The sequence below is a fragment of the Allokutzneria sp. A3M-2-11 16 genome, assembly GCF_024213555.1.
Lineage (GTDB): Bacteria > Actinomycetota > Actinomycetes > Mycobacteriales > Pseudonocardiaceae > Allokutzneria.
The window spans coordinates 171,267-222,191 of the sequence record NZ_JANAVO010000010.1; the positions used below are offsets into that span (position 1 = coordinate 171,267).

At 69.1% G+C, this 50,925-nt stretch carries 53 protein-coding genes (1 of these 53 cut by a window edge); 18 read left to right on the forward strand and 35 right to left on the reverse strand.

Annotated elements, in window-relative coordinates; genetic code table 11:
* The 5 genes from NLX83_RS32860 to NLX83_RS32880 form a co-directional block, all read right to left on the reverse strand.
* Window positions 1-579: the 5' portion of an ATP-binding cassette domain-containing protein gene (locus NLX83_RS32860; RefSeq protein ID WP_254239128.1), read on the reverse strand. The gene continues 372 nt to the left of window position 1, outside the view; 579 of the gene's 951 nt are visible here — the first part of the coding sequence; its start codon is at window positions 577-579; its stop codon lies off the left edge, out of view.
* A gap of 71 nt (window positions 580-650) precedes the next feature.
* Window positions 651-845 carry a hypothetical protein gene (locus NLX83_RS32865; protein ID WP_254239129.1) on the reverse strand — a complete coding sequence of 65 codons (195 nt, stop codon included), beginning with the start codon at window positions 843-845 and terminating at the stop codon, window positions 651-653.
* A gap of 39 nt (window positions 846-884) precedes the next feature.
* The gene (locus NLX83_RS32870; protein WP_254239130.1) at window positions 885-1,310 is read right to left on the reverse strand and encodes a VOC family protein; all 426 of its coding nucleotides are present in this window, start codon (window positions 1,308-1,310) and stop codon (window positions 885-887) included.
* Window positions 1,311-1,347: 37 nt separating this feature from the next.
* Entirely contained in the window at window positions 1,348-1,731 is a 384-nt protein-coding gene (locus NLX83_RS32875) for a helix-turn-helix domain-containing protein (RefSeq protein ID WP_254239182.1), read from the reverse strand.
* Window positions 1,732-1,774: 43 nt separating this feature from the next.
* Window positions 1,775-3,277 carry a tannase/feruloyl esterase family alpha/beta hydrolase gene (locus NLX83_RS32880; protein WP_254239131.1) on the reverse strand — a complete coding sequence of 501 codons (1,503 nt, stop codon included), beginning with the start codon at window positions 3,275-3,277 and terminating at the stop codon, window positions 1,775-1,777.
* 116 nt (window positions 3,278-3,393) lie between these two features.
* On the opposite strand from NLX83_RS32880, the gene NLX83_RS32885 reads away from it, so the two are divergent.
* Window positions 3,394-3,561 carry a hypothetical protein gene (locus tag NLX83_RS32885; protein WP_254239132.1) on the forward strand — a complete coding sequence of 56 codons (168 nt, stop codon included), beginning with the start codon at window positions 3,394-3,396 and terminating at the stop codon, window positions 3,559-3,561.
* On the opposite strand, the gene NLX83_RS32890 is transcribed toward NLX83_RS32885, so the two are convergent.
* Together NLX83_RS32890 and NLX83_RS32895 are read right to left on the reverse strand one after the other, a co-directional pair.
* Window positions 3,533-3,790 (reverse strand): hypothetical protein, encoded by a 258-nt coding sequence (locus tag NLX83_RS32890; RefSeq protein ID WP_254239133.1) that lies wholly within the window; start codon window positions 3,788-3,790, stop codon window positions 3,533-3,535. The two genes, NLX83_RS32885 and NLX83_RS32890, sit on opposite strands and share 29 nt — an antisense overlap.
* A gap of 1 nt (window position 3,791) precedes the next feature.
* Window positions 3,792-4,235: a DUF2269 family protein gene (locus NLX83_RS32895; protein WP_254239134.1), complete on the reverse strand. Its 444-nt coding sequence runs from the start codon at window positions 4,233-4,235 to the stop codon at window positions 3,792-3,794.
* 226 nt (window positions 4,236-4,461) lie between these two features.
* Between NLX83_RS32895 and NLX83_RS32900 the strand changes: the two genes are divergently transcribed.
* From NLX83_RS32900 to NLX83_RS32910, 3 genes are all read left to right on the forward strand, one after another.
* Window positions 4,462-4,755, forward strand: coding sequence for a hypothetical protein (locus NLX83_RS32900; protein WP_254239135.1), 294 nt, complete (start codon window positions 4,462-4,464; stop codon window positions 4,753-4,755).
* A gap of 51 nt (window positions 4,756-4,806) precedes the next feature.
* On the forward strand, window positions 4,807-5,670 hold the full coding sequence (locus tag NLX83_RS32905; RefSeq protein WP_254239136.1) for a phosphotransferase: 864 nt from the start codon (window positions 4,807-4,809) through the stop codon (window positions 5,668-5,670).
* A 365-nt stretch (window positions 5,671-6,035) separates the two neighbouring features.
* Window positions 6,036-7,256 carry an HNH endonuclease signature motif containing protein gene (locus NLX83_RS32910; protein WP_254239137.1) on the forward strand — a complete coding sequence of 407 codons (1,221 nt, stop codon included), beginning with the start codon at window positions 6,036-6,038 and terminating at the stop codon, window positions 7,254-7,256.
* A gap of 169 nt (window positions 7,257-7,425) precedes the next feature.
* On the opposite strand, the gene NLX83_RS32915 is transcribed toward NLX83_RS32910, so the two are convergent.
* From NLX83_RS32915 to NLX83_RS32930, 4 genes are all read right to left on the reverse strand, one after another.
* Entirely contained in the window at window positions 7,426-7,833 is a 408-nt protein-coding gene (locus tag NLX83_RS32915; protein WP_254239138.1) for a VOC family protein, read from the reverse strand.
* A 23-nt stretch (window positions 7,834-7,856) separates the two neighbouring features.
* A complete protein-coding gene (locus NLX83_RS32920; protein WP_254239139.1) occupies window positions 7,857-8,588 on the reverse strand; it encodes a class I SAM-dependent methyltransferase in 732 nt (243 codons plus the stop codon).
* Window positions 8,581-8,946 (reverse strand): hypothetical protein, encoded by a 366-nt coding sequence (locus NLX83_RS32925; protein ID WP_254239140.1) that lies wholly within the window; start codon window positions 8,944-8,946, stop codon window positions 8,581-8,583. Before NLX83_RS32925 ends, NLX83_RS32920 begins: the two co-directional genes overlap by 8 nt.
* A 429-nt stretch (window positions 8,947-9,375) precedes the next feature.
* On the reverse strand, window positions 9,376-10,101 hold the full coding sequence (locus NLX83_RS32930; protein ID WP_374118837.1) for a D-Ala-D-Ala carboxypeptidase family metallohydrolase: 726 nt from the start codon (window positions 10,099-10,101) through the stop codon (window positions 9,376-9,378).
* Between the two features lie 143 nt (window positions 10,102-10,244).
* On the opposite strand from NLX83_RS32930, the gene NLX83_RS32935 reads away from it, so the two are divergent.
* Window positions 10,245-11,441: an amidohydrolase family protein gene (locus tag NLX83_RS32935; RefSeq protein WP_254239141.1), complete on the forward strand. Its 1,197-nt coding sequence runs from the start codon at window positions 10,245-10,247 to the stop codon at window positions 11,439-11,441.
* Between the two features lie 113 nt (window positions 11,442-11,554).
* Window positions 11,555-13,054, forward strand: coding sequence for an alpha/beta fold hydrolase (locus tag NLX83_RS32940; protein ID WP_254239142.1), 1,500 nt, complete (start codon window positions 11,555-11,557; stop codon window positions 13,052-13,054).
* A gap of 50 nt (window positions 13,055-13,104) precedes the next feature.
* Here NLX83_RS32940 and NLX83_RS32945 read toward each other — a convergent pair whose 3' ends face one another.
* From NLX83_RS32945 to NLX83_RS32955, 3 genes are all read right to left on the reverse strand, one after another.
* Window positions 13,105-14,241, reverse strand: coding sequence for a hypothetical protein (locus NLX83_RS32945; protein WP_254239143.1), 1,137 nt, complete (start codon window positions 14,239-14,241; stop codon window positions 13,105-13,107).
* A 175-nt stretch (window positions 14,242-14,416) separates the two neighbouring features.
* Entirely contained in the window at window positions 14,417-15,040 is a 624-nt protein-coding gene (locus NLX83_RS32950) for a YbhB/YbcL family Raf kinase inhibitor-like protein (protein ID WP_254239144.1), read from the reverse strand.
* Window positions 15,041-15,111: 71 nt separating this feature from the next.
* Window positions 15,112-17,586, reverse strand: coding sequence for a hypothetical protein (locus NLX83_RS32955; RefSeq protein WP_254239145.1), 2,475 nt, complete (start codon window positions 17,584-17,586; stop codon window positions 15,112-15,114).
* Between the two features lie 178 nt (window positions 17,587-17,764).
* Here NLX83_RS32955 and NLX83_RS32960 point away from each other — a divergent pair, with 178 nt between their 5' ends.
* Window positions 17,765-17,950 carry a hypothetical protein gene (locus NLX83_RS32960; protein ID WP_254239146.1) on the forward strand — a complete coding sequence of 62 codons (186 nt, stop codon included), beginning with the start codon at window positions 17,765-17,767 and terminating at the stop codon, window positions 17,948-17,950.
* A 68-nt stretch (window positions 17,951-18,018) separates the two neighbouring features.
* Window positions 18,019-18,774 (forward strand): hypothetical protein, encoded by a 756-nt coding sequence (locus tag NLX83_RS32965; RefSeq protein ID WP_254239147.1) that lies wholly within the window; start codon window positions 18,019-18,021, stop codon window positions 18,772-18,774.
* On the opposite strand, the gene NLX83_RS32970 is transcribed toward NLX83_RS32965, so the two are convergent.
* The 5 genes from NLX83_RS32970 to NLX83_RS32990 form a co-directional block, all read right to left on the reverse strand.
* On the reverse strand, window positions 18,771-19,034 hold the full coding sequence (locus NLX83_RS32970) for a hypothetical protein (RefSeq protein ID WP_254239148.1): 264 nt from the start codon (window positions 19,032-19,034) through the stop codon (window positions 18,771-18,773). The two genes, NLX83_RS32965 and NLX83_RS32970, sit on opposite strands and share 4 nt — an antisense overlap.
* 56 nt (window positions 19,035-19,090) lie before the next feature.
* The gene (locus NLX83_RS32975; protein WP_254239149.1) at window positions 19,091-20,209 is read right to left on the reverse strand and encodes an HNH endonuclease signature motif containing protein; all 1,119 of its coding nucleotides are present in this window, start codon (window positions 20,207-20,209) and stop codon (window positions 19,091-19,093) included.
* A gap of 338 nt (window positions 20,210-20,547) precedes the next feature.
* Complete coding sequence (locus tag NLX83_RS32980; RefSeq protein ID WP_254239150.1) at window positions 20,548-22,308, reverse strand: helix-turn-helix domain-containing protein; 1,761 nt, start codon at window positions 22,306-22,308, stop codon at window positions 20,548-20,550.
* Entirely contained in the window at window positions 22,305-23,594 is a 1,290-nt protein-coding gene (locus NLX83_RS32985) for an MFS transporter (protein WP_254239151.1), read from the reverse strand. The genes NLX83_RS32980 and NLX83_RS32985 overlap by 4 nt, the downstream gene beginning before the upstream one ends.
* Window positions 23,595-23,626: 32 nt before the next feature.
* Window positions 23,627-24,373 carry a 3-hydroxybutyrate dehydrogenase gene (locus NLX83_RS32990; protein ID WP_254239152.1) on the reverse strand — a complete coding sequence of 249 codons (747 nt, stop codon included), beginning with the start codon at window positions 24,371-24,373 and terminating at the stop codon, window positions 23,627-23,629.
* A gap of 503 nt (window positions 24,374-24,876) precedes the next feature.
* On the opposite strand from NLX83_RS32990, the gene NLX83_RS32995 reads away from it, so the two are divergent.
* The gene (locus NLX83_RS32995) at window positions 24,877-26,382 is read left to right on the forward strand and encodes an APC family permease (RefSeq protein WP_254239153.1); all 1,506 of its coding nucleotides are present in this window, start codon (window positions 24,877-24,879) and stop codon (window positions 26,380-26,382) included.
* On the opposite strand, the gene NLX83_RS33000 is transcribed toward NLX83_RS32995, so the two are convergent.
* Both NLX83_RS33000 and NLX83_RS33005 read right to left on the reverse strand, forming a co-directional pair.
* Window positions 26,379-26,924, reverse strand: coding sequence for an SGNH/GDSL hydrolase family protein (locus NLX83_RS33000; protein WP_254239154.1), 546 nt, complete (start codon window positions 26,922-26,924; stop codon window positions 26,379-26,381). The two genes, NLX83_RS32995 and NLX83_RS33000, sit on opposite strands and share 4 nt — an antisense overlap.
* Window positions 26,917-28,209, reverse strand: a complete 1,293-nt coding sequence (locus NLX83_RS33005) for an MGH1-like glycoside hydrolase domain-containing protein (RefSeq protein WP_254239155.1) — start codon at window positions 28,207-28,209, stop codon at window positions 26,917-26,919. The genes NLX83_RS33000 and NLX83_RS33005 overlap by 8 nt, the downstream gene beginning before the upstream one ends.
* 153 nt (window positions 28,210-28,362) lie before the next feature.
* Here NLX83_RS33005 and NLX83_RS33010 point away from each other — a divergent pair, with 153 nt between their 5' ends.
* On the forward strand, window positions 28,363-29,694 hold the full coding sequence (locus NLX83_RS33010) for a hypothetical protein (protein ID WP_254239156.1): 1,332 nt from the start codon (window positions 28,363-28,365) through the stop codon (window positions 29,692-29,694).
* A gap of 9 nt (window positions 29,695-29,703) precedes the next feature.
* Here NLX83_RS33010 and NLX83_RS33015 read toward each other — a convergent pair whose 3' ends face one another.
* From NLX83_RS33015 to NLX83_RS33035, 5 genes are all read right to left on the reverse strand, one after another.
* On the reverse strand, window positions 29,704-31,392 hold the full coding sequence (locus tag NLX83_RS33015) for a DUF4185 domain-containing protein (RefSeq protein ID WP_254239157.1): 1,689 nt from the start codon (window positions 31,390-31,392) through the stop codon (window positions 29,704-29,706).
* A gap of 64 nt (window positions 31,393-31,456) precedes the next feature.
* Window positions 31,457-32,284 (reverse strand): carbohydrate ABC transporter permease, encoded by an 828-nt coding sequence (locus NLX83_RS33020; protein ID WP_254239158.1) that lies wholly within the window; start codon window positions 32,282-32,284, stop codon window positions 31,457-31,459.
* Window positions 32,271-33,161, reverse strand: a complete 891-nt coding sequence (locus NLX83_RS33025; protein WP_254239159.1) for a carbohydrate ABC transporter permease — start codon at window positions 33,159-33,161, stop codon at window positions 32,271-32,273. Before NLX83_RS33025 ends, NLX83_RS33020 begins: the two co-directional genes overlap by 14 nt.
* Window positions 33,161-34,474 (reverse strand): ABC transporter substrate-binding protein, encoded by a 1,314-nt coding sequence (locus NLX83_RS33030; RefSeq protein WP_254239160.1) that lies wholly within the window; start codon window positions 34,472-34,474, stop codon window positions 33,161-33,163. Before NLX83_RS33030 ends, NLX83_RS33025 begins: the two co-directional genes overlap by 1 nt.
* Window positions 34,474-35,541, reverse strand: coding sequence for a glycoside hydrolase family 172 protein (locus NLX83_RS33035; RefSeq protein WP_254239161.1), 1,068 nt, complete (start codon window positions 35,539-35,541; stop codon window positions 34,474-34,476). Before NLX83_RS33035 ends, NLX83_RS33030 begins: the two co-directional genes overlap by 1 nt.
* Before the next feature lie 265 nt (window positions 35,542-35,806).
* Here NLX83_RS33035 and NLX83_RS33040 point away from each other — a divergent pair, with 265 nt between their 5' ends.
* A complete protein-coding gene (locus NLX83_RS33040; RefSeq protein ID WP_254239162.1) occupies window positions 35,807-36,295 on the forward strand; it encodes a DUF4232 domain-containing protein in 489 nt (162 codons plus the stop codon).
* A 9-nt stretch (window positions 36,296-36,304) separates the two neighbouring features.
* Here NLX83_RS33040 and NLX83_RS33045 read toward each other — a convergent pair whose 3' ends face one another.
* Window positions 36,305-37,567 carry a tannase/feruloyl esterase family alpha/beta hydrolase gene (locus NLX83_RS33045; RefSeq protein WP_254239163.1) on the reverse strand — a complete coding sequence of 421 codons (1,263 nt, stop codon included), beginning with the start codon at window positions 37,565-37,567 and terminating at the stop codon, window positions 36,305-36,307.
* A 169-nt stretch (window positions 37,568-37,736) separates the two neighbouring features.
* Here NLX83_RS33045 and NLX83_RS33050 point away from each other — a divergent pair, with 169 nt between their 5' ends.
* Window positions 37,737-39,161, forward strand: a complete 1,425-nt coding sequence (locus tag NLX83_RS33050) for a 2TM domain-containing protein (protein ID WP_254239164.1) — start codon at window positions 37,737-37,739, stop codon at window positions 39,159-39,161.
* 157 nt (window positions 39,162-39,318) lie between these two features.
* Here NLX83_RS33050 and NLX83_RS33055 read toward each other — a convergent pair whose 3' ends face one another.
* The 3 genes from NLX83_RS33055 to NLX83_RS33065 all read right to left on the reverse strand — a co-directional run bounded on the left by NLX83_RS33055 (window position 39,319) and on the right by NLX83_RS33065 (window position 40,855).
* On the reverse strand, window positions 39,319-39,810 hold the full coding sequence (locus tag NLX83_RS33055) for a DinB family protein (protein ID WP_254239184.1): 492 nt from the start codon (window positions 39,808-39,810) through the stop codon (window positions 39,319-39,321).
* A complete protein-coding gene (locus tag NLX83_RS33060; protein WP_254239165.1) occupies window positions 39,788-40,012 on the reverse strand; it encodes a hypothetical protein in 225 nt (74 codons plus the stop codon). The genes NLX83_RS33055 and NLX83_RS33060 overlap by 23 nt, the downstream gene beginning before the upstream one ends.
* A 225-nt stretch (window positions 40,013-40,237) precedes the next feature.
* A complete protein-coding gene (locus NLX83_RS33065; protein ID WP_254239166.1) occupies window positions 40,238-40,855 on the reverse strand; it encodes a VIT1/CCC1 transporter family protein in 618 nt (205 codons plus the stop codon).
* Between the two features lie 90 nt (window positions 40,856-40,945).
* Between NLX83_RS33065 and NLX83_RS33070 the strand changes: the two genes are divergently transcribed.
* Window positions 40,946-41,479: a hypothetical protein gene (locus NLX83_RS33070; RefSeq protein WP_254239167.1), complete on the forward strand. Its 534-nt coding sequence runs from the start codon at window positions 40,946-40,948 to the stop codon at window positions 41,477-41,479.
* Here NLX83_RS33070 and NLX83_RS33075 read toward each other — a convergent pair.
* The gene (locus tag NLX83_RS33075) at window positions 41,437-42,342 is read right to left on the reverse strand and encodes a LysR family transcriptional regulator (protein WP_254239168.1); all 906 of its coding nucleotides are present in this window, start codon (window positions 42,340-42,342) and stop codon (window positions 41,437-41,439) included. The two genes, NLX83_RS33070 and NLX83_RS33075, sit on opposite strands and share 43 nt — an antisense overlap.
* Before the next feature lie 70 nt (window positions 42,343-42,412).
* Here NLX83_RS33075 and NLX83_RS33080 point away from each other — a divergent pair, with 70 nt between their 5' ends.
* Together NLX83_RS33080 and NLX83_RS33085 are read left to right on the forward strand one after the other, a co-directional pair.
* Window positions 42,413-43,141: an SDR family oxidoreductase gene (locus NLX83_RS33080; RefSeq protein ID WP_254239169.1), complete on the forward strand. Its 729-nt coding sequence runs from the start codon at window positions 42,413-42,415 to the stop codon at window positions 43,139-43,141.
* Between the two features lie 17 nt (window positions 43,142-43,158).
* On the forward strand, window positions 43,159-43,536 hold the full coding sequence (locus NLX83_RS33085; RefSeq protein WP_254239170.1) for a nuclear transport factor 2 family protein: 378 nt from the start codon (window positions 43,159-43,161) through the stop codon (window positions 43,534-43,536).
* A 136-nt stretch (window positions 43,537-43,672) separates the two neighbouring features.
* Here the strand turns inward: NLX83_RS33085 and NLX83_RS33090 are convergent, their stop codons facing one another.
* Window positions 43,673-44,677 carry a LacI family DNA-binding transcriptional regulator gene (locus NLX83_RS33090; protein WP_254239185.1) on the reverse strand — a complete coding sequence of 335 codons (1,005 nt, stop codon included), beginning with the start codon at window positions 44,675-44,677 and terminating at the stop codon, window positions 43,673-43,675.
* A gap of 137 nt (window positions 44,678-44,814) precedes the next feature.
* Here NLX83_RS33090 and NLX83_RS33095 point away from each other — a divergent pair, with 137 nt between their 5' ends.
* A complete protein-coding gene (locus NLX83_RS33095; RefSeq protein ID WP_254239171.1) occupies window positions 44,815-47,541 on the forward strand; it encodes a family 78 glycoside hydrolase catalytic domain in 2,727 nt (908 codons plus the stop codon).
* Between the two features lie 231 nt (window positions 47,542-47,772).
* Entirely contained in the window at window positions 47,773-47,910 is a 138-nt protein-coding gene (locus tag NLX83_RS33100; protein WP_254239172.1) for a hypothetical protein, read from the forward strand.
* On the opposite strand, the gene NLX83_RS33105 is transcribed toward NLX83_RS33100, so the two are convergent.
* The gene (locus tag NLX83_RS33105; protein ID WP_254239173.1) at window positions 47,871-48,806 is read right to left on the reverse strand and encodes a LysR family transcriptional regulator; all 936 of its coding nucleotides are present in this window, start codon (window positions 48,804-48,806) and stop codon (window positions 47,871-47,873) included. The genes NLX83_RS33100 and NLX83_RS33105 overlap by 40 nt on opposite strands.
* A 107-nt stretch (window positions 48,807-48,913) precedes the next feature.
* On the opposite strand from NLX83_RS33105, the gene NLX83_RS33110 reads away from it, so the two are divergent.
* Complete coding sequence (locus tag NLX83_RS33110) at window positions 48,914-49,354, forward strand: DoxX family protein (protein ID WP_254239174.1); 441 nt, start codon at window positions 48,914-48,916, stop codon at window positions 49,352-49,354.
* Between the two features lies 1 nt (window position 49,355).
* Here NLX83_RS33110 and NLX83_RS33115 read toward each other — a convergent pair whose 3' ends face one another.
* Together NLX83_RS33115 and NLX83_RS33120 are read right to left on the reverse strand one after the other, a co-directional pair.
* Entirely contained in the window at window positions 49,356-49,745 is a 390-nt protein-coding gene (locus tag NLX83_RS33115; RefSeq protein ID WP_254239175.1) for a hypothetical protein, read from the reverse strand.
* A gap of 109 nt (window positions 49,746-49,854) precedes the next feature.
* On the reverse strand, window positions 49,855-50,925 hold a 1,071-nt coding region (locus tag NLX83_RS33120; protein ID WP_254239176.1), incomplete at its 5' end, for an HNH endonuclease signature motif containing protein.

The following is a 50,925-nucleotide window of genomic DNA, read 5'->3' on the forward strand; positions in this document are numbered from 1 at the left end:
GAAGATCGTCACGCCGGAGTCCGCCAGTTCGCGGATGATCTCCCACATGGTCTGCCTGCTGCGCGGGTCCAGCCCGGTGGTCGGCTCGTCAAGGAAGATCAACTGCGGGCTGCCGACCAGCGTCATCGCCAGGTCCAGCCGCCGCCGCATCCCGCCGGAGTAGGTGGCGGGCAACCGTTTCGCGGCCTCCACCAGGTCGAAGCGCTCCAGCAGCTCCGCGGTGCGCCGCCGCCCCCGCGCCCGGTCGAGGTGGTGCAGGTCGGCCATCAGCAGCAGGTTCTCCTCGCCGGTGAGGAGCCGGTCCACCGCCGCGAACTGCCCGGTGACACCGATCGCGGTGCGGACCGCGTCGGGCGCTCGGCCGAGATCGTGACCCTCGACCCGCGCCGTTCCCCCATCGGGACGGATCAGCGTGGACAGGATCTGCACCGTGGTGGTCTTGCCCGCGCCGTTCGGGCCGAGCAGGGAGAAGATCGTCCCGGCGCGCACGGTCAGGTCGATGCCGTCGAGCACGACCTTGTCGCCGTAGGACTTGCGCAGTCTCTTCGCGGCGATGGAGATCTCGGGTGTTGAGGACATACCCCCCTCGTTTCCTTGGCTGTGCCGAGGAGGGTGCGTGCCGTGGGCTTTATCGCGGTTTCAGCGCGGTTTCAGCCGCCTTCGCCGAGTGTCAGGACGCAGTGACCGCGCAGGGTCGCGGTGCTGGCGGCACCGTTGACGGTGACCTCCACCTGCCCGTTCAGCGCGGGTGCGGTGTCGAGTTGGGCGTTCTCGGGCGCTGCCCCGCCACCGGTGGCGAGCAGCACCGACGCGGCGAGGGCCGCCAGCCGGGGAGACTTCGTCATGGGGGTGACGGTAGGACCCGGCGGGCGGGACCCCTCCCGCTAGCGGGCCTGGCTCAGGCTGAACCAGTTGCCGGAGTCGTCGCGGAAGATCGCCTCAACGCCGTACGGGCGCTCGGCGGGCTCCTGGAGGAACACCACGCCGCGCGCGGACAGCTCCTCGAAGGTCTTGCGGCAGTCGTCGGTGTTGAGCACCGCCGCGCCGAGCGCGCCCTTGGCGACGAGGTCCCTGATCTGCGCCGCGGTGGAGTCGTCGTGGCCCATGCCGCAGTCGGCCAGGATGATCTCCACCTCGGGCTGGTCGGTCGGGCCCACGGTGAGCCAGCGGAAGCCCTGCCCCGCGCCCTCGAACCCGTCGCCCATGGTGACGTCGGAGCGGACCTCCATGCCCAGCTTCTCGGTGTAGAACTCCTTGGCCCGGTCCTGGTCGAGCACGAAGACGCAGACGTGGGACACGCGGTTGATCATTGGTTCTCCTCGGTGGGTGAAGCGGTCGCCGCCGAGGCTAGGAGGACCCTCCGCCCTCGGGCTTCTCCTGGATTGCTGTCCGGGGCAGCGGCCTGGACCACGCCATCATGAAGCAGCCGGGGACCATCGGCCCGCCCGCCGTGCGCCGCCGGTACTCGGTCGGGCTGACGCCGACCAGCTCGGTGAACTTCGAGCTGAACGAGCCGAGGCTGGTGAAGCCGACGAGGTGGCAGATCTCGGTGACGGTCAGGTTGGCCGAGCGCAACAGGTCCTGCGCCCGCTCCACCCGCCGCCGGGTCAGGTACGCGCCGGGCGGCTCGCCGTAGGCGGCCTTGAACGCGCGGGCGAAGTGGTAGCGGGAGAACCCGGCCTCGGCGGCGAGCGCGTCCAGGTCCAGCGGCTCGGCGAAGTGCCGGTCCATCAGATCCCGCGCCCGCCTGAGGTGGAACACCGCCGAGGGCACGTCAGCTCCCCGTGCAGCGGAAGCTGTTGGCGGAGTTGGGATCGCCGTGACCGTCGTAGACCGGGACCCGCGGATGACGGCACAGGTCGCGGGTGGTCTTGGCGTCCGTGGAGGCCGCGGGCAGCGTGTCCGGGGCACGCCCGCGCTCCACCCACGCGATCATCGCGGCCATCGGGTCGACCGGCGCGACGCCCACCCCGGCGCCGCAGTGGCCTGCGCCGGGAGCCAGGAACAGCCGGAAGAACTCGTCGGTGCGGCCCGTGACGCGCTCGACCTCGTGCTTGTAGTCGATCGTGGTGCCAGGGGAGATCTCGGCGTCGGCGAGGCCGTGCCAGAGCAGCACCTTGCCGCCCTCGTCGCGCAACGCCGACAGGTTGGGCGCGGCGTTGGCCAGCAGGTGGTCGTAGGAACCGGTGGAGGCGGACACCAGCCGCTCGAACCCGGGGTAGTCGATCTTCGTGGTGTCCATGCGGGGATCGCGGCCGACGAAGTACCTGATCCAGTTGTCGGCGATGGGCAGCGGCGCGGCCCCGGCGAGCTTCGCGAAGCCCGCGCCCTTGACCAGGCCCTTCCCGAGCCCGCGCGGCCCGTCCCAGATCCGCCGCACGACCTCCGCGGTGGCGGCGGAAATCGTTGCGCCACAAGGGGTTTTCGTGCCGATCAGCCGCGCCGGATCGAACCTGCACGCCGCGGGGTCGCCGATCACGCGGTCCGCGACGCCGTCGAGCGGATCGCAGTCGTCGACCGCGGCCTTGGTGAACGCGTCGAACTCGCACGCGGAGGGGCGGGTGCGCTCCTGGTTCATCACCACCTGCGGCCAGAACTGCGCCAGGGAGAAGCGCGGCAGTTCGATCGCGGGCGCCCCGGCCACGATCCCGTCGTAGTCGCGCGGGTGGAGCTGCGCCTCCGCCAGCCCCTGCCGTCCTCCCGTCGAACAGCCGTTCCAGTACGAGTGAGCGGGCGGGCGCCCGTAGAAGCTCCGCGTCACCGCCTTGCCGACCACGGTCATGTCGTGCACCGACCGCGTGGCGAAGTTCGCCAGCAGTCCCCAGTTCACCCGGCCCGAGGCGTCCAGCGCCCACGCCGCCGGGCTGACCGGGTTGATCCCGATCCCGCCGTCCGTGGCCACGGCCGCGAACCCGCCCTTGACCGCGGGCGCGAGACCCTCCGCCGAGAACCCGGTCGCGAACCCGCCGCCCCCGGTGCCCAGGAACCGTCCGGTCCAGCCGCGCAGCGGCAGCCACACCTCGACCTTGACCCGCTCGCCCGCGTCCGCGTGGCTGAGCACCACCGTGACCTCGCACCGCGCGGGCACGCCGGTGATCGGCGGGCGCCCGGGGACTCCCGCCTCCCCGGCCGGGCGCTCGACCCCGGCCACCGACACCACCCTGGCCCCGGGGACCACCGGCGCGGGGACGGCCGCGCACGCGCTCTTCGAGGGGACGGCCGCGGGGAGTCCCGCGACGAGCAGCAGCGTCACGAGGAGGTGGCAGACCTTCTTCATCGCTCTCCATTGAGCCTTGAGGTGACCGCAGCCCCAACGGTAGGCGAATCGATGCAGAACGGGCCAATAAGGGATCTTGAAAACATGATGCCGCCGGTGTCCGGCATCATGGGGGTATGGCGGAGCGTGGTGAGTCCAAGTTCAGCAAGCTGCCCGGGCGCGTCCTGCCCCAGGAATGGGTGGAGGCCAAGGACCCCGAGCCGGTGCCGCAGTCGGTGCTCGACGCCGAGGCGAACCGGGAGCAGCGCGAGGCGATCAACCTGATCGAGCGCGTCGGCTGGTGATCATTCGCAGTGCGATCAGCCCACCGACACCCGGTACCAGCGCGGCGAGGCGGGCGCGCGGCGGTGTGCCCTCGCGCAACAGGGCCACCACGACGACCATCACGTAGGCGAACCCGTGGACCGGCCCGGTGATGGAACTGATCATCGGGTGGTGCGCGGTAGCGAGGTTCGCCAGCAGCACGACCAACGACACCGCCTCCACCATGGCGGGAGTTCGCAGCGCGATCATCTCAGGCTCCCGTCGTCGAGCCCGGTCGCACGATCATCAGCACGGTGACCGTCGCCCACAGGAGGTTGAACACCCCGCCCGTCATCGCGATGCGGCGGAGTTGTGCGGTGATGTCCGTGTCCGGGGTGGTCTCCAGGGTGTCGAGCACCCTGCGCTGGTCGGGCAGCACCGCCGCGATGAGCACGGCGGCGGCGACCGCCGTCAGCGCGATGGAGACCAGCAGCCACGCGTCGCCCAGCACGCCCATGCTCAGCGCCGTCGCCAGCCCGAACACCGGCACCAGCACGCCGAGCCCCGCGTAGACGCGGCAGATCCGGTGCAGGGTGCGCACCACCGGCAGCGCGGAGGACTTCGCCGCGCGGGGGAACATGCTCGCCGCCACGGTGACCGGCCCGATCGCCACGATCGCGGCGATGACGTGCACGCTGAGCAGGAACTTCGTCATGCGTGCACGCTAAGGACGCGACCAAGATCGCGGTAGTGGCGGGAATGCCACATGTCAACGAGTTCTCGCCACGCCCAATGTGGTCGGAATATTGTTCGCGATTCCCCGTGTCCCGCAAAGACGTTTCATGCCTCGCTTAGTCCGGACTGGCAAGCTGAAATCCGGAAGTTGCCGTGAAATAGATTTGTGATACGGGGAATAAATGACTCCTTTTCGTATTGTCGTCGTGGCTGTGCTGTCTTTCGCCGGACTGTCCTTCGCGGGACCGACCTCGGCCTCGGCCGACGCCGTCGAGATCGCCGATGTTCCCTGCGGGATGATCCGGGCGCTCGACGCCCCGCAGTACGGCCTGCCGAAACACCTGCACTGGCACAGGTGCGGCACCGGCAAGGAGCTGATCGAGATCCGCGCGGTCTTCCGTGAGACGACCTGGTGCGTCGGCCCGGGAGTGCACGACGTCTCCGACGCTTTCCAGGGACGTCAGGAGCCGGTGACCGTCAAGGCGATCGGCGGCTGCTGAACCACCGCAATTCGGGCGCGGTCCGTCGCGCATTGTGCGAAAGTACGGCCCGTGTCAGCGAAAGATGAATCGGCGGTCTCCGGTGAACTACTGGAGATCGCCGACGCGCTTCTGCCGGGAGCGCAGCTCGACTCCGCGCGACTGTTCCGCGGCGGGATGCACGACGTCGTCCTGGTGCCCGAAGTGGCCGCCGTGCGGGTCACCCGGAGCGCCGCCGACGCCGCGGTCCTGCCTCGCCGGACCGAGGTCCTGCGGATGATCGGCTCCAGCGGGCTGCCCTTCGCTGTCCCCACGCCCCTCACGCCGGTCACCACGTTCGGCGAGCGCGCCGCCGTCGCCCTGTCGTGGATCGGTGGAACCCCGCTTCCCGAAGGGCAAGGCGATCCGGCCCAGATCGGCCGCCTGCTCCGCGTGATCCGCGAGTGCCCCGTCAGCGCTTCGCTGGAAGCGCTTCTCCATGTGCCGCCCACGTATCCCGACGGCCGCCACTGGGGTCAGGTGCTCGCCGAGGAAGTCATCCCGCGCCTGCCGGTTCCGTGGCGCGACTCGCGTCTGCGTCGCCTCTCGGAAGCGCTGGCCATGCCTCCGGTTCCGGGCGCGCTGGTCCACGGAGATCTCGGTGGCGGCAACGTCCACTGGGACGCGAACGGGGAACTGGTCGGTGTTGTGGACTGGGACCTCGCGCTGGTCTTCGATCCCGCGATCGACGCGGCGTTGATGGCCTGGCACGGCTGGGAGAACGTGCGCGGCGCCGTGGACGAGGAGATGTACCGGCGGGCTCGGGCCTGGGACTCGACGATCGGGATCGGGTTCCTGGTGTCCGCGTTGCACACGAGGACCTTGGACAAGGTCGACGTGTTCGTGGAGCACATCGTGCGTGATCTTGCCGGTTCCGGCTCGGGGCTTCAAGTCTGAGTCGGCTGGGGTTTGTGCTTGGCCTGGTTGGGTTTCCAGCGTTTGTGGCTGGACTTCCAGCATGGGGTCGGCTTGACCTGGGGGCCCCTTGCGCGTGCCCTTGGGCCTCTCAGGGGCACGGGATGAAACCCCGGCCCTCGCGGGGGAGCGTATGGCACGCGCACCCCAGGTAAAGCCTCGATTTCCTTGTCCCCCTTACGTTTTGTCGGTTGTGGTGCTTGATGTCGCCCAGTTGAGGGACCCTACCCGAATGCCGACTTCGGTGACGCACTGGAACCGTTGGCGGGTAACGAATTCACCCGCTGGTACTTGGATGTCGATCTTGCCCCCTGAGACAATGGAAGTGAGTCGAAGGGGGGTGAATCATGTTGGATACCAAAGCAATCACAGACATGCTGACCGCCGAGATCCAGGTCAACGACAGCTACCGACTCTCCGAAAAGGACCACGTCGCGTTGCTGAAGGAGTTGGAGCGGATCAGTAATCTGCTCACCGCCGTGAAGACCGATGTCGCCACCCACGCCGAAGAACGTGGCCTGCACACCTCACGTGGATGTAAGGATCTCGCGATCCTGCTGCGCAGCGAACTCAATATCACCCCTGCCGAAGCCAACCGCCGCAAGCGTTTGGTACACGAACTACCGAAACTGCCCCGCACCCGGCAAGCCGTCTACACCGGAGCGATCAGTGGCGAACACGCGCTGGTGATCTCCGATGCGATCAAGCGCATCCCGGAGGAGTACGCGGCCAAGGCCGACGCGGCTCTGGCGAAGGCGGCACGGAAGGTGAACCCGCGTGATCTGATGGTGGTCGGCAAACGCGTGCGGCAGCACGTCGACCCCGACGGCGTCTACCGCGATGAGCAGGAAGCGATCGCGCGGCGCGCGGCCCGGATGGGCCGTGATCAGGACGGGTGCCTGCACTTCAAGACCACCCTCGATCCGATCGAGGGCGAGAAGGTCCAGAACTTCCTCTCGGCATTGGCCAAACCCAAGTCCGTCAACGGCGAGAAAGACCCCCGGACCTTCGAGCAGCGGTTGGCCGATGCCTTCATCGAAGCCATGACCATGGCGATGTCGATCCAGGACATCCCTGGTCTGCCGCGTTCGCTGCTGATCGTCACGATGGACTTCGACAACCTGCAGCACAAGACCGGCTGCGGGGAAACCCAGACCGGCCAGCCGATGAGCGCGGACCTGCTGCGGCAGACCGCCTGCGACACCGGAGTCATCCCGATGGTGCTCGGTGGGGAGGGTGAACCCCTCGCCTACGGACGCGAGCGGCGCCTGGCCTCCCTCGCCCAGAAACGCGCACTCGCGGTACGGGACAAGGGATGTGCCTTCCCCGGATGTGATCGGCCACCCTCGTGGACGGAAGCTCATCATGTGGTGCATTGGATCGACGGCGGGCCGACCGATCTCGACAACCTCGTCCTGCTGTGCGTGCATCACCATCACGTGATCCACGACCAAGACTGGGAGATCATCTTCGAGCACGGGATACCCAGCTTCATCCCACCGAAGTGGATCGACCCTGACCAGGTGCCGCTGCGGAACATCAGGGTGGACTGCCCACTCCGGTTGTAGCCCCGGCGTGGGCTGGAAGGCAAGGGGCGCAACGCAACCGAGGCTTTACCTGGGGTGCGCGTGCCATACGCTCATCGCGAGGGCCGGGGTTTCATCCCGTGCCCCTGAAAGGCCCAAGGGCACGCGCGAGGGGCCCCAGGTCAAGCCGACCCCATGCTGGAAAAGCTGGTCAACTCGGTGCCACGAAGACGCAGAACGGGTGCCCTGCGGGATCGGCGTAGACGCGCAGTGGCTCCACGGGGTCCTCGGAGCGGTCCCGGAGCAGCCGCGCGCCCAAAGCCAAGGCGCGCGAGTGCTGGGCGTCGAGGTCGGCGATCGTGGGAACGGTGATGTCCAAGTGCAGCATCTGCGGGCGCGAGCCGTCAGGCCAGGTGGGCTCGGGCTGGTGCGGAACCTGCTGGAAGGCGATCTGTGGAACGCCATCGGAACCGCGTAGCACCAACCAATCCCGGTCGGCGGGCGGCTCGTCACCGGGGCGGTAGTGGAGGCCGAGGAAGCGGCGGTAGAACTCGGCGAGCGCCCTCGCGTCGGGGCAGTCGAGCACGACCTGGCGCAGGGACGGGAACTCGGTGCTCATGGACGCATCATGACAGCAGAGCGTCAGGAGCTGGTGCGCTCCGCGATGAAAACGAACTCGCGGCCGGGGCGGTCGGGAGCGTCGCGGACGTCGGCCACGCGGAAGCCGGACGCGGCGAGATCGGACTCGACCTCCGAGCGGTCCCGGAACCGGACGGAGCCATCCGAGGTGAGCACGGTGCCCTCAGCGAGGAAGCGGTAGGTGTGGCGGAACGAGACGAGCGGGAGGCTGACGTCGGTGACCTCGAACAGCTGCTCCACCGGACCGAAACCCGGGACGTCGCGGGTCAGCAGCGTGGGCTCGGCGGCCCAGTCCTCCCAGACGCGGCGCTCCGGGCGGCGGGTCTCGAACACGAGGTGACCGCCCGGACGGAGCGCGGCACGGACCCCGCGCAACGTCCGGCTCCAGTCCGCGTCCGCGAGGATCACCGGTGCCACGTTGCCGGTCATCACGGCGAGATCGGCGCCGAGCGCGGGCACATCGCCCGCGTCGCCGTGAATCCAGGTGATCCGTCCGGAAGGGTCCTTCGAGCGGGCGACCTGGAGGGACGCCTCGGCGGGGTCGACGCCGACGACGGTGCGACCGCTGTCGGCCAGCAGGATCGCCAGGCAGCCGGTGCCGCAGCCGACGTCGAGCACGTGCCGCGCGCCCAACTCGTCGGCGACGGCGAGGTACACGGCCAGGTCGCCGCGATCGCCGTCGAACGCGTCGTAGACAGCGGCGAGGCGGGGGTGGGCGAACATCGCGTCAGGCACCCCGCGACCGTAGCCGCTCACCACGGTCGCGGTAGCGGTCCAGGAAGGTCTGCGTGATCTGCTGGAGCTTCTGCTCGCCGACATGTTGCCGGAGCGCGTAGACGACGAGCGAGCCGCTTCCCCGGCCCAGGCCGAAAATGGCTTCGGGGACCGGAGAAACCACGATGGAGGTGGTGGCGTCGCGGACCTGTTGGTCGAACTCGTACAGCTCCTTGAACGAGTCGTCGAACCACTGGTGCGCGGCCTCGTGCACCATCACGAACTCGTTGTGCCCCAGGTCGAACAGGCTGGAGGTCGGGAAGGTCGACAGCGTGGCGTTCTCCAACGCGGCGGTGTTCTGCGGGCGAATGCCCGGCACGCCGAGGACGCGAGTGCAGCAGCCCGTTGGCGGCGGCGTGCCACCCCTCCGGCACGTCGACGCGGAAGACGAACTGGGCCTTGTCGGAGGGGTGACCGTTGCCGGGGAAGAACAGGTGGGCCCGATCGGGCTGCGCCCAGAACGAGAAACCACCGTCGTCGTTGCGGCCCCAACCCGCGGAACTGTCCACAGGGGACGGAACTTTGGCGTCGCGATCGGCGACCATCGTGCTTCGCGAGTCCATAGTGGACACACCGGGCGCTCGCCATCGCCGCGGCTGGACGCCGCCGTGGCGTGCCTGTCATGCGGCCCACTGTGGACCGGCACGCGCACGGCGGCCTCCGCCTTCCGGTCACCCGGCATCGGTCATCCGGTCAGGTCGTGGTTTCGTTCGACCGTCGCCGTGTACTGGTCGAACAAGGACCGGGCTCAGATCCCGCAGCTGGAAGCCGACCAGAAGCGGCCGGAGCGGTGATCGACGTGGGTGTGGTCGCCGTGCCCGGGGTAGCCGGGGCCGAGGATGCCGTTGAACCCGTGGTTGCGCGCCTGCTGGGCCAGCCTGCACAGCGTGTGCGGCCCGGCGCCGAGGTCGACGGCGTCGCCGTAGAGGTGACGGCTGTTGGACGCCCCGCCCGCCGCGTTGTTGCACGCGACGCTGCGGAAGCCGCTGGTCACCCGGATCGCGCCGTCCCCGAGGGCGTGGCGCATCGCCTGGAGCTTCCACATGGACACCAGGGCGTTGGCCCGGGCCGTGGCACTGGAGACGGCGCCGCCGCCCCACGTGGAGTTGCAGGTGTTCAGCTCGGCGTAGGAGAAGTTCACCGGGGTGCAGTCGTCGTCCTGGAGCTGGTAGATCTTGGTGAAGGTCTGGCCGCCCGCGATGCCGTCGCCGGGCAGCCCGTAGGCCTGCTGGAAGCGGGTGACCGCGGCCTTGGTGGCCGGGCCGTAGTCGCCGTCGATGCCGAGGACCGCGCCGTACCCGGGGTAGCCGGACACCCGGATCTGGAGCTGGCGCACGTCCTCGCCGTTCATGCCTTGGGAGAGCGTTCTTCCCCAGGTGTAGCAGCCGTCCGCGTGCGCGGGGGCCGCGGTCACCGTGAGTCCGGCGACCGCCAGTACCGTGGCGGTGACGAAGGAAATGATCTTGTGCAGCACGACAACCTCCTGGTGCAGGGGACAGGAGTTCGACCTGGAGGCTAACCCGTTGCGACACAAGGACTTCTAGGCTGTTCGTCCCATTGCGGATGCGCCGCGCGCCCCACATACTCCTTAGCCACGCTAATGAGGTGGAGGTTGCGGTGGCTACTCGGCTCGACGACGACGTGGTGCTGGTGCGCGGGGCGGCCCTGGCCGACGGGCGGTCCCCGGAGCTGCGCCGCGGGGTGTCCCTGTTGGTCGAGCGCGGGGTGGTGACGGGGATCGGGGACGCCGGTCACGAGCCCCCGCCCACGGCGCGGGTGATCGACGCCTCCGGTGCCACGATCATCCCCGGCATGGTCGACTCGCACTCGCACCTGAGCATGCCCGGTGGGGCGCAATGGGTTCAGCGCGGTTTCGACAGCACCGAGGAGCTGCTCGCCGTCGCCGAGGAGAACGGCGACCTCATGGTGCGGGCCGGGATTCGCTGGGCGCGCGACGTCGGAGCGCCCCGCAGACCCGATCCGGTCACCGGCGGCGAACGCGCGCTGAGCCTGCGCCTGCGCGACGAGTGGCAGGGGCGGGTCGATCGGCCCTACATCCGCGCGGCCGGGACCTGGCTCGGCAGGACCGGGGCGCTGCCGCACGGGCTCGCCGTCGAGGTGGAGCACGGGGCGGATCTGCTCGCGGCGGCGCGGGTCCAGCTCGACGACGGCGCCGATCTGGTCAAGCTCTACCTGGACGGCCCGGACCGCGACACCCCGCCGTTCAGCGTCGACGAGGTGACCGCCGTCGTCCGCGAGGCGCACGACCGCGGCGCGCGCGTCGCCGCCCACTCCGGCATGCTGCACGGCTCCCAGGTCGGCGCTGCCGCGGGCGTCGACAGCATCGAGCACGGTTTCCAGCTCGACCGCGACGCCGCCGAGGCGATGGCGGCGGCGGGGACGGTCCTGGTGTCCACGCTCGGGGTGATGCACTCGTGGCTGACCTTCACCGATACGTCCACTGTGGAGCGGTTCACCGCGCCGGAGTCCCGCGCGACGATCGGGGCGCGGCTGGAGGCGGCCGAGGAGGGCGTGCGGCTGGCCCACGCGGCCGGGGTGTCGATCGCGGCGGGCTCCGACTTCGGCGGGGGTTCCCTGCGCGCCAACCAGTTGGCGTGGGAGGCCGAGGCGCTGATCCGCGCCGGGCTGCCGCCGCACGAGGCGCTGGCGGCGCTCACCTGGCGCGGCGGTGACCTGCTCGGCGATCCGACCGCGGGGCGGCTCGAAGTGGGTGGGCCCGCGCACTTCTCCCTGGTGCACGGTGATCCGCTGTCCGATCCCGCGTCGCTGTGGCGCATCTGGCTGACCCGGTGAATTCGAGGAGAATCGAGTGATCTCAAGTCCCTGAATTCGCTGACATGTCCGGGAATTCTGCGGCTGTTAGTCTGAGGCCACATTCAGGGGGCTTTCTTGGGAAAGGTATTTCTGTGAGGAAACGCTTCCTCTCGTTGGCCGTCACGGCCGTCATCTCAATGGCGGTCTGGACGTCCGCCGCCGGAGCCGCGGAGCCGATCGGCTGGACCGAGTGCGGAACCGAGTTCAAGGGCGAGTGCGCCGAGATCGAGGTTCCGATCGACTGGGCGAAGCCGACCGGCGAGAAGTTCAAGTTGGCGATCGGCAGGCTGCCCGCGCTGGATCCGCAGAAGCGCATCGGCGTGCTGTTCGCCGGGCCCGGTGGCCCTGGGGTGTCCGGGATCGACGGGTACATCACGGGGCGTCGTATTCCCGACAACAGCCCGCTGCGCCAGCACTTCGACATCGTGAGCTTCGACCCGCGTGGCGTCTCGCGCAGTCACCAGGTTCGGTGCAGCTCGGAGCTGCTGAACACGCCGAGGTGGGAGGTCCCGAAGAACGAGGCGCAGTTCAAGGCGCTCAGGGACGTCAACGCGGCCATCGCCGCGGACTGCCGCAAGCACACCGGTCCGCTGTTCGACCACGTTGACACGATCAGCGCGGTCCGTGACATCGACGCGGTGCGCGCCGTGCTCGGCGAAGAGCGGATCACCTTCTACGGCTCGTCGTACGGCACGATGCTCGGCCAGCAGTACGCCGAGTTGTTCCCGAGTCGGTTGCGGGCGAGTGTGCTGGATTCCAATGTGGACCACAGCATCTCCTCGGCCTACGAGTACCTGCGGACTACCGCCGAGGAGCTGGAGCGTTCGCTCGGGGAGTTCGCCGGGTGGTGCGCTCGCACCGCGGCGTGCGCGCTGCACGGGCGTGATGTCGTCGCGGTCTGGGACGGCCTGCACAGCCGGGCGGTGGCCGGGAAGCTGCACGATCCGGAGAACGGCAGGCAGATCATGCCCGAGTCGCTGCGCGGTGACCTCGACGCGTGGATGTACACGCCTGCTCGCGACTGGTTCAAGCTGGCCACCCACCTCGCCGAACTGCACGCCGCGCCGAGTGCCCGGTCAGCCGCCCCGGCTCCGGTCGTGGAGCTCAGGCAGAACAGTCACCAGGCGATCTGGTGCTCGGATTTCCGGTGGAACGTCAACACCTTCGCGGAGTTCGACGCCCACCTGAAGCGGGTGGAGCGCGAGGTCGCCCCGCACGCGAAGCTGTCCCCGTGGTGGACGGATGTGGGTTGGTGCCTGGGCTGGTCTGGGCCGGTGAACAACCCGCAGCACAAGCTGAAGATCAAGAGCACGTCGACGACCCTGGTGACCACCTCGCGCTTCGACGTGGCCGCGCCGCTGTCGTGGAATCTCGCGGTGCACCGGCAGATCCCCAACTCGGTGTTGCTGCACTACGACGGCGCCGGTCACGGTCAGCGCGTCAACAGCAAGTGCGCTTGGAAGCACATGACCGACTACCTGATCACGCTGACCACTCCGCCACCGAACACGCACTGCCCGGCGGAGTACCCGACGACGCCGCCCGCGGCCGCCTCGACCAGGGCTGGCGAGCGGCCCGCGTTCCGGAACTGAGAAAAGCCCGCCAGGCTCGACCGAGCCTGGCGGGCTCTCACACGGTCCGGTTACTTCCTGGTGAGCTTGGCCAGCTGGTTCGCCGGGGCGGTCAGGTACTCACCCGCACCGCCTGCGGCGAGGGTCTCCCGCGTGCCGGGAACCGTGGTGATGCCGAAGAAGTTCGCCGGTTTGCCCGCCAGGCCGGTCCCGAGAGCGGCCTCGGTCCACCGCGTGCCGTCGAAGTGCAGGAAGAACGGCTCGTGCGCCCCGTCGGAGCGCTGACCTGACACCCAGGCACCGCCGTTGCCGTCCGGCGTGGCGGTGGCGATCTCCCCGGCGACCGCGGGGAGGTCCCGCCGCACCCAGGTGCCACCGACGAGCTCGACCGCGACGGGCCTGCTCCCGGCGCGCGGAGCAGGGGTGGACTCCCGGACGTCCGCCCGCGCGGTCTCCGTGGAGCCGACCGCGAGCAGGTTCCCGCCCCGCTCGACGAGGTGGGCGAGGTAGGCGTTGCCGAGGTCGGGCAGCGTCATCGGCCGCCACGCGGCGCCGTCCCACCGCTGCGCCGCGGCCCGGCCGCCCTCGTTGCCGACGATGACCGGGTTCTTCGGGTCACCGCCGAGGGTGTAGTAGAAGCCGCCCGCGGGCGCGGGCAACACCGTCCACTTCGTCCCGTCGAAGCGCTGGACGTACGGCTTCCCGTTGGCGTGGTCGGTGTTGCCGATCACCCACACGTTGTCGGGCGCGAACGGGACGACGTCGAAGAGCCCGGCTTCCGTGCCCCCGGCGACGGGGGCGATGGTGACCTCCGACCACTTACTCCCGTCGAAGCGCACCAGGCCGACCTTGCCTCCGGTCGCGTCCTGCCAGCCGTTCTTCGCGCCCCAGACGTCTGCGGGACCCACCGGCGCGACCCGGAACACCTGGTCGTTGCCGTCACCGGGCACGGCGTACTCGGTCCACTTCGTTCCGTCGAAGCGCAGCGCGAGCGCGCGGCCGTGCCGGTCCTTGATGTCCTGGCCACCCACCGCCCACACGTCCCTGGAGCGGACGGCCGCGATGTCCCACAACCGGTTCTCTCCGGCCGCGGGAAGCGCGCCGGCGGACTCCCAGGTGCCGGGCGTGGGCGCGGCGTGCCCGAGACCGGTGAACGAGGCGCTCAGCGCGACCGCCACGGCCACCCGGACTACATGTGAAATGGGCACGAGGGCCCCCTTTCGGAATTGAACGAAACAATCACGAGAAGCATTAGTCAATCCCCTTGGGGAAGACAAGCAGGGTCCCTGCAAGTGAAATTGGAATCTCTGCAAGGGTTTATCTCAACCTTGTCCCCAAAAGGGGTTACAGGGAGGATCGTATTTCCTGAATCATTGTGGAGGGCTATCGCCGCGCGGTCGCGGTGAGGCGGCCGTATCCGATCACGTGGCTGCTCATGGTGAACGCCGCGACGGCAGGAGTGCTGGTCGCCGCCAGGTCCAGGCCGGGGACGTCCAAGGCGTAAACGGTGATCTTGTAGCGGTGGTTGATGTCCCCGGTCGGCGGGCACGGGCCCAGATAGCCGCGGGTGCCGGCGTCGTTGGTCCCGGACACGGCGTTCGCGTTCGCCTGCGGGGTGTTGCCGAGGCTGGTCCGCGTCGCCGGGATGTCCCAGGTCATCCAGTGCCAGAAGCCGCTGCCGGTGCTCGCGTCCACGTCCTGCATCGACACGGCGAAGCTGCGGGCCTCGGGCGGGGCGTCGCGCCACTCCAGGCGGAGCTGCTGGTTGCCGCCGGTGCAGCCGAAGCTGTTGGCCCACGCGGCCGGCGGAATGCTGCCGCCCTCGCGCACATCAGGGCTGCTCAGCGTGAACTTCTTCGCCTTGACCGGGATTCCGGCGCGGACCTCGGTGTGCCCGAAGCCGCTGTCGGGCGCGGGCCCGGTCTCGGCGGTCGCGCCGATGCTCACCCCGGTGATGAGCGTGGCCGCGCCGACCAGCATGCCGACGATGCGAACAGGTTTCTTCACGGGCTCCTCCGGTGGGTTCGACGATAAGGCGATCGACCATAGGGAGGATAATCGATTTTTGCAACGATCGACTAAGGGATTTGGGCCAGATGGTCCTGCAGCGTCGCGTGGCGGAACTGGTAGATCGGGCCGACTGTTCGCAGCAGGTTCCGCTCGTGGCTGTCCTCCAGGAACCGCATGAGGCGCAACGGTGTGCGGTAGCGGAGGGTGAACCAGACCTGGGTCACGGTGGTCAGCCAGGCGCGGCCGTAGAGCACGCCGTAGACCACGCCCAGGGCCAGGCCCGCGGCGAGCGACTCCACGAGCGCGTTCGCCCGCCCCTCGCTGAGCCCGTACACCGAGCTCGGGTAGGCCAGCCAGCTGTTGACGCCGCTGGCGACGCCCACCGCCAGGCCGACGGTCGCCCACAGCCGGAAGTCGCCGCGCCACGCCCGGAGCGGGCCGGTCGGCACGGTGTTCGCCGAAGCGGGGCCGTCGGTGAAGGCGCCGGTCAGCCAGATCAGCGGAGCGATGACGAGCAGGCTGGTGATCACCCCGTTGAGCCCGTGCACGAGACCGGTCACCAGGGTCCCGGCGCCGTGCAGCGTGAAGGCGACGGCGCCGAACAGGCTGTTCGCGACTCCGAGGGCGAGTGCGAGCAGCAGTGCCGAGACGATCCTGCGGGCTGACCACAGGCCGCGACCGACGCTGAGCGACTTGAGGGTGGCGCCGCCGCGAGTCCTCGCGGTGATCCCGAAGGAGACCGCGAAGGCGTAGCCGAACGTCGACACGCTCAGGCTCCATCCGCCCGTGTACAGGCCCGCCGCGAGTGACACGGCGAGGCCGCCAGCTACCGCGGCGATCACCCGGAGCGCTCGTGGCGGGCTGGAGGCTCCGGTGGTCAGGTTGAAGGCGAGGGTGACCGCGAGGCTCGTCGGTAGGCCGAGGGTGATCGCGTACCACAACGCGACCTCCGGCCAGATCCGGAACCCGCCGAGTAGCAGGCTGGCCAGGCCGAAGACGGGGCCGCTCAGGATCATCCCGCCGAGCACGCTGAACAGGGTGCGCTGCCACGCGGGGAGCCACGCCGCGAGCGTCCACCAGGCGAAGTCCCGGTTCTTGTCCTGTGCGTTGAGGTTGCGCGCGATGCGGGCGAGGGTACGGCCCGCAGTGTCCACTGTGTACGGTGCGGACGGCCGCCCAGGGCGAGGTGTGTACGCGGCGGGGACGGTGTGCTCCAACAGGTGTCGCTCGATCGCGGCGACATCGGGAAAGCGTTTGGTGTCAAGGAGTTCGTTGACCGGACCGATCCCGTCGTGCGCCGCGGCCGGGCTGTAGATGTCGCGGAGCAGGGTGACGCGCAGCGGGCTGGTCATGGCCTGGGCGATGGGGCTGCCGGGCTGTTTGGTGAGCGCGGCGGCGAGTTCTCGCCATGGCGCGGGCGGCGGGGCGAAGGGCCGCAACAGGTAGCGAGCGGCTTCGGCGGGGGCGAGGGGTTGCGGCTCGACTGCGGCGGCGCGGGTCAGCGTGTGGTGCTGGGCGGCGTCGGCGAACGCGGTGGTGCGCGAGAGCAGGACGAGCCGGAAGGTCGCTTGTTCGCTCAGCGCCTGGAGTGCGGCGGCGTGGGCGGCTTCGGGCAGTTCGTCGAGACCGTCGAGGAAGACCGCGACGCGGCCGTGCTCGACCAGGCGCTTGGCGAACCGGCGCCCACGGCCACCGCGCAGCAGTGCGATCTCGGTGAGCTTGGCGCCGACCCAGTCGGTGACCGAGGTGGTGTCCGGGTCCCAGTCCCGCAGGGTGAACAGCACCGGCACCGGGATGCGGCGCCGCTGCTCGGCGGTGGCCGTTTCGCGGTGGTGCAGCGCGTCGAGCAGCAACAGCACCGCCGCCGAGCTCTTACCGGTACCGGGACCGCCGGTGATGACCAGCCGCCCGGACGCGAGCCCGCCGTAGACCTTGAACAGGCTCGCCCGGTCGCCTTGGCGGAGCTGGGCCGGGGTGATCCGGGTCAGGCCGGGCAGCGGCGCGAAGGACGAGCCGTCGGTGCGGGCCGTGGTGGCTTCCGAGGGCGGGCCGACCACGGTTTCGTTGCGCCGCCACTTGAGCTCCAGCGGCGCGGGATCGCGCAGCAGCCGTGTGCCCGCGGCCCTGCCCCACTGCACCGACATCGCCGAGGCCAGCCGATCGGCGATCCCGTCCAGCTCGTCGTCGACGGGGGCCTGCGGGACCGGCCCGCGCTCGTCGGCCGACCGGCGCTCGGCGAGCATCGCGCGGAAGAGCTCCGCGGCGCGCGCGCCATCGTCGTCACCGCCGCCGAGGGCCCTGGCCAGCCGCTCTGCCTGCCGTTCGTCGGTCGGCGGTCGCTTGCCGGTGAGGATGACGCTGACGCGATCGCGGGCCGAGATCCCGAGGTCCTTCGTCCGGCCGTGCTCGATGATCTTGGAAAGGGACGGCCACCCGTGTGCCGCGTGGATCTCGTCGTAGTGCTCCAGGAGCCTGCGGTGCGGTCCCGATTCGGGCCAGTTGTCCCGGTTGATCCCCCTGCCGTTGCCCCAGCCCCTGGCCACGAAGCCCCTCCCGATCGTCCACCCGGTGTCCGCTGATCACCGCTCGTGAAGCTCTATCACAGCTGGTCACCGGTGATCGGTGGTTCGTGTGCGTCCGCTGTTCCCACCAGTGGACGAGCAGCCCCGTGCCTGGCCGATTCACTCGGTGGCGTCGGCTGTTCTGAGGAAGGGATCGCACATGGGCTACAGGAAGGGCGACTCGGTGGTCGCCAAGAAGGACCTCGGTGGCGTGCTGAGCAAGTCCGTCCCGCGCGGGTCGAGTGGCGTCGTCACGGAGACGTTTCTCGGCAGGCCCACCCGCGTGGCGTTCCGGGTCGGGAACCAGACCGTCGAGCGTTCCGTGAACGACCGCGAAGCCGGCTGATCCCACTGGCCCCCGCCCCGCGTCCGGGGCGGGGGCCAGTCCGACCGACGAACGGATGAGGTGGGGAGATGACTGCACGGGAACGGCTCCGCGTGGTGATGCCGTGGCGGGTGGCGGAGTCGCTCTACGGCCCGTACACCCTGGTCCAGCATTTCGAGCTGGCCAACCACGACGAAGTCCAGCTGACCGAGGACGTGCGGGTCCAGGACGTTCGGCCCGCCCTGGAGTGGGCTTTGTCCGCGCGGACCCTGATCACGCTCGGCGTCCTGATCACCGTCGTGAAGTGGATCAGTGCGCCGGTGAGTCCCTTTCGCGCGATGGAGGACTGGCTGCTGCACGCGGGCATCAGCGCGGTGTTCGGACCAGTCGGCCTGCTGATCGGGGCCGGGGTGCTGGTGTGGCTCGCCCAGCCCGCGCACCGCGATGCGACGCGGCTGGCCGTGCGGCGCCCGATTCGGGTCGCGCTGCTCACCGCTCTGGTGATGGTGGTGACCTTGGGCGGTGTGTTCAGTCGCGTGAACCTGACGTTGGGGCACGCGTCGCCCCTCATGCTGCCGGTGGGGATCGTGATCAACCTGTGGGTGATCGTGTTCTTCATCTGCACGCTCTACCTGGTGCACCACAATGGTTTGTCGCATCGCGGGCACCCGCTGCTGCGGCCGATCACCACCACTTTCCTGGCGTGGGCGACCGCGATCCTACCGTTCGTGCTGCCGCAGAAGGGCCTTGAGCCGACGCCCGGCGTGATCACCGTCGCGCTGCTCGGGTCCACGGTGGCCACCGCCATCAGCGTCTGGGAGTGGCGTGCCGCGCAACGGGTCTAGCTCGCCCGCACGTAGATCGAGACCAGCAGCCCGACCACCACCACGGCCAGCGCGAGCAGCGTCCACCCGGAGTTCCCCGCCTGGCGGCCCGTTCTCTCCGCCGCCGGTGGCACGTAGCCCGGCGGCCACGGCATCCGCTCCGCGATCTCCGCCCGCCTCCGCTCGGTCCACAATGGACAGTGCGGGTCGATGTCCTCGTCGGGCGCGCAGGGCAGGAAGGGGTAGTCGTCGTCCTCTCCGCGACACCTCCAGCATTTCATCGGCGCACGGTAGCGAGCACCGGTGAAATCCGGCTGAAACCAGCCGCTCGCGCCTGTTAGAAGGGCGCCGGTTCCGCGATCGGCTCGACTTCCGATTCGTAGGTCTTGCCCTCCGGTGTGGTCCACACGTGGCGTCCGTCGTCGAGGTTCTGGCACTGCCAGCTGGTTTCGTGCTTCATGCGGTGGTGCCTGCGGCATTTCGGCCGAAGGTTGTCGACGGTGGTGTTGCTTCCGTCGAAGGGGCAGCAGTGGTCGAGGTCGCAGCGGTGGACGGGCTGTCGGCATCCGATCATCGTGCAGTGCGGGTAGCGGGCGGCGATCAGTTCCCGCTGCTTGGTGGTGGGCCGGTAGGTGGTGACGTCTTCGGCGATGCCGGTGACCGGGTCGGTGAGGATGCGCTTCCAGATCCCTCCTGCGGCGACATCCCGGGCGATGTTGATCGGCAGGGGTCCGTGACCGGCGAGGATGGCGGGGTCGTCGTCCATGCCGATCAGGGAGCTGATGGCCATGGTGAGGTTGACCGTCACCTGACCCTGCGGGGCACCGGTTTCCTTACCTAGCAAGAGGTCGAGGGCGACGTCGACGCGCTTCTGATCCAGTGTTCGGCCGTCTTTGGGGAGGCCGCGTGCGATGGCGTCGATGTGGTCGAAGGCCAACGCGGTGTCGAGGGCGGGCAGGATCAGGCGCAGTGAGGCCATGCCGTCGTCAAGGTTGGTCTTCTCCACCCTGCGCTGCTTGCGTCCCTCCTCGTGGCGATGTTCGACGGCCTTCGGGTCGAGCCGGTCGATGTAGCGGCGCGCGTACTGACGCGTCGCGGAGTAGGCGTTCTTCTCCGCATGCGCCAACAACGCTTCCTCAGCGGTGGCGGCCTGCACCGCCGAGAGGGGCTGAAGCAGTTCGACGATCATCAACGCTTTGCCCTCGTCGACGCGGCCTTCGGCCAGCGCCTGTAAGACCACGGGGCGCGCGGTCAAATCTGAGGCTTTCGCCAGGAGTCGGGATGCTTTCTCCTTCGAGATCCGCAACAGCGGCATCAGTAGCTCTTCGGCGTACTCACGTTCAGCGGGCCGGAGTTGAGCGACGTACTCCATCAACGCCAGCAGGAATTCGACGACGGCTTTACCGACACCGGTGAACGTCGACTTGACTTTCGCATCAGTGATATCGAGGGGCATGTCTCCATTTTATCGCACAATAATAGTGGATCATGGCTCTAAAGGATGAATTGCCAGGCGCCCGAAAAGCCCGAAACGCAACCCCCACGAAACAGCGAGCCGCGAACGAGAATGGGTCGGCTTTACCTGGGGTGCGCGTGCCATACGCTTGTCGCGAGGGCCGGGGTTTCATCCCGTGCCCCCGTGAGGCCCAAGGGCACGCGCAAGGGGCCCCCAGGTCAAGCCGACCCCGCCGCTGGTACCGGCGCGGGCTGGAAGCCCAGCCGACCACGCTGGAAGCCCAGCCATGAGAGCCACAAGCCAAGCCCAGCCATGAGAGCCACAAGCCAAGCCAAGCCTCACCCCACAAGCCGCTCCAACCGCAACGCCAACTGCAACTCCAACCCCCGCTCAGCAGACTGCCAATCCGCCCCAAGCAACACCCCAATTCGCTCCAACCGCTGCCCCACCGTATTGATATGCACATGCAAGACGTCTTTCGTCCTCGTCAGACTCCCACCCGACGCAAAATAAGCCCGCAACGTCCCAACCAAATCCGTACCGCGTCGTTTGTCGTACTCCAACACCGGACCAAGCACCGAAGAAACAAAACCGCCGACATCAGCCCGATCCCCCAACAACACACCAACAAACCCAAGGTCCGAAACTGAAGCCGACGTCCCCTCCCGCCCGAGCGATTCCAAGGCACGCAGCACACGCGCCGCCTCCGCCCACGCCGTGGCCACTCCGACAGGTCCGCTAGCGGGCCCGCTCACGCCGACAGTCACCGGAACTCCGATGTCACGCGAAGCGGAATTGGGGAGCACCAACACGATCCGCTCATCGAAGGTCCCACTGAGCCCGCCGCGTGTCCTGGCAACACGAGCCGCCGCGGCGCGAACGCGATCCGAGGAAGCGAGCGCGAGCACGAAATGCGAAGCGGTCAGGTCGACGCCGAGTCGGCGTCCACGTGCGATCAAGCCGTCGCGGTGCGGGTCGCGGAGCACATCGGCGATGAGCTCGCCGCGCACCTGGTTCTCCGCCTCGGCTGTGGAACGCCGCAACAGCAGCAGCAACGCGGTGACCACGCTCGCCCGCTCGAACAGTCTGCGGTCATCAACAGACAGCTCGGAGCACGCGACGAGAGCACCCAACAGCTCCGGCCCGGCGAGCACCGCGCACACGGCGCCCCACGGCGTGGTGACGGAACGGCCGCTGACCCGGGAAGCCGCGACCTCCGAAGCTGGGAAAGGTTGTGGTGCCGTGCCCACGCGCGCCAGTTCGCAGCCGTCGGGGTCGTAGACGATGATCCCGCCGCTGAGCAGGGTGGCGAGCGCGGCGGCCACCTCCTGCACGTCGCCGCCGCGCAGCACGAGGTCGGTGAGCCGGTCGTGGGCCTGCTCCGCGCGGCGCATCGCGGTGTTGTGCGTGCGCGTCTCCTCCAGCAGCCGCGCGGTGTCGATGGCGACGGCGGCGTGGTCGGCGAGCGACGACAACAGGGCGACCTCGTCGGGGGAGAACTGCCTCGACGACCGCTGCGCCGCGTAGAGCACGCCGATCACCTGGCGGTTGAGCCGCAGCGGCACTCCGAGGATGGCGACGAGGCCCTCGTCGCGGACGGCGACGTCGATGGCCTCGGTGTGGCGGAACCGGTCGTCACCGGAGTAGCCCGAACTCGCGTAGGGGCGGCAGAGCTGGGCGACGAGACCGCCGAGGCCCTCGCCCATCCCGAGCCGGACGCGTTGGAACAGCTCGGAAACACAGCCGTCGGTGACCCGCATGTAGGTGTCCCCGGCGTTCTCGTCGTTCATGCTCAGGTAGGCGACGTCGGTGCCGAGCAGCATCCGCGCCCGGTGCACGATCGACCGCAGCACCGAGTCCAGGTCCCGCAGCCCGGCGAGGTCACCGGCGCTGTCGAACAGCGCGGCCAGCTCGGCCTCGCGCCGCTGGTGCTGGGTGAGCGTGCGGCGGACCCGCAGCGCCAGCTCGGCGGCCCCCTCGACCTCGGCCAGGTCCGCGCCGCTCAGCCCGCACAGGCGGGGGACCTGCGCGATCTCCTCGCTCGGCGCGCCCTGGACCAGCAGCCGCAACAGCTCCGTCACGGGGTTCATGCGACTCATGCTGCCGCACGGACCGGCTCACCGAGGTCGCTGTTGCGGGTTTCCCGCGCCGCCACCACCGCGACGGCCGTGATCACGGCGGTGAGCGCGACGTACACGGCGATCGGCGCCGGACCGCCGAACTCCTTGAGCAGCGCGGTGGCGATCAGCGGAGCCAACCCGCCCGCCAGGATCGACGCCAGCTGGTAGCCGATGGACGCGCCGGAGTAGCGGACGCGGGTGCCGAACAGCTCCGAGAAGAACGCCGCCTGCGGCCCGTACATCGCCCCGTGCAGCACCAGGCCGACGGTCGTGGCGACGGTGATCCACAGGAAGGACCTGGTGTCCAGCAACGGGAAGAACGCGAATGCCCACCCGCCGACGCCGAGCGCCCCGAACAGGTAGACGGGCCTGCGGCCGAGCCGGTCCGACAGCGCCCCCCACATCGGGATGGTGATGAAGTGGATCACCGAGGCGATCAGCACCGCGTTGAGCCCCACCGACTTCGGCAGGCCGAGCGGGCCGGTGAGGTAGACCAGGATGAACGCGGTGATCACGTAGTAGGACACGTTCTCGGCGAGCCTGGCGCCCATCGCGACGAGGACCTCGCGCCAGTTCTCGCGCAGCACGGTCACGATCGGCGCGCGCTGGTGCTTCGGAGCTTTCCGAGCCGCCTCAAGGAAAATCGGTGACTCGGCGATGGCGAGCCGGATCCACAGTCCAATGAGGACGAGAACCCCGGAGAGCAGGAACGGGATGCGCCAGCCCCATGCGACGAAGTCGGCTTCGCTCTGCACTCCCGCGAGGATCGCCAGCACCGCCGTGGCGAGCAGGTTCCCCGCCGGGGCACCGGCTTGCGGCCACGAGGCCCAGAAGCCGCGCCGCTTCGCGTCCCCGTGCTCGGAGACGATCAGCACCGCGCCGCCCCATTCCCCGCCGAGCGCGAAGCCCTGCACCAGTCGCAGCACGGTCAGCAGCACCGGAGCCGCCACGCCGATGCTCGCGTAGGTGGGCAGCAGGCCCATCGCGAAGGTGGCCCCGCCCATCAGCAACAGGCTCAGCACCAACAGTTTCTTGCGGCCGATGCGGTCGCCGAAGTGCCCGAACACCAGCCCGCCGATCGGCCGGGCGAGGAACCCGATCGCGTAGGTGGCGAAGGCCAGCAGGGTTCCGGTGAGCGGTTCGGAGCTGGGGAAGAACACCTTGTCGAACACCAGGGCGGCGGCCGAGCCGTAGAGGAAGAAGTCGTACCACTCCACGGTCGTCCCGACCAGGCTCGCCCCGACCACGCGCGAGATCGATGCCATGCCACGACTCCCTTGTCCTGGAAGGAAAACAGCTACTGCGCGGTCCAGCCGCCGTCGATCGCGACGGAGGTGCCGGTGACGTGCGCCGCGGAGTCGCCGCACAACCAGCGGACGACGTCGGCGACCTGTTCGGGTTCGATGAGCCGCTTCACGGCCGTCCTGGCCAGCAGCACGCTGTCGAGGACCTCCGCGGCGTCGATGCCGTGTTCCCTGGCCTGCGCGGCGACCTGCTGCTCGACCAGGGGAGTGCGCACGTAGCCGGGGCTGACGCAGTTGCTGGTGATGCCGTGCGGCGCGCCCTCGATCGCGGCGACCTTGCTCAGTCCCTCCAGCCCGTGCTTCGCCGCGACGTAGGCGGCTTTGTAGGCGCTGGCCCGTGATCCGTGCACGCTGGAGATGTTGACCACGCGCCCCCAGCCGCGCTCGCGCATGTGCGGGAAGCAGTGGCGCGTCAACAGGAACGGCGCGGTCACCATCACCTGCTGGATGAGCGTGAACCGTTCGGGCGGGAACTCGTGGATCGGGGCGACGTGCTGGAGCCCGGCGTTGTTGACCAGCACGTCCACGTCGGCGGGCAGCCCTGCGACGGCGTCGGGATCGGCGAGGTCGGCCACGTGCGCGGTGCCCCCGACCTGATCGGCGACGGCCGACGCTCCCGGAGCGTCGCGGTCGACGACGTGGACGTGTGCGCCCGCGTCGGCGAGCGTCAGCGCGCAGGCCCGGCCGATGCCACTGGCACCGCCCGTGATCAATGCGATCTTGCCCGCCAGCGTTCCCATGACCGAGAACGGTAGGAGCCGACCGCCGGGCGGCACATGGCTGTCACGGCCGCAACCCGGCGCCGGGTCATGTGGGGCGGCCACATGTCAGCTGGAACCGCACTCACCAGCTCGGCTAGCTCGTAGAAACTTCCACAATATGAGCGGCAATATTGCCGATCTGGGTGAAACTTCCACCACCGTGGGCCCGCCGTCATTTCGCCGCCGTCCGCGTTGGCCGCAACCGCCGGAAGGGTGAACGGAATGCTTTGCCGGAACGCGGGTTGTTGCAGGGACAACGAAACGCCACGTCGAGGGCGGTGCGGCCCCGGCTACCAGGTGTTCGACCGAGGATTTGCGAAATGCATTCTGTTTCCAACGTGGTGAGCGAATCAGAATCTTGAGGGACGTTCTTCCATTCGATCGGGGGAGTGAGGGGGAACCGGGGCGCTCCGCTATGCTCCGGCCACTCGAGTGATCAACTCGCTCTGGCCGCGCGTACATTTCAAGCCAGGAGTAGTCCGATGTCCCAGAACAAGGCGCACGCTAAGCGGGGCAGGGTCGCCGTGCATTTGGCGGCCAACCGTCTCGGCGTCCCCTCCGTGATCTTCTTCGCCATGTCGGCGGCCGCCCCGCTGACGGCGGTCACCATGGTGATCACCTCGGGCTACTCCGTCACCGGGCTGATAGGCATCCCGGTCGCCTTCGTCGTCGCGGGCGGCCTGCTCGCGCTGTTCTCCGTCGGCTACGTGACCATGGCGCCGTACGTGGTGAACGCGGGGGCCTTCTCCGCCTACGTCAGCCGCGGGCTGGGGCGGCCGATCGGCGTGGCCGCCGCGCTGGTGGCGCTCATCGCGTACACGGGCATCCAGATCGGGGTCTACGGCGCGATCGGCGACTCGGGCGCGCGGCTGTTCCGCGACTGGGGCATGGACGTGCCGTGGTGGGTCATCGCGCTGGTGGGCTGCGCGCTCGTGGCGTTCCTCGGCCTGCAGCACGTCGACTTCAACAGCAAGATCCTCGCGGTGCTGCTGGTCGCCGAGATCCTGGTGATCGTCGTCTACAGCCTGGGCTACCTGTCCCACCCCGCGGGCGGCGTGGTCAGCACGGACACGCTGCACCCGGAGACGCTGTTCTCCCCCGGGGTCGGCGCCGTGCTCGCGGTCGCGATCACCGCCTTCGTCGGTTTCGAGGCGTCGGTGGTGTTCAGCGAGGAGGCCCGGCAGCCCGGCAAGACCGTGCGGGTGGCCACCTTCATGTCGATCGGCATCCTGGTCGGGCTCTTCACGCTGGCCTCGTGGGCGATGAGCGTGGCGACCGGCCCGGATCAGATCGTGCAGGCGTCGCAGACGGAGAGCACCAACCTCATCTACAGCCTGGCCACCAGCAGCCTGGGCACGAGCTGGGCGATGATCGGGCGGGCGCTCTACGTCACCGGCGCGCTGGCCACGCTGATCGCCTTCCACAACCTCGCCGCCCGCTACACCTTCGCGCTCGGCCGGGAACGCGTGCTGCCCGCGATGTTCGGCCGGACCTCGTTGCGCACCAACGCGCCGAAGAACAGCTCGCTGGTGCAGAGCGCGCTCGCGTTCGTGGTGATCGTCGTCTACGCGTGGGCCGACCTCGACCCGGTGATCAACCTGTTCTACTGGTGGTGCACCTCGGGCGCCCTGGGCGTGATGCTGCTGATCGGCACGACGTCGTTCGCGGTCATCGGCTTCTTCGCCAAGCGCCCCTCCTCGGAGTCGGCGTGGCGCCGGATCATCGCGCCGGTGCTGTCGGCGATCGGGCTGACCATCGCGGTGGTCCTGGTGCTGGCCAACTTCGACAAGCTGCTCGGCGTCGCCGAGGACTCCCCGCTGGGATGGGGGATTCCGGCCGCCTACCTGGTGATCACCGTCATCGGGCTGGCGTGGGGCCTGTGGCTGCGCGGAGCCTGGCCGGAGGTCTACGCCACCATCGGCATGGGCTCCAAGGCCGCCATCGGCCGCAGCGAGGCCGAGGACGGCGCGCACGCCGAACTGCGCTAGCGGTTCCCCAGCGACCGCAGCACGGCGTCGGCGATCGCCCGGTGCCCGAGATCGTTGGGGTGCACCGTGTCCGGCGCGATCATCGTCTCTCGGTCCCACTCGGTGACCGGGCAGACGATCACCCCGGCGGCGACCTCGCGGAGCGTGCGGTTGTAGTCGTCGAACGCGGCGTCGGAGCCTCGGTCGAACGGCGCGTGCAGGCTGTAGTCGGCGAGGTAGGGCTGTTCGACGGCGACGATCAGATCCGATCCCAGCACGGTGAAGATGGTCCGCAGCGCGTCGGCGTACTCGTCGAGCCCGCGTGCGTCGTGGCCGTGCAGCCGGGCGTCGTTGGCCCCGGTCATGACGATGTGCACGCGGGCCGGTGGCGGTGGGGAATCCCGGAGCAGCGCGGCGGTCTTCGTGCTGAGCGAGCCGCCGACGCCGTGATTGCGGGCTGTGCAGCCGAGTTCGGCCGCGACCAGGTCCGCGAACCGGTGGTGTTCGGTCGAAGCGCCGTCACCCGCGACGTAGGAGTGCCCGTAGGCGGCGACCTCAGCCATCGAGGCCATCGAGGCCATCGAGCAGGTCGATGGTGAGCGCCGCGGTCCAGCTGAAGTTCGTCGCGCCGTGCCCCTCGCCGGTGAGCGGGCTGAAGTGCTCCCGCCACCCGCCTCGTCGCACCATGTCGAGCGTGGCCGCGGCGAGCTCGGCGGCGAGCGCGTGCCTGCCGTGGGCGCGCAGGCCGGTCCAGATGAGCCAGTTGGTGTTCACCCAGGCGGGACCGCGCCAGTAGCGGGAGGCGTCGAAGCCGGGGGAGTCCATCGCCTGGCTGGCGATCGGAAAACCGTCGCTCGGCCAGAATCGCTTGTGGCACAGCGACTGCACGAGTCCGTCCACGATGTCGTCCGGCAGTTCCGGGTCCAGCAGCGGCATGAAGCCCGCGACGGTGTCAGCGGCCACGGGGGTTGCGGTGCGGGCGTCACGTGCGCGGAAGAGGTTGGCCGCCGGGTCCCACATGTGTGCCAGCATGGCCTCGCGGACCCGTGCCGCGGTGGCCCGGTGCGGCGCGGGGTCCTCATCCAGAAGAGTTGCGATCTCGGCAAGTGACTGGGCCGCCCACACCGTGATGGCGTTGGTCAGCGGGTCCTCGACCAGGAACGGGTGCTCGGCCAGGCCATCGCCGCCGTAGCCCGCCGCGCGGCGCAGGGCGACCAGGTGCACGTAGCGGTCGTACTCGTCGGCGGTGGGGCGGTCCGCGGCGGGTGCGTGCTTGAGGTCGTGCCGGGTGTAGCCCTCCAGATCGGCGGGAACGGTCACGGCCGCCAGCGCCGCGTCCCAGGCCGGGCTGTTGTCCAGCGACTCCCACGGGTGCACGATGCTGACCAGCCCGTGTCCGCCGACGTTGCGGTGCTCGGTCAGAAACCGCTGGTAGGCAACGAGTTTCGGGTAGATCTCGCGCAGCCAGTCCAGGTCCGCGGTGTGCCGGTGCACGGCGAGCGCGGCCGGGGCGGCGACCGGGGGCTGGGTGATCCCGGAGGTCTCCGCGGCCGGAGCGCCCGGAGCTCCGCGCGAGTTCCAGAACCCGGCGTTCGGGTGGTAGTCGCCGTGGGCGGTCGCGGCGTCGAAGATGATGTGCGGCACCATGCCGTTGGCCCACTGGGCGGCGAGCAGCGTGCTGATCTCCTGGCGGGCCCGGCCGACGTCGACGTGGCGCAGCCCGAACGCGATGAGCGCGGAGTCCCAGTTCCACTGGTGCGGGTAGAGCCGCCGCGAGGGCACCGTGCTGGCGCCGAGCCAGTTGTCGGCGAGGACCGCGGCCGCCTCGGCCCGGAGCCTGTTCTGCATCGGTTCATCTTCGCAGAGCGGCGGTCGACCGGAGCGGGAGCAGTTGAACGTCCACAAAGGACCCTTGTTCGTGCGTGCTCCCCAGCGCGGACGAACACGGCCTCCCCGGGAGTAGCTTTTTTCGTCGCGCTGAGCGAGGAAAGGGTTTCCACCATGAGGATCTGGGTACTGATGGCGGTCGGTCTGACCGTGCTGGCCATCGCTGTTCCCGCCACACCGGAACCATCGCAGGGCACCCCATTGCTCCAAGCGGAGCAACGGATCGAGTACGGCTCGACGGGCAACGGCAATCCGCAGACCGCCGACTGCACGGCGCACGTCAGCCCCGGCGGCTCGATCAACGACGCCATCGGCCGGGCCTCCTCCGGCGCGGTCGTCTGCGTCCGCGCGGGCGACTACCGGGCCCAGACCGTGAACCTGAACAAGGCCGGGGTCACCGTGCGCTCCAACGGTGTGGCCCCGATCAGGAACGCGACCGTGAGCGGCCGGGGCGCCACGTTGGAGGGCTTCACAGTTGTCGGCGACGGTTCCGGGCCCAACGCGGGGATCTCGTTGTCCGGCACCGACATCAAGGTCGTCAACAACCTCGTCAACGGCGGCAACCTGATGTACGGCATCCAGTGCGCGCGCAACGCCTGTGACAACAACCTGATCGCGCAGAACACCGTCACCGGCATCGAGAGCATCGGCATGTACGTCGACGAGGGCACCGGAACCGTCGTGGAGCGCAACAACATCTACGACCTGCACAACGACCGCGGCGGCAGCTACGACGTCGACGGGGTGCGGTTCTGGGGCAAGCACGTCTTCCGCTACAACTACATCCACGACATCAACGAGTTCGCCAGCGGCAACCGGCGCCCGCACGTGGACTGCTTCCAGACCTACAACGGCTCCCGCTCCTCCGGAACCGTGATCGAGAACAACTACTGCCTGCGGGTGTCGCGGCAGTGCCTGATCGCGCAGAACAACCGCGCGCGCAGCTACGAGATCAGCAACATCGTCTTCCGCAACAACGTGTGCGAGACCTATGACAGCCAGGCGATCAACCTGGGCAGCATGAGCGGTGTGCTGCTGGAGAACAACCTGGTCCTCGGCGGTTTCCGCTACCAGATCGTCAACCTGGAAGTGATGCGGGACAGCGGGCTGGCCAACACCAACACCACGATCCGCAACAACGTCCTGGTCCGCGCCGAGCAGCGCGCCACGACCTACAAGCGCGCCGGGGCGAGCACCAACGAGCGCTTCTCCAACAACCTGGAACTGTTGGACACCAGCATCAACGGCCGTGACGAGGCGTTCCACGGCAGCACCGGGCCGTACCCGTCGCACCGCCCGCAGGACTTCACGGCCTACCGTTCCTACGCGCAGGGCAAGGACATCGTCGACAAGGGCATCGCGGGCAACGACTCGCGGACCGACGTCGACGGCAACCCCCGCGTGGCAGGGGCCGCCATCGACCTCGGTCCGTTCGAGATCCGCTGACTCCCCGCGTCAGCCGTCGAAGTAGACCTCCAGCTCGCTGATCGAGGTGAAGGTCGTGCCACCGCCGGGCCTGCCGATGATCCTGACCCCGTCACCCGAGGTGTTGTCGAAGGTCATGGTGAACCGGCGATTCGGTCCGGCGGTGGCGTTGTACGGATAGCCGGGACTGGTCCGCAGGCCGGTGACGTCGTGCCACCGGTGGCTCCTGCGGACCTGGACCCGCAGGTCCCCGGCGAACCAGCCGCCGTCGGCGAACACCTGGCCCGTGGTGTAGACGACGCGGTCCACGTTGTACGCCCTCGGCCAGACAAAACCCCAGGTGTCGGTGTCCTTCCGGAATCCGTCCCAGCTGTCCTCGCTCAGCCGCGCGTCACCGTCGTTGAGGTAGCGCACGTGCCCGTAGTGCGAGGTCTTGTCGATCGGCACGGTGCCGGCGGTTCGGGCGAGGTTCGTCGGGCCCGCCGCGTTGCCCGGCGTGCTCGGCCGGTAGGGCGTGACGTCCACCGGGCGCAGCGAGAAGTTGTAGTTGTTGGAGCCCGCCCCGACGCCGACGAACCAGTTGGCCTGCACCCACATGCGCTGCCCGTCCGCGCTGATGAACTTCGACGGGATGACCGTGCCGTAACCGCCGTTCTTCGGGGTCGCGGCGCCGTTGCCCCACCACGGGTAGGGGCCGAAGTCCTTGTGCAGGAACAACTTCCACGGTCCCCACGGTTGCGGGGCCTCGAAGAACTCGAAGGTGTGCTCGGTCCACGAGCTGTAGATGTAGCGGCGCAGCGGCGCGTTGTAGACCACGCTGCCCTGGGACAGCACCGAGCAGCCGTCCGCACTGACCGTGCCCGGGTACTCGCGGCGTTCGTCGTGCAGCACCGCGACGCGCCGGTCGATGGTGCTCCACACCGGCTGGCCGTTGCTGAGCCCGGCGTAGAACCGCCACGCGGACCGATCTTGGATCGAGCCGATGGGCACCCGCGCCAGGAAGAGGTCCAGGGGGTCGCGGACGGTGTTGGTGAACGAGTCGCGCCAGTTGCGGTCCAACCCGTAGGCGTAGACGTGGTCCTGGCCGCCGTTGCTCTTGCCGAAGTCCAGGAAGAAGATCGTGGTGAAGACGTAGTTGCTGAACATCGGCGCGGAGGTGGCGCGCCACGTGCGGCCGTAGTCGGTGGAGACGGAGATGCTGGCCGCGGGGGCGTCGTTGAAGGCCAGATCGCCCGGACCAGTGCGGAGATCCTGCACCGCGACATAAAGCTCATCGCGTCCGTCGCGGTTTCCGTCCACCGCGACCATTCCTGTGGGTTTGCGGTTGTAGTCGCCCGGCGTCCAGACGCGGCCGACCTGGGCACCGCCGCTGAGCCGCACGCCGGTGATCCCCGTCTCCGGGGTGCCGTTGATCCGGTTCACCACGATATCGGCGAAGTCGTTGGGGTTGCTGGAAAATCCGCGTCCATCGCCGTTGGCGGAGTACAGGGCTCCGTCGTCGGCCCAGCAGCAGGCCCACAGGTCGCCGTCGCTGGCGGTGTCGATGGTGTCGGAGTAGGGAACCGAGGTCGTGCCGAAGAACGTGCTGTCGGGCTCGACGAGCCCTCGTTCGCGGGCCAGCGCGGGTGCCCCGAACGCCATGGCGGACAACGAGATCGCGCTGCCCGCGAGTAATCGTCTTCGGGTGATGGACTTGTTTTGGGCAGGGTTGAGTGACACGGAGAACGTCCTTTCGCAGGGGGGAATAGGGTGTTCTCAGTGGTGTGTGGTGCGGGTGGTGCGCTTACTTGATTCCGGCGGTCTTGATGGATTCGACGATCTGCCGCTGGAAGAACACGAACAGCAGCATCGTGGGCACGGCCGCCACCGCCGCCGCGGTGATCACGTACTCCCACTTGCCGCTGTACTGCTGCTGGAAGCTCGCGATGCCGAGCTGCACCACGTTGAGCTCCTGGTCGCCGGTGATCACCAGCGGCCAGATGAAGGAGTTCCAGTTGGCCAGGAAGAAGAACACCGCGAGCGCCGACATGATCGGGCGGCTCAGCGGCAGGATGACGCTGAAGTAGATGCGCCAGTAGCCCGCGCCGTCGATCTTCGCTGCCTCTTCCAGTTCGGTCGGCAGCGTGATGTAGAACTGCCGCAACAGGAAGATGCCGAAGGCGTTGAAGATCGCCGGGACGATCAGGCCCGCGTAGCTGTTGAGCATCCCCAGCTCGCGCACGATCACGAACAGCGGCACCAGGACCGCGGGGAAGGTGATCAGCAGCGTGGCGAAGATGAACAGGAAGATCCGGTCACGGCCGGGGAAACGCAGCCGCGCCAACGCGTAGGCCGCCATCGAGTGGAAGAACAGGGCGATGACGGTGACCACGGCCGAGACGAAGAAGCTGTTCAGCAGGTAGCGCAGGAACGGCACCTGGGTGAACACGTAGTCGAAGTTGTCCAGGGTGGGCGACTGGGGGAGCAGGTTCGTCCCACCCACCTCACCGGGGCCTTTGAACGCGCCGGTGACCATCCACAGCAACGGGAAAACGGTGAGCGCGGCGAGCACGGTGGCCAGCAGGAACAGGCCGAGCCGCGCCCTGCGGCGCCGCGTGTCAGGCGTCGTCATAGCTGAACTTCCCCGCCTTGGTGATCCGGAACAGCAGCAGCGACCACACGAGCAGCACCAGGACGAGCACGGAGGACAACGCGGACGCGTACCCGAACTCGCCGAACTGGAAAGCCTGTTGGTAGACGTAGAACACCAGCAGCGAGGTGCTGTTCGCCGGACCGCCGTTGGTGAGCACGAAGACCAGGTCGAACCCGCCGGTCACCGCCGCGATGGTCGAGGTGAGCAGCACGAAGAAGCTGGTCGGTTTGAGCAGCGGCCAGGTGACCGCGCGGAAGGACCGCACCGGGCCCGCGCCGTCGAGCCGGGCCGCCTCGTAGTACTCGCGCGGGATGTCCTGGAGCCCGGCCAGGAAGATCACCATGTAGTACCCGGCGGAGACCCACACCGTGATCGCGACGACCGTGCCCAGCGCATAGGCGGGGTCGCCGAGGAACGACGGCGCGGGCACGCCGAGTCCGGACAGCGCGCTCGGCACGATGCCGATGTCGTCGCCGAGCATGTACCGCCACAGCAGGCCGACCACGACCACGGACACCATGTACGGCAGGAAGAACGCGGTGCGGAACACGCCGACCGCCGGGATCTTCTGCCGCACCAGCAGGGCCAGGCCGAGGCTGGTGCCGAACAACAACGGCACCAGGAACACCACGTAGGCCAGGGTCACGCGGAGGCTGACCCAGAACTGCGGGTCGTCGATCATGCGGGCGTAGTTGTCCAGGCCGACGAACTCGATCCCGCCGAAGCCGTCCACCTGGAAGAAGGCCAGCACGAGCGACAGCAGCATCGGCAGGACCAGGAAAACCAGCAGTCCCACCATGTCCGGGGCGAGGAACAGCGCCGCGGCGATCCGCTCCCGGCGAGTCTGGGCATTCATCAGAACTCCGCCCCTCGATAGGTCTTGAGGTACGCGGTGATCGCGCGGTCGGCGGCGGAGGCGGCGGCCTTCGGATCGGCACCACCGAGCATCGTCGCCTGGATCGCGTCGGACACCGCCTTGTACGCCACGGGAGGCAGCCGGGGTTCACCCCGCGCCCCGGGCAGCACGTCCCGGAGGAACGTCCGCATCACACCGGACTCGAAGCCGCCCTGGGCGACGGCCTTGTCCAGCGCGGAGCGGCGCGGCGGGATGTCGGTTTTGACCTTGATGCACCAGTCCACGATGCGCTGCACGGCTTCGGGGCGCTGCGATCCCAGTGCGAACGCGCAGAACTCCGCCGCCGCTTCGGGATCGCGGCCCCTGGCGTTGGCCACGAACGCCCAGCCGCCGAGCGAGGTGGTGTACGAGCCGCCCTCGGGCACCGGCGTTGGAAAGACGCCGTAGCGCACGTCCGGGACGTCCTGTAGTTCCTTCACGGTCCAGATTCCCCTGTGCCACAAGGAAACCAGGCCCTGGGAGAAGGCCACGGTCGGATCGTCCTCGCCGGGCAGCGTGCGTGGCGACACCCCGCTGCGCACGGCCTCCTGCCAGAACGACAACGCACGCACGGTGGCGGGGGAGTCGAACGCGCTCGTGCCGTCGGGGTTGGTCACCGTGCCGCCCGCCGACCACAGGAACGGGTACCACGCGAAGTTCTGGTAGTAGCCGGGGACCGTGTGGAAGACCATGCCGCGCTGCCCGGCCGCCTTGAGCCTGCGCGCGACGCCCAGCAGCTGGTCCCAGGTCCTGGGAATGTCCCCTTCGGACAGTCCGGCGGCCTCGAAGGCGTTGGTGGAGTAGAACATCGCCATCGGCTCGATCTCCATCGGCAGCCCGAAGACCCGCCCGCCGACCGTGCGCGTCTCCAGAGTGCCCGGCATGAAGTCGTCGATCACCTGGCGGCTCAGGTGCGGGGTGAGGTCCTGGAGAGCGCCACCGTTGTAGTAGCGCAGGAAATCACCTGGGCTGAGCAGGAAGATGTCCGGGCCCGCACCGGTGGCGAAGGCCGTGGGCAGCTTCGCGCCGCCGAGGTAGTCCCGGACCGGGACGTAGACCAGCTCGATCTTCCTGCGGTGCTCGCTGTTCCACGCCTCGACCAGCTCGATGAACCACCGGCTCTGCTGCTGCTGGTACTCGGTCTGCTGCGGGGCGGGCGCGTAGAACTGCCAGAACGTCATCGGCGCGTCGGGCCCCCGGGCCGGGCCGCCGCACGCCGACAGCGCGGCGAGGGCGCCCAGCCCGAGGACGTGCCGCCGGGACAATCCGGACATCAGAGCTGTCTCGGCAGGCGTTCGGCGACGGGCAGGATGCCGAAAGGCTTGTGCGGCAACGTCTGGTACCAGTAGGCGACCGAGGACACGTCGTCGATGCGCTTGTTGGCGTGGCCGTGCTCGATCGTCACCTTGATCGACTCGGTGAAGGTCACCGGGTCCTCGACGTGGAAGCGGTACATCGACACCTGCCCGCTCCAGTTCGGCCCGCCGGGCATGGTGATCCCGTGGTAGGGCGCGGAATACGTCTGCGTCGGGCACCACGCGGTGTTGAAGTAGTCCTCGGTTCCCGTGCCGTGCAAGGACGGCGGGAACTGCTCACCGTCGATGAAGATCATGTCGTCACCCTCGCCGTACCAGTTCCACTGCTCGGTCTGGCGGAGGTTGTGCACGTTGAGCACGCAGCCGACGTAGTGGCCGCGCCCGGTCGCTTCGAGGATCACGTAGTTGCCCGCGCCGTCGGTGTTGGTGCCGCCGAAGAGGTACTCCTCGTTCGACTCCTCGCCCTGCTCGACGCCGTCGGTCGGGTTGGCGCGGTGCCACTGCGCGTGGAAGTAGCCGAGGTCGTCCTCGATCGCGTCGAAGGTCTCGTAGTCGATGTAGTAGTAGAAGAACACCGGCGCGCTCGCCATCTCGCTGATCAGCTCGACCCTGGCGCGGCGCCGGAACGGCATGTGGAACCAGCAGTTGAAGCCCTTGCCGTCCTCCGGGCTCATCTGCAACGGCGCGGAGACGAAGTTGCCGGTCTTCGCGTGGCCCATGCCGAAGAAGTCGCCGAGCGGGACCAGCACGCTGGGATCGGCGCTGTCCTCCCAGGTGATCTTCAGCAGCAGCCTGCGCAGGAAGTCCGGCTCCTGCTCGGCCTCGGGCGGCAGCGCGACGGTGCACCAGATGTGGGTGATCGAGCCGCAGCCCTCGATGTCGGCCAGCACGGCGGTCTGACCGGGCTGGACGGTCAGCCGGTCGTCGTTGCCGCCGCTGCGGTCCCAGCTGGACACCCTGCGCCTGCGGGAGGACCGCAGGCGCGGAAGATCGCGCAGACTGCTCCCGTGGTTGCCGTACGACATGAGACGCCTCCCCGGCCGAGAAAACGATTTCTCGTCAACGTAGGCGCCGCTTCGGTCACGCGTCAATCCGCCGATCGAACAAGAATTCTTCGTGTTCGGCGTGTTCGAGCGCATTCCTTGGCTGTTTGCACACGTCGCGGATCTTGTTAGTCTGGCCGTTTTTTCTGATTCTTGTTTCGTATTTTGTGTCTCGGGTCACGTAAACCCGCTGAATCGGTGGGCGTCATTACCTGTGTTCGATCCGATTTTCGATGGAGGGAATTCCATGCGTAGGACTTTCACGTGTGTCGGGGTGGCGGCGCTTTTCCTCGCGACGCTCTCCGGAGCGGCCGTCGCGGCCGACTCCGACGTGCGGCCGTGCACCGCGGCCCAGCTCGACCTCGGCTTCCAGCCCGGCTGGACCTTCGACGGCCGCTTCCACACCTACCTCGACGCGACGAACACCTCCGGCAAGGCGTGTTCGCTGCGCGGGCACCTGGACATCACGCTCTACGACGACTTCAGCGGCGACCCGCTGCCGGTCACCGCGCGTCCTGAGCAGGAGTGGAAGGTGGAGACCGTCGTGCTCGGCCAGGGCGCGACCGCGCTCGGCGGGCTGAGCTGGCCCCTGACCGGTCAGGAATGCTCCGGGGCGGACTCCGCGGACGTGGTGCCGAACGGTCCCGGTCTCGGCGTCGCGGGGATGGCGTGGCCCGCGGGCTGGAAGGTCTGCGGACCCGAGATCTCGGTCCTTCCGTGGATCGCGGACAAGTAGAGCTGTTTCTCAGCGCACCCACGCCGCCATTTCGTCGAAGGCGGTTCGGAAATGCGGTCCGATCGGCTCGATCCGGCCCGGATAGGAGTCGGCCAGCCCGTCCACGTGGGTGCCTCCGGTAATGCGCCGGTAGCGGTGCAGTGCGCCGCTACCGGCCGCACGAACCATTTCCGTGTAAGCGTCGCCGCTGTGGCTGATCGGCAGCAGCGTGTCCAGGGTTCCGTGCAGCGTGATCAGCGGCTTGCCGATGCGGCCGGTCAGGGAGATCCGTTCGACCGCCGCATGCACCGAGCGCGGCCGGGACACGAAGTCGTAGTCCGTGTCGCAAGCCGGAGTCCCGCTTGCGCAGTAAGGGATTCCGGCTTCCAGTCCACCGTCGAACGTGGGATCGAACTCCTCGCGGAAGATGCGCTGCGTGAGGTCCCAGTAGACCCGGTAGTGGTAGTCCCACAGGAATTCCGACTCCTGGGGGAAGCCCGCGTCGATGATCGCCTGGCGAGCGGCGGCGCTTCCCGCGACATAGCGGGGATAGGCGCGCAGCGCGGCGGGCAGGAAGGTGAACGGGTTCGGCGTGCCCGCCCGCCACAGAGCTCCCTCCCAGTCCACGCCGCCGTCGAACAGCGCGGGGCGGTTCTCCAGCTGCCAGCGGACCAGGTAGCCACCGTTGGAGATCCCCGCCGCGATCGTCCGCGTCGGCGGCCGTCCATACCGTTGGGCGGCAACGGCCTTCGCGGCGATGGTCAACTGGGTGACCCTGGAGTGCCACTCCGCCACCGCGTCCCCGGGCCGGGCGCCGTCGCGGAAGAAGGTGGCGCCCGTGTTGCCCTTGTCCGTCGCCGCGAACGCGTAACCCTTGGCCAGCACGTAGTCCGCGATCGCGCGATCGTTGGCGTACTGCCGCCGCGTGCCGGGCGCACCCGTGACGACCAGCCCGCCGTTCCACTTGTCCGGCAGGCGGAGCACGAACTGCGCGTCGTGGTGCCACCCGTGGTTGTCGTTCGTGGTTGAGGAATCGGGGAAGTAGCCGTCCACCTGCACCCCGGGAACGCCCTTCGGCTGGGGGAGCGCGGCGTGCGTCAAGCCCGCCCAGTCTGCGGTGTTGGTGTGCCCGGAGGCCACTGTGCCCGCGGTCGTCAGCTCGCTCAGGCACGACACGCGCTGGTGCTCCGCGCCGGGGACCTTGAGCCGCGCGCACTGTCCACTGTGGACTGGAGCGGCGGCGGTGAGCGAACCGGTGAACACCAGCAGGGCCGCGGCCAGCGAAGCCATCATGGGCGCGACGATAGGCCGAACGGACGCGGGCGAACACGTGCGCGGCAACCACAATCCGACCGAGAAGCATGGAGAGCCCGGTCACGAGTTGAGATCGTTCCGGGACCCCTCCCGGAGGGGACGGCGAGAATGAGGGAACCCTGCCCTGCCGTCCCTGAGAGGGAACCCGATGGACCAGCCGACGAAGGCCGACGCCGTGCCCGAGGAAAGGGTCGAGGAAGGGCCCGAGGACCGGGCGCCGGACCCGTTCGTCGTCGCCCTCGCCAACGCGTCGCTGCTCAGCGCCGGTTATCTGGCGCTGGGGCGGCGCAAGCTCGCCGTCGCCACCGGGCTGGTCACGATCGCCCTGCTGGCCCTGCTAGTCACCGTCTTCCGCACGTGGTGGTTCGACGCGATCGTGCTGCTCTGGTGGGCTGGCCTGATCTGGCACGGTTGGTTCCTGGCAGGCGGTCGCGGACCGCGCCCGGCGCTGCTTGCGCTCACCCTGCCGGTGCTGCTCGTCGTCGGGCTGATGCGCTTCGACGCCGCCAGGATCGAGGGAACCGTCGCCGAGGCCCGCGCCGCCGGCGACTGCGCGCGAGCGGTGAACACCTTGGAGCAGCTCTGGTTCGGCCATCGGCTGGTCGACCCGGCGGTGATCGTCCGCGGCGCGCTGACCGACGAGGCGTGCCGCCGCGCGCGGACGGCCAAGGACAAGCTCACCCTCGCGTTGACCGGGCGCACCGACGTGCTGAAGGAAGGCTTCGACGGCCTCGCGTTCGTGCTCGCCGAGTTACGCGGCCACGAGAAGATCGTCGACGTTGTCCTTGACGGCTTCCTCGCCGGGCTCCCCGCGAAGAACCCTTGCCACACCGCCGTTGTCACCGACTGGCTGCGCGAGCGCAAACCGGCTGGCAACGCGCTGGACCGCTCCTCCGCCGTCGTCGCGCGGACCGCGCCCGCGGCGCTCGTCGCGTGCGGCGACGAGCTGATGACCGCCAAGGACTGGCAGCGCGCGAGGCAGCGTTTCCAGCAGCTCCTCGATCTGTATCCAGGGCACGAACTGACCGCCAAGGCCCAGGAAGGCGTCAAGCAGGCGACGCTGGCCATGGAGCTGGCGAACGTGCGCGGCCTGCTGCGCGGATCGGTCGGCTCACAGCCCGCGTACTGCGCCCGGCCCGCGCAGTACAGCGGCGCCCCGGCCTACGGCAAGGGGACCAACCGCGCGTTGATCTACGGCAACAGCGAGTACGCGAACAAGCTCCCCGCCGAGTGGAAGGCCGGGGACGCCGCCGACGCCGTGCTGGTGGTCTGCGCGGGTTCGACGGAGTTCGGCGCCGCCGTCCGGAGCTGCCCGTACCAGAGCAAGCTGAACCCGCGCATCCCCGTCCAGGTCACCTTCCACAAGATCGTGATCCCGGTGAAGGCCTACGAGCTGCGCACCGGCAAGCAGGTGACCGACACCAAGATCGAGATCGACGGCAGCACCTGCCCCCGGGTCCTCACCTACACCCGCTCCCGCCTGCTCGCCGACATCGGCCCGCCGTCCCAGGTGCACGTCATCGCCCCCGACTCCACCGTGCACGCCGCCTTCGGCTCCTTCATCAACCAATGACCGGCTATCAGTGACCGCCGAAGTCCACCAGTCTTCAAGTACAACGAACCCCCTCTCAAACAGTCGCTAACCGCCTCATACCCAACGGGAATGAGGCGGTTAGCGACCGCTGGGGGTGGGGTCCGTAGTACTTGAAGACCGCCCAACGGCCGAGCGCTCAGACGCCGGTGACGCCGTCGACGCGCTCGCGGATGAGGTCGGCGTGGCCGTTGTGCCGCGCGTACTCGGCGATCATGTGCGTGTAGATCCAGCGCAGGCTGAACTCGCCGCCGCGGAACGAGCCCGTCTCGCCCAGCTCACGAGCCGCGCAGTTGGCCCGCGCGGCGGCGATCTCCGCCTCCCAGGTGGCGCGCGCGGAGGCGAAATCGACCTCGTCGGAGAGCTCGAACCCGCCGTCGTGGCCATCCGCGTTCCCGGCGCCCGGGTAGATCGGCGGGGCGTCCTCACCGGCGAGCACGCGGCGGAACCAGTTCCGCTCCACCTCGGCCAGGTGCTGCACGAGGCCGAGCAGGGTGATCGTGGACGGCGGAACGGACGCGGTGCGCAGCTGCTCCTCGGTCAGCCCTTCGCACTTCAGCGCGAGGGTGACGCGGTAGAAGTCGAGCCAGCCCTCCAGCGTCGTGCGCTCATCGGCGGTCAGGGGCGGCATCGGGCGCTCGGTCATCGTCACCCCGACATGATGCGTGCAGCCGGACGCAGCAGTGGCCCGGGGTGGGTTCCAGGCGCGCGGTGAAGCCCGTCGCGGCGAGCCCTTCGAGCAGCCCGTTCAGCAGGTGCAGGTTCATCCCGCACACCATCTCGGTGTGGCGCTTGGCCAGGCTGTGGAACGGGCAGTTGCCGAGCGCTGTCACCCCGCCCGTCCTCCTCGGTTCGAACCCGTGCCGCTCCAATGCGTCGTGACCTCGACGTTGCAGGGGCTGCTCCGCGAGGATCTGCGGTCGCGGCAGGAGTTCTTCACGCTGGCGGGAGTCGGGTCGTGACCGCCGTGATCGTCGGCGCCGGGCTCACCGGGGCAAAGGCGGCGCAGACGTTGCGCGCAGTGGGCGACGGCTGATCCGCTGCGGTGAGCGGATCTCCTAGCCCTGGCGGCGTTCCCACAGCACGCCACCGACACGGCTCAGGATGGCGACGATGACGGCGATCAGCGCCGTCTGGCGTGATCCGCTGCCGTCGGTGACGGTGTTCGCCGGAACCGGGTCCACCCGCAGCAGCGGATCGTAGGTGATCTCCAACCGCTGCCCGGGTTCCGCGGCGCGCGAGTGCAGGGTCATCGTGTCGATCGGTCCGGCGTCGCAGCGGAGCCGGTGGTCGTAGTAGATCGTCGTCGTGGTCGACCACGTGCCGTCGGAGTCGTAGTGCGACCGGGTCTCGACGCGCCGGTCCACGGTCACCACGTCGCAGGTGGTGCGCACACCGCGTTCGTGCAGCGCGGTGTCGGCGCTGCTCGACGAGAGCGCACCCATCGCGATCATCGACGCGACCATCCCGGCGAACACCAGGAAGGGGCTCGCCGCCAACGCGATGCCCGCCAGCCACGTGATCCCGGTCAGCACCAGCAACACTACGCCGAGGGTCGTGGTCCAGCCGTCGTCGGCCCCGTACGCGTCGAGGTGCTTCGAGGCCGCGAACACCCCCACCAACAGCAACGGTTGGCCGATCGCGACGACCAGGTTCAGGGAGAGTCTGTCCAGCACTCGTCAAGGATGGACCCTCTCCCGGACGGCGGTCCCCCAAGTCGGGTGTTTGCCCGGCAGCGGCCGAGACCCCTGTGCGAGCCTGAGCCCATGCGTGCCACGGCTCTGGCCGTTCTCCTGGCCACGGCGTTCACCCCCGCGCCGAGTGTTCCGGCTTATTCTTGCGCCCCAACGGAATCCCATTACTACTCGGGGGACCAACGCTCGCGGCTCGGGCTTCGGCTGTGCGTGAGCGTCGACGGTGCGCAGGTCCTCCGCGCGACGACCTCCCTCACGGTCGAGTACCGCGACGACTCGGGCTGGCACTTCGAGCAACCGGCCCGCGTCGCGTTCATGAGCGCCCAGGTCGACGGCCAGACCAGCGTCGTCGAGCGCAGCACCGGGCACCGGTGGGCGTTCTCCTGGAGCCACGTCGTCACGGAAGCGCGCACCGGCCCCGTCGACGTGGCGTCGACAGCCGGTGGCCTCACGCTCCGCCCGCGCGAGTCGTACACGGTGCGGTGGGACATCGTGCACAAGATCGGCGGCTACTGGCGTGAGCGCGAAGCTCCCGCGCACAGCTACCAGGTCTGGATTCCGCGCTACGGCGAGGAAGGGCCGTCGATCACCGTCGTCACCAGCTGACTGCTCGCGATCTGGACGAAGCGCGCGATCCACGGCGCGGTCGAGCCCGCGGGCCACGCGATCACCGTCGTGTACGGACTCGCGTCGAGCACCGGCCGATAAGCGATGTCCGGCCGCGGGTTGTGCTCGGCCAGCGACGACGGGATGAGGCCGACGGTCTGGCCGAGCGCCACGTTCTCCAGCAGCTGCGAGCTGTCCCGGATCTCCGGGCCGTGCGTGGGCAGGTCGTAGTCGCGGCCAGCCCAGTACACGCGCTCGGCCGGGGTGGCGTCGGGCCACTGCGGCATCGGCAGGCCGACGAGATCGCGGCAGCTGAGCGTCGCGCGGCTGGCGAGCTCGTGCCCCGCGGGCAACGCGGCCACCCGCGGTTCGCTGTACAGCGGCTCGGTGTCGAAGCCCGCGTACTCGGCGGGAGAACCGATGAAGGCCAGGTCGGCGCGTCCGTCGCGGAGCATGGCGGCCTGCTCGCCGTAGCCGCTGACGACGACCTCCACCTGCTCCGCCCCGGGCAGTTCCGCGTAGCCGCGGACGATCCGGCGGAGCAGCTCGGTCGCCACCCCGGCCTTCGCGGTGACCACCACGGACGGCGTCGACCGGCCCGCGCGGCGCGTCCGGTGCACGGCCGCCGACACCGCGTCGAAGACCCGCGAGGTCTCGGCGAGCAGGGCGTGCCCGGCCGGGGTGAGCGCGACCTGGCGGGTGTCGCGGACGAACAGCTGGACCCCGATGCGGCGTTCGAGCTGCCGGATCGCCCTGGACAGCGGCGGTTGCGCGATGCCGAGCCGGGTGGCCGCCCTGGAGAAGTTGAGCTCGTCGGCGACCGCCCGGAAGTACCGCAGCTCCCGCACCTCCACGTCATCCATACCCCGAGGGTATAAGCACGGACCGAACCGGTCTTTCCCCCGGGCCGGGTTCCGCTGCTGAAGTGGGGGCATGAGCGAAGAAGTCGCGCTGGTGACCGGCGCGAACAAGGGGATCGGCAAGGAGATCGCGCGTGGCCTGGCCGCCGAGGGGATGACCGTCTACCTGGGCGCGCGCGATCCCGAACTCGGCAGGCTGGCCGCCGAGGACATCAAGGGCGACGTCCGGGTCCTCCGGCTCGACGTGACCGAGCAGTCCACAGTGGACGACGCGGTGGCCGCGATCGACGCGGAGCACGGGCGGCTCGACGTGCTCGTCAACAACGCGGGCGTGGTCGTCGAATGGGGCGTCGCGGTGCCCGAGGTCCCCGCCGACCTGCTGCGGCGGACCTACGAGATCAACGTGTTCGGCGTCGTCGCGGCGACCCAGGCGTGCATCCCGCTGCTGCGGCGAGCACCGGTGGGACGCGTGGTCAACGTGTCCAGCCCGCTGGGCTCACTGACCCTGATCAGCGACACCGACGGCCTGATCTCCGAGCGCGGCCTGCTCGCGTATAGCTCGTCGAAGGCGGCGCTGAACGCGATCACCCTGCTGTACGCGAACGCGTTGCGGCAGGACGGGATTCTCGTCAACGCGGCCAATCCCGGCCTTGTCGTGACCGACCTCAACGCCGCGTCCACGTTCCCCCGCGGCGAGCGGACCCCCGCCGATGGCGCGGTCGCGCCGCTGCGGCTCGCGCTGCTCGGCGCGGACGGCCCGACCGGCGTGTTCTGGGGCGATGACGACGTGGTGCCGTGGTGAACGGCGGAGAAGGAAACATGAGCGAAGCGAACAAGAAGACCGTCCAGGACTTCCTCAACCTGGCCTTCAACGACAAGCGGCCCGAGGAGGCGGTCGCCGCCTACCTCCACCCCGACTACGTCCAGCACAACCCGCACGCCCCGGCCGGGCGCGCGGGCTCCGGGGAGTTCCTGAGCGGCTTCGTCGGCCAGTTCCCCTTGCTGCGCCTGGAGTTCAAGCGCGTGCTGGCGGACGGGGACCACGTGATCACGCACTGCCACATGCGCCCGACCCCCGACAGCCGGGGCTCCGCCGTCATCGACATCGTGCGCTTCCAGGACGGCAAGATCATCGAGCACTGGGACGTCGTCCAGGACATCCCCGAACACCCCGCCAACCCCAACACGATGTTCTAGCCGCACTCCGTTTTCCCGTTTCGTACTCATAACGGCCTTTGGGAGCGCTCTCTTCGCGGCTTTGAGTACGAAACGGGATTAGCCCGACCACCCCGGCCGACGAAGTGGGGGGTGCGGGTCGCGATGTGCGGGAATTCTAGCTGCTGGGGCGGAGCGCGGTGGAGGCGCGGACGACGAGTTCGGGGGAGAAGACCACCTGCTTGTGCCGGTGCTCGGCGTCGTCGCCCGCGGCCTCGGCGAGCAGCAGCTCCGCCGCGGTGCGGCCGAGGAGGTGGCGGGGCTGGCTGACCGAGGTCAGCGGAACCGCCGCCGCCTCGGCGAACTCGATGTCGTCGTAGCCCACGATCGCCAGGTCGCCCGGCACGTCCAGGCCGAGCCGCACCATGCGCTGCAGCAGCCCGAGCGCCAGCAGGTCGTTCGCGCAGAACGCGGCGGTCGGACGGCGGGAGGTGGGCAGCCCGGCCAGGCGCTCGCCCGCGCGGCGGCCCTCGGCCACGTTCAGCGCGGCGGTCTCCAGCACGACCAGCTCGGCGCCGGGGACCGCGGCCACCGCGGCGCGGGCACCGGTGAGCCGGTCCGCGGCCTGGCCGATGGTCATCGGCCCGCCGATGTAGGCGATCTTGCGGTGGCCCGCCTCCAGCAGGTGCGTCGCTGCCAGCTCCCCGCCCGCCACGTCGTCCACGGTCACCGAGCAGAAGTCCGGCCCCGCGTCGCGGTCGACCACCACGACCGGGATGCCGCGCCCGCGCACCCGCTCCAGGCGATCAGTGGCGTTGTCCGTCGGGGTGATCAGGATGCCCTCGACCCGTTGCTGCTCCAGCATGTCGAGGTAGAAGTCCTGCCGCCCGCCGTCCTCCCGGCTGTTGCACAGGAACACCGCGAGCCCGGACGCCTCCGCCGCGTCCTGCACGCCCTCGGCGACGTCGGTGAAGAACGGGTTGCCGGAGTCCAGCGCCACGTAGGCCAGGGTCCTGCTGTGCCCGGAACGCAGCTGGCGCGCGGTCTCGTTGCGGACGAAGCCGAGCTGTTCGATGGCGGCGCGCACGCGGTCGCGGGTCTGCACGCTGACCCGGTCCGGCTTGTTCAGGACGTTGGAGACGGTGCCGAGCGAGACCCCGGCGCGCGCGGCGACGTCCTTCATGCTCGGTGTTCCCGGACCCGCCACGTCGCCCCCTGAATCCTGAAACGTGCGCAACAGCCGCTTGTTGACGGTCGCCCGCCGCCATCGTAGCGTCACAGGCAGGATTTGAAACGTTCCAACATGCTGGAGGCGAGTTCATGGCAGAGCCGCGTGCCGTCCGCATCGAGCACCTCACGGGCAGCCCGGTGGTGGTCGGCACCCCGGAGCCCCGCCTGAGCTGGCAGCGGCCCGCGCTGGAAGTGGAACTCGCCGACGCCTCCGGCCAGGTCCGCAGGCACCGGCTCGACGGAACCGACCAGGTGCTGGTCCCGTGGCCGTTCCCGCCACTGCCCTCGCGGTCCCACGGCAGCCTGCGGGTGCGCGCGAGGGATTGCGGCTGGAGCGAGCCGACGACCTTCGAGACCCCGTTGCTGCACCCCGAAGACTGGTCGGCGCGCTTCATCGCGCCCGGCACGATCGGCCGGATCGGCGATCCCGCGCCTCTGCTCAGCGGCCGGATCTCCTTACCTGGCAAGGTGGTCCGGGCGCGCCTGCACATGACGTCGCTCGGCGTGCACGTCGCGTCGATCAACGGCGAGCGCGTCGGCGACATCCAGCTCGACCCTGGCTGGACCTCCTACGAGCACCGCCTCCGCTACCGCACGCACGACGTGACATCGCTGCTTCGCCCCGGGGACAACGACATCGACGTCCTGCTCGGGAACGGGTGGTACCGGGGACGGCTCGGCTGGCAGGGCAAGCGCGCCCACTACGGGGACCGCCTCGCCCTGCTCGCCCAGCTCGAAGTCACCTGCGTTGACGGCTCGCAGCACGTGTTCGGCACGGATGAGACCTGGACCGCGCGGTCGAGCAACGTCATCGCCGACGACCTCTACGACGGTCAGACCACGGACCTGCGCGAGTGTGAGTCCACACAGGACAGTGTCGAGGTTCTCGACGTCGATCTCCGCCGCCTGGAAGCACCGATCGGGCCGCCGGTGCGCGCGGTGGCGACGGTTCCCGCGGTCTCGGTGACCGTGTCGCCATCGGGCAAGCTCCTCGTCGACTTCGGCGAGAACCTCGTTGGCTGGGTCAGGCTTCGCGTCCACCAGGGGAGGACGCAGATCACCGTGCGGCACGCCGAAGTCCTCGAACACGGTGAACTCGGCACCAGGCCCTTGCGCTCCGCCCTCGCCACCGACCGCTACCTCCTCCCCGGAGACTGCGCGGCGATCTGTGAGCCCTCGCTGACCTTCCACGGGTTCCGCTACGCCGAGATCGACGGGGTGGACTGGCTCGACCCTGCCGACGTCGAAGCCGTTGTGCTGTCCTCGGATCTGCCCGCCACCGGCTGGTTCACCTGCTCCGAGCCGGACCTGAACGCCTTGCACGAGAACGTCCGCAGGGCGATGCGCGGCAACTTCCTCGATGTGCCAACGGATTGTCCGCAACGCGACGAACGCCTCGGCTGGACGGGCGACATCCAGGTCTTCGGCCCGACCGCGGCTTTCCTCGCCGACAGCGCCGGATTCCTCACCTCCTGGCTGCGCGATCTCGCGGCCGATCAGTACAAGAACGGCTGCGTCCCGTTCGTCGTCCCCGACGTGCTCCGCGAGCCCGCGCCGAGCGCTGCCGCCTGGGGCGACGCCGCGACGGTCGTGCCGTGGACGCTGTACCAGCGCTACGGTGATGTTCGTGTGCTGGCCGACCAGTTCGCCAGCATGCGCGCGTGGGTCGACCGCCAGGCGGCGCTCGCCGGGCCGGACCACATCTGGTCCGGCGGCTTCCAGTTCGGCGACTGGCTCGACCCGGCCGCGCCGCCGGACAACCCGTTCGCCGCCAAGACCGACCACGACATCGTCGCCACCGCGCACTTCGCGTACTCGGCGTCGATCGTCGCCAAGGCCGCCGAAGTCCTTGGCCGCCAAGACGAAGCGCGCAACTACGGTGACCTCGCGACCGTGGTTCGGGAAGCGTTCGCGCGCGCCTACGCGACCCCCTCCGGGCGGATGGTCGGCGACGCGCCGACCGCGTACGCCATGGCACTCGTCTGGGACCTGCTGCCGACAGCGGAACAGCGCGCCGGGGCGAGTGCGCGACTCGCAGACTTGGTGCGCGCCAACGGTTTCCGCATCGCGACGGGCTTCGTCGGCACTCCGATCATCGCCGATGCGCTGTGCCTGGCGGGGCAGTCGCAGGTGGCGTACCGGCTCCTCCTGGAGCGCGGCTGCCCGTCGTGGCTGTACCCGGTGACGATGGGCGCGACGACGATCTGGGAGCGTTGGGACAGCATGCTTCCGGACGGCTCGATCAACCCCGGCGAGATGACTTCGTTCAACCACTACGCGCTCGGTGCCGTCGCGGACTGGATGCACCGCACAGTCGCGGGCCTCGCCCCAGGCGCTCCCGGATACCGCTCGTTGTTGGTGCGCCCGCTGCTCGGCGGCGGACTGACCCACGCGTCCGCCCGTCACGAGACACCGTACGGCCGCGCTTCCGTTGCGTGGCAACGACAGGACGGCACACTCACGTTGGCGGTCGAGGTGCCTGGCGGTACCACGGCGACCGTGCACGTGCCGGGCTCGGACGCTCCGGAGGAGGTCGAGCCCGGCACGCACCGGTGGGAGGTGCCGGATCCTGTTGCGGCGCCGAGCATCCGGACGATCCGCGACGCCGTGGATGATCCCCGGCTGTGGGCGGAGCTCGTGGCGGTCGCCGTGGAGCTGGACGTGGTCGCGGACGGCCCCGCGCTCGGCCGGGCACTGGCCCGGGACTTCGACCGCCCAGCGGCGGATCTGCCGAAGATCCTGGTGTCCACCCTCGAACACACCAACGGCCAGGAGCTCGGTCAGCGGCTCGCGGAGGCCCTCGGCTCCTTAAGGTAGGCCGAGAGCGCGCAGGGTGCCGGGCTGTACGTCCGTGCCTCGCAGGTCTTCGACGAGCCGCAGCGCTCGGTCCGCGATGACAAGTTCACGGGATGTGTGCGGGACGTCATCACCGAGGCGGCGAAGATAGTCCGCGATGTGCAGCCAGGAGTAGAAAGCAGTCCCGTCAGTGTCAGGATTCACCGGCTCCGGGAAGTGCTCGTCTTCCCGGGAAAGCCGCACCAGGGACTCATGGCTGCGATCGCAGCGTTGCGCCGCTTCGCCGAGTGTGACCTTGTCCTTGTGCAGGGCGCCGACCTCGGCCGCATCGGTGCCGAACTCGCCTCGCGCTACCTGGACGGTGGATCGAGCGCGGTCGTGGTGCGCTGAAGGATGTCGAAGTAGCCGCTGACGATGTTCGTGAACGCGGAGCGGCCGTACACGGCGAGATCGCGGGTCAGCGGAGGATCGGGTTCGACCACGACGCCCGCGAGGTCGGTGGGGATCGCGTTGGCCGGGAGCAGCGCCACCCCGACCCCGGCCGCCGCGAGCCGGGCCGCCGCGTCGACCTGCGCGGTGCGCAGGACGTACCTCGGGCTGAGGCCCGCCTTGGCGAGGTGTTCCTCCACGAACTCGCTCAGCCCGTACTCGCGGTCGAGGGTGATCCACGAGTGCTCGGCCAGCGCCGACAACGCCAGGCGCCCACGGGACTGCCGCGCCGCGTTCGGCGCACCCTTGCGGTAGGGGCGAATCCGGGCCAGCGCCGGATCGCGCTCGGCGATCACCAGGACGAACCGCTCCGTGCCGATGTCCACGATCGGTCCGGGCCAGGACTGCGGACGCGGGCCGACCGCGATGTCCCCCGAGCCGGCCAGCACCGCGTCTTCCAGGAGCCGCTTGTGCCGGTATTCGCGCAGCCGCACCGGGATGTCAGGATGCTGGTGGTGCCAGCGGGTCAGCGAGGGTGGCAGCACGCCCACCGCGATGGACAGCACGGTGGCGACCTCCAGCTCGCCCGCCGTGACGCTGAGGACATCGCGCACCGCCCGGCGCGCTTCCCGCTCGGCCCGCACCGCGACCGCCGCGTGCTCCGCGAACGCCCGGCCCGCCGGGTTGAGCCGAACCGAGCCCGGCAGCCGTTCCAGCAGCTCACCGCCCATCGACCGCTCCAGCGAGCGGATCTGCTGGCTCAGGGCGGGCTGGGAGACCCGGAGGCGGTCGGCGGCGCGGGTGAAGGACCCCTCTTCGGCCACCATCAGCAGGTATTCCATCTGGCGCAGCGTCACAGAATAACCATAGATTATGCGGATCAGAGATCGCTAGTCTTGGACGTTAACGCTGCGCGCCGGTCATCCTCGTGTTCCGTCAGCACGAAGAACCGAGGAGCGCCGCCGTGTCACCGAAGATCCCCGCTGTGATCGTGTCCCTGTCCCGGGCCGTCGTGGGCTTGTTGTTCGCCTGCCACGGCGCTGCCTCGCTGTTCGGCGTCTTAGGCGGAGCCGCGGGCAAGGGCGGGACGGTCGCGTTCGGCGTGTGGCCCGGCTGGTGGGCCGCGCTGATCCAGTTCGTCGGCGGCCTGCTCGTGCTGGTCGGTTTCGCCACTCGGCCGGTCGCGTTGGTGTGCTCGGGCTCGATGGCCTTCGCGTATTTCACGGTGCACCAGCCCATGGCGCTGTGGCCGTTGGAGAACGGTGGTGTCTCTTCCGCGCTGTATTGCTGGTTCTTCTTGCTCATCGCCGTGATCGGGCCGGGAAGGTATGCCCTGGACACCTGGCTCGGGGCAGAAAAAAGGCAGTACGCGCGAGCGAACTCGCGCGCACTGCCTTCGATGTAGATCAGAAGTAGATTTCCCCGCCTCCGGCGAGCTTGGCGTTGACCCTGGGGCCGTAGTTGCCGTACTCGCCGGTGTTCAGCTCGGACTGGCCGGTGCTGGTCACCGTCTCGTAGGTGGTGTACGGGTAGCAGCAGTTGCCGATGGCGAGCTGGTCGCCGTACCTGGCGCCGCCCAGGTTGGCGTGCACCAAGCCGTTGCTGTTGTTCTTCCAGAGCCTGAGCGTGCGACCGGAGCCGCTCTTCTCCTTGAGCAACGTGAAGGTGGCCATCCTGGCCGACGCGGTCTCGGCGGGAGCCGATGCGACCGAAACGGGTGCGGCCTGAACGGGCACCGACAAGGCCGAGGCCACGACGAGAGCCATCAGCGCGGCGCCTGCCATTTTCTTGAACAACGAAACCCCATCAAAGAAATCGATCGGCGCGGAGGCTACCTGAGCCGTGCACGACCGAGGTGCCGTTTCAGGCACCCGTGAAATGGCTTCGTTGACGTGCGGAGACACCTTAGAAGGGCGCCGGTTCCGCGATCGGCTCGGCCTCGGTCTCCGAGGTCTTCCCGTTGGGTGTGGTCCACACGTGTCGTCCGTCGGGGAGGTTTTCGCACTTCCAGTTGGATTCGTGCTTCATGCGGTGGTGCCGTCTGCATTTCGGCCGGAGGTTGTTGATGGTGGTGTTGGTGCCGTTGAAGGGGCAGCAGTGGTCGAGGTCGCAGCGGTGTGCGGGCCGGTTGCAGCCGATGGCGGTGCAGGTGGGGTAGCGGGCGTGGATCAGCTCTCGCTGCTTCGCTGACGGTCGGTAGGTGGTGACGTCCTCGGCGATCCCGGTAACCGGGTCGGTGAGGATGCGCTTCCAGATCCCTCCCGCCGCGACATCGCGGGCGATCTTCGCGGGCAGAGGTCCGTAGCCGTGGAGCATGGCGGGCTCGTTGTCGAGGCCGAGGAAGGAACCCACGGGCATGGTGAGGTAGACGGTGACCTGGCCTTGGGGTGCCCCGGTTTCCTTGCCCATCAACAGATCCATGGTGACATCGGCGCGTTTCTGATCCAGGGTGCGGTGATCTTTCGGTAGGGCTCTGGCGATGCGGTCGATGCGGTCGTAGATCAACGAGGCTTGCAGGGCGGGGAAGAACATCCGCAGTAGGCACATGCCGTCGTCTTGGGGGATCTTCTCCACCAACCTGGCCTTGCGCTTCTCCTTATGCCTGCGCTCGGCAGCCTTCGGGTCCAGCTTGTCGATGAACCGCACCGCATGCCGACGAGTCGCGGTGTAGTTGTGCGTTTCAGCGAAAGCGAGGAAGTCCTCCTCGGCGATCGCGGCGTGCACAGCCGAGAGAGTGGAGAGCAGGTCGACGATCATCAACGCCTTGCCCTCGTCGACGCGGCCTTCGGCCAGCGCCCGCAACACCACCGGGCGACCGGTGAGGTCTTCCGCGCGTTGCAACAGCCGGGCGGCCTTCGTCTTCGAGACCGCCAACAACCGCATGAGGATTTCCTCGGCGAACTCACGATCACACAACTCCAGCCGAGCGACATACTCCATCAACACGACCGCGAAGTCCGCCGACGCTTTCCCCAT

What these genes read in the sequence shown, in the direction of transcription:
- NLX83_RS32865 (WP_254239129.1), bottom strand. Translation starts at nt 845, where the DNA reads ATGACGAAGTCTCCCCGGCTGGCGGCCCTCGCCGCGTCGGTGCTGCTC.
- NLX83_RS32870 (WP_254239130.1), bottom strand. Translation starts at nt 1,310, where the DNA reads ATGATCAACCGCGTGTCCCACGTCTGCGTCTTCGTGCTCGACCAGGAC.
- NLX83_RS32875 (WP_254239182.1), bottom strand. Translation starts at nt 1,731, where the DNA reads ATGGACCGGCACTTCGCCGAGCCGCTGGACCTGGACGCGCTCGCCGCC.
- NLX83_RS32880 (WP_254239131.1), bottom strand. Translation starts at nt 3,277, where the DNA reads ATGAAGAAGGTCTGCCACCTCCTCGTGACGCTGCTGCTCGTCGCGGGA.
- NLX83_RS32885 (WP_254239132.1), top strand. Translation starts at nt 3,394, where the DNA reads ATGGCGGAGCGTGGTGAGTCCAAGTTCAGCAAGCTGCCCGGGCGCGTC.
- NLX83_RS32890 (WP_254239133.1), bottom strand. Translation starts at nt 3,790, where the DNA reads ATGATCGCGCTGCGAACTCCCGCCATGGTGGAGGCGGTGTCGTTGGTC.
- NLX83_RS32895 (WP_254239134.1), bottom strand. Translation starts at nt 4,235, where the DNA reads ATGACGAAGTTCCTGCTCAGCGTGCACGTCATCGCCGCGATCGTGGCG.
- NLX83_RS32910 (WP_254239137.1), top strand. Translation starts at nt 6,036, where the DNA reads ATGTTGGATACCAAAGCAATCACAGACATGCTGACCGCCGAGATCCAG.
- NLX83_RS32915 (WP_254239138.1), bottom strand. Translation starts at nt 7,833, where the DNA reads ATGAGCACCGAGTTCCCGTCCCTGCGCCAGGTCGTGCTCGACTGCCCC.
- NLX83_RS32960 (WP_254239146.1), top strand. Translation starts at nt 17,765, where the DNA reads ATGGGCTACAGGAAGGGCGACTCGGTGGTCGCCAAGAAGGACCTCGGT.
- NLX83_RS32965 (WP_254239147.1), top strand. Translation starts at nt 18,019, where the DNA reads ATGACTGCACGGGAACGGCTCCGCGTGGTGATGCCGTGGCGGGTGGCG.
- NLX83_RS32970 (WP_254239148.1), bottom strand. Translation starts at nt 19,034, where the DNA reads ATGAAATGCTGGAGGTGTCGCGGAGAGGACGACGACTACCCCTTCCTG.
- NLX83_RS32975 (WP_254239149.1), bottom strand. Translation starts at nt 20,209, where the DNA reads ATGCCCCTCGATATCACTGATGCGAAAGTCAAGTCGACGTTCACCGGT.
- NLX83_RS32980 (WP_254239150.1), bottom strand. Translation starts at nt 22,308, where the DNA reads ATGAGTCGCATGAACCCCGTGACGGAGCTGTTGCGGCTGCTGGTCCAG.
- NLX83_RS32985 (WP_254239151.1), bottom strand. Translation starts at nt 23,594, where the DNA reads ATGGCATCGATCTCGCGCGTGGTCGGGGCGAGCCTGGTCGGGACGACC.
- NLX83_RS32990 (WP_254239152.1), bottom strand. Translation starts at nt 24,373, where the DNA reads ATGGGAACGCTGGCGGGCAAGATCGCATTGATCACGGGCGGTGCCAGT.
- NLX83_RS32995 (WP_254239153.1), top strand. Translation starts at nt 24,877, where the DNA reads ATGTCCCAGAACAAGGCGCACGCTAAGCGGGGCAGGGTCGCCGTGCAT.
- NLX83_RS33000 (WP_254239154.1), bottom strand. Translation starts at nt 26,924, where the DNA reads ATGGCTGAGGTCGCCGCCTACGGGCACTCCTACGTCGCGGGTGACGGC.
- NLX83_RS33005 (WP_254239155.1), bottom strand. Translation starts at nt 28,209, where the DNA reads ATGCAGAACAGGCTCCGGGCCGAGGCGGCCGCGGTCCTCGCCGACAAC.
- NLX83_RS33010 (WP_254239156.1), top strand. Translation starts at nt 28,363, where the DNA reads ATGAGGATCTGGGTACTGATGGCGGTCGGTCTGACCGTGCTGGCCATC.
- NLX83_RS33020 (WP_254239158.1), bottom strand. Translation starts at nt 32,284, where the DNA reads ATGACGACGCCTGACACGCGGCGCCGCAGGGCGCGGCTCGGCCTGTTC.
- NLX83_RS33025 (WP_254239159.1), bottom strand. Translation starts at nt 33,161, where the DNA reads ATGAATGCCCAGACTCGCCGGGAGCGGATCGCCGCGGCGCTGTTCCTC.
- NLX83_RS33030 (WP_254239160.1), bottom strand. Translation starts at nt 34,474, where the DNA reads ATGTCCGGATTGTCCCGGCGGCACGTCCTCGGGCTGGGCGCCCTCGCC.
- NLX83_RS33035 (WP_254239161.1), bottom strand. Translation starts at nt 35,541, where the DNA reads ATGTCGTACGGCAACCACGGGAGCAGTCTGCGCGATCTTCCGCGCCTG.
- NLX83_RS33040 (WP_254239162.1), top strand. Translation starts at nt 35,807, where the DNA reads ATGCGTAGGACTTTCACGTGTGTCGGGGTGGCGGCGCTTTTCCTCGCG.
- NLX83_RS33045 (WP_254239163.1), bottom strand. Translation starts at nt 37,567, where the DNA reads ATGATGGCTTCGCTGGCCGCGGCCCTGCTGGTGTTCACCGGTTCGCTC.
- NLX83_RS33050 (WP_254239164.1), top strand. Translation starts at nt 37,737, where the DNA reads ATGGACCAGCCGACGAAGGCCGACGCCGTGCCCGAGGAAAGGGTCGAG.
- NLX83_RS33055 (WP_254239184.1), bottom strand. Translation starts at nt 39,810, where the DNA reads ATGCCGCCCCTGACCGCCGATGAGCGCACGACGCTGGAGGGCTGGCTC.
- NLX83_RS33070 (WP_254239167.1), top strand. Translation starts at nt 40,946, where the DNA reads ATGCGTGCCACGGCTCTGGCCGTTCTCCTGGCCACGGCGTTCACCCCC.
- NLX83_RS33075 (WP_254239168.1), bottom strand. Translation starts at nt 42,342, where the DNA reads ATGGATGACGTGGAGGTGCGGGAGCTGCGGTACTTCCGGGCGGTCGCC.
- NLX83_RS33080 (WP_254239169.1), top strand. Translation starts at nt 42,413, where the DNA reads ATGAGCGAAGAAGTCGCGCTGGTGACCGGCGCGAACAAGGGGATCGGC.
- NLX83_RS33085 (WP_254239170.1), top strand. Translation starts at nt 43,159, where the DNA reads ATGAGCGAAGCGAACAAGAAGACCGTCCAGGACTTCCTCAACCTGGCC.
- NLX83_RS33090 (WP_254239185.1), bottom strand. Translation starts at nt 44,677, where the DNA reads ATGAAGGACGTCGCCGCGCGCGCCGGGGTCTCGCTCGGCACCGTCTCC.
- NLX83_RS33095 (WP_254239171.1), top strand. Translation starts at nt 44,815, where the DNA reads ATGGCAGAGCCGCGTGCCGTCCGCATCGAGCACCTCACGGGCAGCCCG.
- NLX83_RS33100 (WP_254239172.1), top strand. Translation starts at nt 47,773, where the DNA reads ATGGCTGCGATCGCAGCGTTGCGCCGCTTCGCCGAGTGTGACCTTGTC.